General features: G+C 62.4%; 40 protein-coding genes, 1 tRNA gene, 1 rRNA gene and 1 pseudogene (1 of these 43 running past the window's edge). 17 read left to right on the plus strand and 26 right to left on the minus strand.

Going from position 1 to position 57,671, the window contains the following annotated elements:
* The 7 genes from ABD819_RS16745 to ABD819_RS16775 form a co-directional block, all read right to left on the minus strand.
* Positions 1-121: ribosomal RNA gene (locus ABD819_RS16745) — 16S ribosomal RNA — on the minus strand; the annotation flags it as partial.
* Between the two features lie 821 nt (positions 122-942).
* Positions 943-1,335, minus strand: coding sequence for a DUF2750 domain-containing protein (locus ABD819_RS16750; RefSeq protein WP_345126118.1), 393 nt, complete (start codon positions 1,333-1,335; stop codon positions 943-945).
* A gap of 7 nt (positions 1,336-1,342) precedes the next feature.
* A complete protein-coding gene (locus ABD819_RS16755; protein WP_345126119.1) occupies positions 1,343-2,611 on the minus strand; it encodes an adenylosuccinate synthase in 1,269 nt (422 codons plus the stop codon).
* A gap of 136 nt (positions 2,612-2,747) precedes the next feature.
* Positions 2,748-3,098 carry an STAS domain-containing protein gene (locus ABD819_RS16760; protein WP_345126121.1) on the minus strand — a complete coding sequence of 117 codons (351 nt, stop codon included), beginning with the start codon at positions 3,096-3,098 and terminating at the stop codon, positions 2,748-2,750.
* Entirely contained in the window at positions 3,095-3,565 is a 471-nt protein-coding gene (locus ABD819_RS16765) for a Fur family transcriptional regulator (protein ID WP_345126194.1), read from the minus strand. Before ABD819_RS16765 ends, ABD819_RS16760 begins: the two co-directional genes overlap by 4 nt.
* A 213-nt stretch (positions 3,566-3,778) precedes the next feature.
* Positions 3,779-4,111, minus strand: coding sequence for a CHY zinc finger protein (locus ABD819_RS16770; RefSeq protein WP_345126122.1), 333 nt, complete (start codon positions 4,109-4,111; stop codon positions 3,779-3,781).
* 2 nt (positions 4,112-4,113) lie between these two features.
* Positions 4,114-6,309, minus strand: a complete 2,196-nt coding sequence (locus ABD819_RS16775; protein WP_345126124.1) for a RelA/SpoT family protein — start codon at positions 6,307-6,309, stop codon at positions 4,114-4,116.
* A gap of 185 nt (positions 6,310-6,494) precedes the next feature.
* Between ABD819_RS16775 and ABD819_RS16780 the strand changes: the two genes are divergently transcribed.
* The 4 genes from ABD819_RS16780 (at position 6,495) to clpX (ending at position 10,283) form a co-directional block, all read left to right on the plus strand.
* Positions 6,495-6,576 (plus strand) — tRNA-Leu (locus ABD819_RS16780).
* 91 nt (positions 6,577-6,667) lie between these two features.
* Complete coding sequence (gene tig, locus ABD819_RS16785; RefSeq protein ID WP_345126127.1) at positions 6,668-7,996, plus strand: trigger factor; 1,329 nt, start codon at positions 6,668-6,670, stop codon at positions 7,994-7,996.
* 142 nt (positions 7,997-8,138) lie between these two features.
* Positions 8,139-8,846, plus strand: a complete 708-nt coding sequence (locus tag ABD819_RS16790; protein ID WP_345126129.1) for a ClpP family protease — start codon at positions 8,139-8,141, stop codon at positions 8,844-8,846.
* Positions 8,847-9,059: 213 nt separating this feature from the next.
* Complete coding sequence (gene clpX / locus ABD819_RS16795) at positions 9,060-10,283, plus strand: ATP-dependent Clp protease ATP-binding subunit ClpX (protein ID WP_345126130.1); 1,224 nt, start codon at positions 9,060-9,062, stop codon at positions 10,281-10,283.
* 197 nt (positions 10,284-10,480) lie between these two features.
* Here clpX and ABD819_RS16800 read toward each other — a convergent pair whose 3' ends face one another.
* The 9 genes from ABD819_RS16800 to ABD819_RS16840 form a co-directional block, all read right to left on the minus strand.
* Positions 10,481-14,440 (minus strand): IPT/TIG domain-containing protein, encoded by a 3,960-nt coding sequence (locus tag ABD819_RS16800; RefSeq protein WP_345126131.1) that lies wholly within the window; start codon positions 14,438-14,440, stop codon positions 10,481-10,483.
* 285 nt (positions 14,441-14,725) lie between these two features.
* Positions 14,726-15,838 (minus strand): lipid-A-disaccharide synthase, encoded by a 1,113-nt coding sequence (gene lpxB, locus ABD819_RS16805; protein ID WP_345126133.1) that lies wholly within the window; start codon positions 15,836-15,838, stop codon positions 14,726-14,728.
* 123 nt (positions 15,839-15,961) lie between these two features.
* Positions 15,962-16,378: a 6-pyruvoyl trahydropterin synthase family protein gene (locus tag ABD819_RS16810; protein ID WP_345126136.1), complete on the minus strand. Its 417-nt coding sequence runs from the start codon at positions 16,376-16,378 to the stop codon at positions 15,962-15,964.
* A gap of 85 nt (positions 16,379-16,463) precedes the next feature.
* Positions 16,464-17,489, minus strand: a complete 1,026-nt coding sequence (locus ABD819_RS16815) for a FecCD family ABC transporter permease (protein WP_345126139.1) — start codon at positions 17,487-17,489, stop codon at positions 16,464-16,466.
* Entirely contained in the window at positions 17,473-18,525 is a 1,053-nt protein-coding gene (locus ABD819_RS16820) for a serine hydrolase domain-containing protein (RefSeq protein WP_345126143.1), read from the minus strand. Before ABD819_RS16820 ends, ABD819_RS16815 begins: the two co-directional genes overlap by 17 nt.
* A 63-nt stretch (positions 18,526-18,588) precedes the next feature.
* A complete protein-coding gene (locus tag ABD819_RS16825; protein WP_345126145.1) occupies positions 18,589-19,467 on the minus strand; it encodes an ABC transporter substrate-binding protein in 879 nt (292 codons plus the stop codon).
* A gap of 173 nt (positions 19,468-19,640) precedes the next feature.
* A complete protein-coding gene (locus ABD819_RS16830; RefSeq protein WP_345126146.1) occupies positions 19,641-21,056 on the minus strand; it encodes a galactose oxidase early set domain-containing protein in 1,416 nt (471 codons plus the stop codon).
* A gap of 602 nt (positions 21,057-21,658) precedes the next feature.
* Positions 21,659-23,434 carry an NHL repeat-containing protein gene (locus ABD819_RS16835; RefSeq protein WP_345126148.1) on the minus strand — a complete coding sequence of 592 codons (1,776 nt, stop codon included), beginning with the start codon at positions 23,432-23,434 and terminating at the stop codon, positions 21,659-21,661.
* A 124-nt stretch (positions 23,435-23,558) separates the two neighbouring features.
* Positions 23,559-25,325, minus strand: a complete 1,767-nt coding sequence (locus ABD819_RS16840; protein WP_345126149.1) for an NHL repeat-containing protein — start codon at positions 25,323-25,325, stop codon at positions 23,559-23,561.
* Between the two features lie 195 nt (positions 25,326-25,520).
* Between ABD819_RS16840 and rfaD the strand changes: the two genes are divergently transcribed.
* The gene (rfaD, locus tag ABD819_RS16845) at positions 25,521-26,489 is read left to right on the plus strand and encodes an ADP-glyceromanno-heptose 6-epimerase (protein ID WP_345126151.1); all 969 of its coding nucleotides are present in this window, start codon (positions 25,521-25,523) and stop codon (positions 26,487-26,489) included.
* A gap of 98 nt (positions 26,490-26,587) precedes the next feature.
* Positions 26,588-27,967 carry an FAD/NAD(P)-binding protein gene (locus ABD819_RS16850; protein WP_345126152.1) on the plus strand — a complete coding sequence of 460 codons (1,380 nt, stop codon included), beginning with the start codon at positions 26,588-26,590 and terminating at the stop codon, positions 27,965-27,967.
* A 175-nt stretch (positions 27,968-28,142) separates the two neighbouring features.
* Here the strand turns inward: ABD819_RS16850 and ABD819_RS16855 are convergent, their stop codons facing one another.
* The 4 genes from ABD819_RS16855 to ABD819_RS16870 form a co-directional block, all read right to left on the minus strand.
* Entirely contained in the window at positions 28,143-28,421 is a 279-nt protein-coding gene (locus ABD819_RS16855) for a hypothetical protein (protein WP_345126154.1), read from the minus strand.
* 168 nt (positions 28,422-28,589) lie between these two features.
* Complete coding sequence (locus ABD819_RS16860) at positions 28,590-29,597, minus strand: zinc-binding dehydrogenase (protein WP_345126155.1); 1,008 nt, start codon at positions 29,595-29,597, stop codon at positions 28,590-28,592.
* Positions 29,598-29,776: 179 nt separating this feature from the next.
* Positions 29,777-30,634, minus strand: coding sequence for a rhomboid family intramembrane serine protease (locus ABD819_RS16865; protein ID WP_345126157.1), 858 nt, complete (start codon positions 30,632-30,634; stop codon positions 29,777-29,779).
* A gap of 100 nt (positions 30,635-30,734) precedes the next feature.
* Positions 30,735-31,598: a hypothetical protein gene (locus tag ABD819_RS16870; RefSeq protein WP_345126158.1), complete on the minus strand. Its 864-nt coding sequence runs from the start codon at positions 31,596-31,598 to the stop codon at positions 30,735-30,737.
* Between the two features lie 154 nt (positions 31,599-31,752).
* On the opposite strand from ABD819_RS16870, the gene ABD819_RS16875 reads away from it, so the two are divergent.
* A complete protein-coding gene (locus tag ABD819_RS16875; RefSeq protein ID WP_345126160.1) occupies positions 31,753-32,025 on the plus strand; it encodes a hypothetical protein in 273 nt (90 codons plus the stop codon).
* A gap of 425 nt (positions 32,026-32,450) precedes the next feature.
* Entirely contained in the window at positions 32,451-34,262 is a 1,812-nt protein-coding gene (locus tag ABD819_RS16880; protein WP_345126162.1) for a family 10 glycosylhydrolase, read from the plus strand.
* Between the two features lie 198 nt (positions 34,263-34,460).
* On the opposite strand, the gene ABD819_RS16885 is transcribed toward ABD819_RS16880, so the two are convergent.
* From ABD819_RS16885 to ABD819_RS16895, 3 genes are all read right to left on the minus strand, one after another.
* Entirely contained in the window at positions 34,461-35,750 is a 1,290-nt protein-coding gene (locus ABD819_RS16885; protein WP_345126164.1) for a hypothetical protein, read from the minus strand.
* 109 nt (positions 35,751-35,859) lie between these two features.
* The gene (locus ABD819_RS16890; RefSeq protein WP_345126165.1) at positions 35,860-37,413 is read right to left on the minus strand and encodes a SusD/RagB family nutrient-binding outer membrane lipoprotein; all 1,554 of its coding nucleotides are present in this window, start codon (positions 37,411-37,413) and stop codon (positions 35,860-35,862) included.
* Positions 37,414-37,565: 152 nt separating this feature from the next.
* Complete coding sequence (locus tag ABD819_RS16895; RefSeq protein ID WP_345126167.1) at positions 37,566-40,694, minus strand: SusC/RagA family TonB-linked outer membrane protein; 3,129 nt, start codon at positions 40,692-40,694, stop codon at positions 37,566-37,568.
* A 749-nt stretch (positions 40,695-41,443) separates the two neighbouring features.
* Here ABD819_RS16895 and nagB point away from each other — a divergent pair.
* The 3 genes from nagB (at position 41,444) to ABD819_RS16910 (ending at position 46,068) form a co-directional block, all read left to right on the plus strand.
* The gene (nagB, locus tag ABD819_RS16900) at positions 41,444-43,363 is read left to right on the plus strand and encodes a glucosamine-6-phosphate deaminase (protein ID WP_345126169.1); all 1,920 of its coding nucleotides are present in this window, start codon (positions 41,444-41,446) and stop codon (positions 43,361-43,363) included.
* 150 nt (positions 43,364-43,513) lie between these two features.
* Positions 43,514-44,740: an anhydro-N-acetylmuramic acid kinase gene (locus ABD819_RS16905; RefSeq protein ID WP_345126196.1), complete on the plus strand. Its 1,227-nt coding sequence runs from the start codon at positions 43,514-43,516 to the stop codon at positions 44,738-44,740.
* 146 nt (positions 44,741-44,886) lie between these two features.
* Positions 44,887-46,068, plus strand: coding sequence for an acyltransferase family protein (locus ABD819_RS16910; RefSeq protein ID WP_345126170.1), 1,182 nt, complete (start codon positions 44,887-44,889; stop codon positions 46,066-46,068).
* Between the two features lie 70 nt (positions 46,069-46,138).
* Here the strand turns inward: ABD819_RS16910 and ABD819_RS21585 are convergent.
* A pseudogene (locus ABD819_RS21585) lies at positions 46,139-47,020 on the minus strand (transposase); the annotation flags it as partial.
* An 89-nt stretch (positions 47,021-47,109) separates the two neighbouring features.
* On the opposite strand from ABD819_RS21585, the gene ABD819_RS16925 reads away from it, so the two are divergent.
* The 3 genes from ABD819_RS16925 (at position 47,110) to ABD819_RS16935 (ending at position 49,252) form a co-directional block, all read left to right on the plus strand.
* Positions 47,110-47,430, plus strand: coding sequence for a phosphatase PAP2 family protein (locus tag ABD819_RS16925; RefSeq protein ID WP_345126173.1), 321 nt, complete (start codon positions 47,110-47,112; stop codon positions 47,428-47,430).
* 229 nt (positions 47,431-47,659) lie between these two features.
* On the plus strand, positions 47,660-48,460 hold the full coding sequence (proC, locus tag ABD819_RS16930) for a pyrroline-5-carboxylate reductase (RefSeq protein ID WP_345126175.1): 801 nt from the start codon (positions 47,660-47,662) through the stop codon (positions 48,458-48,460).
* Between the two features lie 78 nt (positions 48,461-48,538).
* On the plus strand, positions 48,539-49,252 hold the full coding sequence (locus ABD819_RS16935; RefSeq protein ID WP_345126176.1) for a hypothetical protein: 714 nt from the start codon (positions 48,539-48,541) through the stop codon (positions 49,250-49,252).
* Positions 49,253-49,350: 98 nt separating this feature from the next.
* Here ABD819_RS16935 and ABD819_RS16940 read toward each other — a convergent pair whose 3' ends face one another.
* The gene (locus ABD819_RS16940) at positions 49,351-50,976 is read right to left on the minus strand and encodes a 3-(methylthio)propionyl-CoA ligase (RefSeq protein WP_345126178.1); all 1,626 of its coding nucleotides are present in this window, start codon (positions 50,974-50,976) and stop codon (positions 49,351-49,353) included.
* A gap of 82 nt (positions 50,977-51,058) precedes the next feature.
* Complete coding sequence (locus ABD819_RS16945; RefSeq protein ID WP_345126179.1) at positions 51,059-54,208, minus strand: serine hydrolase domain-containing protein; 3,150 nt, start codon at positions 54,206-54,208, stop codon at positions 51,059-51,061.
* Between the two features lie 506 nt (positions 54,209-54,714).
* Here ABD819_RS16945 and ABD819_RS16950 point away from each other — a divergent pair.
* From ABD819_RS16950 to ABD819_RS16960, 3 genes are all read left to right on the plus strand, one after another.
* Entirely contained in the window at positions 54,715-55,782 is a 1,068-nt protein-coding gene (locus ABD819_RS16950; RefSeq protein WP_345126181.1) for a T9SS type A sorting domain-containing protein, read from the plus strand.
* Positions 55,783-55,902: 120 nt separating this feature from the next.
* The gene (locus tag ABD819_RS16955; protein ID WP_345126183.1) at positions 55,903-56,454 is read left to right on the plus strand and encodes a hypothetical protein; all 552 of its coding nucleotides are present in this window, start codon (positions 55,903-55,905) and stop codon (positions 56,452-56,454) included.
* A 313-nt stretch (positions 56,455-56,767) separates the two neighbouring features.
* A protein-coding gene (locus ABD819_RS16960; RefSeq protein ID WP_345126185.1) for a DUF885 domain-containing protein crosses the window boundary here: on the plus strand, positions 56,768-57,671 show its 5' end (the start). Its footprint extends 917 nt past the window's final position; 904 of the gene's 1,821 nt are visible here — the first part of the coding sequence; its start codon is at positions 56,768-56,770; its stop codon lies off the right edge, out of view.

The raw sequence follows: 57,671 nt of genomic DNA on the forward strand, positions 1-57,671 counted from the left end.
TAGGTTGGTTACGCGTTACGCACCCGTGCGCCACTATTGTCATTGCTGACAACCGTTCGACTTGCATGTATTAGGCCTGCCGCTAGCGTTCATCCTGAGCCAAGATCAAACTCTCCATTGTAAAATACTCTACACCCATGCGAACATGGGCTGATGTCAAGTGCTGACCTTGCTCACATATTGACGTTATGGTCAAATTCGTTTCGCTTGGTTTGTTCCACTGTGTTTCTTCCGAAGAAGAAGCAGCAAGTGGAACACTTACTATTTTGTTTGTTTCCGTCATTCAAAGAACGTGTGATGCTTCCATTTGAAGTATCAGTGTGGGTTGGTGATTCAACCCGTGGTTGTCGTTGTCAACCTTTGTTTGTTTTGGGAGTGCAAAGGTAGAAACTATTTTTTGATTTGGCAACTTATTTTCGAAAATCTTTGTGTTTTTCGATTCGTTTTTCAAACCAGCTGCTTTCTATTAAAGCGGCTTTTTTATTTGTAAGTCAGTTGATTAAGACTGACTATTGAGTACCTCTGTACGTTTTGGGAGTGCAAAGGTAGTGTCTTTTCTCGACTTTCAAACTTTTCAGCGAAAAAAATTTTAGTCTTTTTCGTTTCGATTTTTCAAGTCTGGTTGCTTCCGATTGAAGCGGGCTGCAAAGGTACGGTGGCTTTTTTCGCCGGTGCAAGCTATTTGAGAAATAAATCTCGCGGCTTGATACTGGCTGCGGTGGGTAAGACAAATTGCTTTCCACTGCGGTTCCTAGCCTTTCAATTTGGTGCCTGAGTAGGTGCTTTTGGCTTTTCCGTTAGTCCGTTTGACGTTTCGGGACTGCAAAGGTAGGAGGACTTTTGGCGGCGGCAAGCGGCTTTTCACGAAACAGCTTGTCTAGGGTTGTAAGTGGTTGAGATTCGGGCGCAAATTTTTAAGGTTGCACCCGAATCTTGACTACATCAGTAATTCTTTGATTCCTCTTCTAAAACTGCTCGAAACTCATCAGGATTGACAACGAACCCTGTTTCCCCATTAACCGAAAACACATTTATCAAAAAATCATTTTGCTCGAAAGACTCTAGATGTGTTATCACTAGCTCATCAAGCGAGAGAGCATGTGGTACGTAACCTTGCCACTTTCCTCCCGCATTCAACTCGGTATACACTGCTGCTGGCCAAATCGAAATGAGTGTATTGCCTTCAACCGCAGCTAATGCCCAAGTTCCGTCTGCATGGGTAAGGGTATATGCCATCTCAAAATCAACAACCTTTTTTACTGTGTGTTGATATCGTTCAAATGGCTTTAACGCCGACACACTGGCTATTTCCTTTTGATTTGGCTTGTAATCCATTTCAAAACTAGCGGTGGAGGGTGCTGACGCGGTCGGGGCCGACGCTGACGATGCGAATGGGAACCTGGAGCTCGCGCTCGAGGAAATCGAGGTAGGCGACGAGGTTGGGGGGGAGTTGGGCGGCGTCGGTGATTTGGGTGAGGTCGGAATTCCAGCCGGGGAGGGTGATGTACTCGGGAGTGACGGTGGTGAGCTCGCCGGGGTCGGGCAGCTGCGGGGTGCTTTCGCCGGTGGCGGTGCGGTAGTGGGTGCAGGCCCGGATTTCGGTGAAGCCGTCGAGGACATCGGCTTTCATGAGGTGGAGCTCGGTGACGCCGTTGAGCATGATGGCGTAGCGGAGGGCGGGCAGGTCTATCCAGCCGGTGCGGCGGGGGCGGCCGGTGGTGGAGCCGAACTCGCGGCCGGCCTGGCGGATTTGCTCGCCGACTTCGTCGTGGAGCTCGGTGGGGAATGGGCCGCTGCCGACGCGGGTGCAGTAGGCTTTGGTGATGCCGTAGACCTTATCGATGTGGCGCGGGGCGATGCCGAGACCGGTGCACGCGCCGGCGGCGATGGTGCTGGACGAGGTGACGTAGGGATAGGAACCGAAGTCGATATCTAACAAGGAGCCCTGGGCGCCTTCGGCGAGGATGCGCTTGCCCTGGGTAAGAAGGTCGTTGAGAAGGTATTCGGTGTCGGTGAGCTGGAGGGTGCGCAGGAATTCGACGGCGGAGAAGAATTCGGCCTCGAGAGACTCGATTTCGAGCTCTTTGTGGTTGTGGGCGGCGATGGCGGCGTGCTGGGCGACGGCTTCGCGATAGCGCTGCTCGAAATCGGGCAGGAGGATATGACCGACGCGGAGGCCAACGCGGCCGATTTTATCGGAGTAGGTGGGGCCGATACCTTTGAGGGTACTGCCGATTTTGGTATTGCCACGGGCTTCTTCGCTGATGCGGTCGAGGGCGCGGTGCGAGGGGAGGATGAGCTGGGCCTTCTTGGAGATGTAGAGGTTTTTGGACCAGTCTACTCCCCTATCGGTGAGTTTCTGGAGCTCCTGCCGGAAAACGATGGGGTCGAGGACGACGCCGTTGCCGACGATGTTTAGGATGTGGGGGTGGAAAATACCGCTCGGCACCTGGTGCAGGACGTGCTTGATACCGTCGAAAGTGAGGGTGTGGCCGGCGTTGGGGCCACCCTGGAAACGGGCAACGGCCTCATAAGTGGGCGCTAATACGTCAACGATTTTCCCTTTCCCTTCGTCGCCCCATTGGAGGCCTACTAATACGTCTACTGGCATGGTGGTTTGGAGTCGCCCTCCGGGGCTCACCTCACCCCCCGGCCCTCTCTCCTTTGGAAGAGGGAGAGCCGAGGTGGCGTGGTAAGTTGGGTGACGAATGAATGGTTTCTAAAGTAAATATCAAAAAAATGGCCGCCTAAATGGCGGCCGGAGTTAGCTGTTGGCGGGCGGCGGCTTCGTCGGCCGCTACCGTGAAGATGTTGTTGAGCTTGGTGATGGCCAGCATTTTCTTGGGGTGGTCGGCGGGGTTGATGAGGACCATCTCACCGCCACGGCTGCGGAACTTGGTGAGGAGCGAAACGAGGACGCCGATGCCGGTGCTGTTGATGTAACGAATTTCGGAGAGGTCGACAGCGCATTGATTAAGCTCTTCGCCGAGATGCGCGTTGACGGATTCCAGAAGCAGGTCGGTATCGGGGCTGCCAATCAGGTCGCCGGAGAGGTGGACGAAGAGGATGCCGTTTTTAACGGTGCTGGTGGTGGTCATGCGGGAATGGAACGGGCGGCAGCCTGAGCACGGCAGTCGCCGCAGATGCCGTAAAGATTTAAAGAATGATGCAAGATATGGAAGTTCAGCAGTTCGCCGACCATCGTTTGGATGCCGTGAATGCGTGGGTCGCAGAATTCCACCACTTTATGGCATTCGGTGCAGATAACGTGGTCGTGCTGACGGTAGCCGTAGCTTTTCTCGTACTGGGCGAGGTTGCGGCCAAACTGGTGCTTACTGACGAGGCCCTGCTCGACCAGCAAATCCAGCGTGTTGTAGACGGTGGCGCGGCTTACCTGGAGGCCGCGCTCCTTCATGCCGGCATACAGCTCTTCAACATCGAAGTGACCGGAGCGGGCATATATCTCCTCCAGAATGGCATACCGCTCGCCGGTTTTGCGGAGGCCTTTGTTTTCGAGGTGGGCGGTGAAGAGCTTTTTTACTTCTTCGAGCTTGTCGGTATTCAAGGTGCCCTGCGATGCGGCACTGGCCGTATGCTTAGCCGCATAGCTGGTTTCTGATGAGCCGCCCATCCCCTGCCCGACTCCATCGGCCGAATTAGCCAATGACTGCGGAGAAACCGGCGGTGCTGCTTGAGGTAGTTTCACTGTATATAGAAGGAATAGTGGGGCGGAAGCAGAAAGTCAGGACCAGTAAGCCACAACGGCTACTTTAGGTTCTCACTGCGCGAAGTAAAGATGGTAATGATTGGCACAGCCAGGGTTGAAGGCAGCCTGGCAGCTTGGGCACGTATTGCGGCAGTTTAGATACGCCGTGATGCTGAGGGTGCTTTTGCAATTGCCACAGAGAATGGCCGGGGTTGCAAATTCGGCTTTAGGCCAGATGAGGGGCGCATGGTCGGCCGATTCCCGGTGGCACTCGATGCAGGCATAATAGGTATCACAGCACTTGAATTTGATGGCGATGATATCGCGCTCGGAATGGTAGTGGGCGCACTGGGTGCGCTCGTTCACGGCGGTGCCGTGGCAAACCATAGGTGCGGCAGTTTCCATGCTTACGAATCGAACCGCTCCACTTGCAGCACGCCATTTACCCGGCTCAGGCGCTGGAGGAGCTTATTCAGATGGTCGGTATCGTTCACGAAAACCATAATCTGCCCCTCAAAAATCCCGTCGTTGCTGTCGACGGTGATGGCCCGCATATTCACCTTGAGGCTGGTGCTGATAATACGGGTCACGTCGTTGACGAGGCCCACGCGGTCGGTGCCCTTGATGCGGATGCCGGCCAGGAAGGCCAGCTCCAGCTGCTCCGTCCACTTGGCGCGCACGATGCGGTTGCCGTAGTTCGACATTAAATCGACGGCGCGCGGGCAGCTGGTGCGGTGGATGATGATGCCGGTTTCGGTTTCGAAGCCGAACACGTCGTCGCCGGGAATCGGGTTGCAGCAGCGGGCAATGCTGTAGTTGAATTTGTCGGTGTGCTCGCCCACTACCAGCATATCGGGGCGTACCCCCCGAATTTTCTGCACCTCGTTATCAAACGTTTTCGGCTCCAGCACCGAAGGCATGGGCTTCTCGTTGAACAGCGACTCGCGAACGGTCCGTCCGTCAACCTGCCCTACCGCCAAACGGTAGTAGAATTCCTGGGCCGTGGGCACGTTGAAGTAAGCCAGCAGCCGGTTGAAATTGTCCTGCGTGAACGGCACCCCAATAAGCTCCAACCGCTTTTCGAGCAGGAAACGACCGTCTTCGGCCTTCGCCCGTTTATCGTCGCGCAAAAATTCCTTGATTTTGGAGCGCGCCTTCGTCGTAATGACAAAATTGAGCCATTCCGCCGTCGGTCGCTGCTTGTGCGAAGTCAGAATCTCGACCTGGTCGCCGTTGCGGAGCGGGTAGCTGAGGGGCTCCAATTTCTGGTTCACCTTGGCACCCAGGCAATGCATGCCGATTTGGGAGTGAATATCGAAGGCAAAGTCCAGCGCCGTGGCCTTATCTGGCAAAATCACCAGCTTGCCCTTGGGCGTGAAGGCGTAAATCTCTTTCACGAACAGGTTCTGGCGGAACTCGTCCATGAATTCGAGGGCGCTGGAGTTGTTCGACTCCATCATCTCGCGCACCTTGTTCACCCAGCCTTCGAGGGAGCTTTCGGGCTGAATGCTGCCGGTGTCCTTGTATTTCCAGTGCGCGGCGTAGCCTTTTTCGGCGATGTCGTCCATGCGGCGCGAGCGAATCTGCACCTCCACCCACTGGCCAGCGCGCGACATCACGGTGGTGTGCAGGCTTTCGTAGCCGTTGGCTTTGGGCGTGGAAACCCAGTCGCGCAGGCGGTCAGGGTTGGGCTGGTAAAAGTCCGTTACAATGGAATACACCTGCCAGCAGGCGGCTTTTTCCTGCTCCGGCGGCACGTCCAGAATCACGCGAACGGCAAACAGGTCATACACCTCATCGAAGGTGATGTTCTGCTTTTTCATCTTTTTCAAGACAGAGTAGATGCTCTTGGGCCGGCCCTTGATTTCGTACTCAAAGCCCTGGGCCTTCAGCTCGTCATCAATCGGCTGCACAAACTCCTTGATGAAGCGGTTGCGGGCGGCCTGGCTCTGGCGCACCTTGGCCCGCAGCTCGTTATACGTTTCGGTATCGGTGAATTTGAGGTATAAATCCTCCAGCTCACTCTTTATGGTATAGAGGCCGAGCCGGTGGGCCAGCGGCGCATATAAATAGAGCGTCTCCGACGCAATTTTGAGCTGCTTGTGCCGCGGCATGGAGTCCAGCGTCCGCATATTGTGCAGGCGGTCGGCTATTTTGATGAGAATAACGCGCACGTCCTCGCTCAGCGTGAGCAGCATTTTGCGGAAATTCTCCGCCTGCTCGCTGGTGCCGTACTCGAACACGCCCGAAATCTTGGTCAGGCCATCAATAATCCGGGCAACTTTAGCCCCGAACTCGCGCTCGATATCCGAGATTTCCGTGGGCGTATCCTCCACCACATCGTGCAGCAGCGCCGCCACAATGCTCGTTGTGCCCAGCCCGATTTCCTCCACCGCAATCTGGGCTACCGCCAGCGGATGCAGAATATACGGCTCCCCCGACTTGCGCCGCATCTCCTTGTGCGCCTCCAGGCTCTGATTAAATGCTTTCTTAATCAGCTTAGGGTCACCATCCTTCAGGTACGGCTTGGCAGTGCGCAGCAGGCGGCGGTAGTGGCGCAGGATTTCCTGGCGCTCGGCTTCGGGAGAGATTACGGGAGGCATAAGGAGTAAAGTAACAACGCACGGCGAGAAAAGGTGGCGCAAAAACGCCGCTTCGCCCGTGCAGTCATTCAACGGTACCGATGCCAGACACGCCGTACTACCTTCCTGCGAATTGACTTTGCGCGCAATCACTTTAGCGAGTACCTTTGCGGGCCCGAAGCAAAAGGCGGCGGGGCAAAGACCATGCGGATATGGCGAAATTGGTAGACGTGCCAGGTTTAGGTTCTGGTGCCGCAAGGCGTGTGGGTTCGAGTCCCTCTATCCGCACTTAGTATCTGATACAGGCCTTCAGTCGTATAGGCTGGGGGCCTTTTTTTCAACCATTCAACCTGGCCAGCGGAAGCCGGCTCCTCCTGTTTTGAACATTACCCTCGACAAAAACGACGAGCAGCTGACCGGGCTGCTGACCGTGCACCTGACCGAAGCCGACTATACGCCGACGGTTGATAAGCAAATCAAAGAGTACTCCAAGCGGGCCCAGGTGAAGGGTTTCCGCCCGGGCATGGTGCCAGTGGGCATGGTGCGCAAAATGTACGGCAAAGGCATTCTGGCCGAGGAAATCAACAAAATGCTGGGCAAAGCCGTGGACTCCTATATTAAGGAGAACAACGTGAAGCTGCTGGGCGAGCCCCTGCCCGTGCCGAGCGATGTGGACTTCGACACCGCCAAGGAATTCTCGTTTCAGTTTGAGCTGGGCCTGCTGCCCGATTTCGAGCTGCCCGCGGAAGGTGCCATGCAAGTGGAGCGCCATCAGGTGAGCCTCGACGACGACACCCTGGCCCAAACCAACGAGCAGATTGCCCGGCAGTATGGCGAGACGACTAACCCCGAGGTGTCGGAGGCGGGCGATTACCTCTTCGGTAAGTTCAAGAAGGCTGATGAGGAAGGCGAAGGCCGCACGGTGCTGCTGCCCATCAACAAAGTAACCGGCGACACGGCTCCCTTCATCGGCCAGAAAGCCGACGACGTGGTGACGTTCGACCTGCAGGCCGCTTTCAGCAATGACGCGGCTTCGATTTCGAACTTCACCGGCCTGAGCAAGGCGGAGGCGGCCGAAGCCAAAGGCGACTACACGCTGAGCGTGGAGAAAGTGAACCGCACGGCCGCACCCGAGATGAACCAGGAGCTGTTCGACAAGGTATTCGGCCCCGAGGCCGTGGCTTCGCAGGAAGAGTTTGATGCCAAAGTGCGCGAAACCATCCAGTCGAACTACGACCGCGAGAGTGACGGCGCGCTGAACAACAGCATTGTGGAGCAGCTGGTGAGCACCGTGGAAATCAAGATTCCGACGGAGTTCTTCAAGAAGTGGCTGGTGCGTGCCAACGACGGCAAGCTGACGCCCGAGAAGGTGGAAGAGCACTTCAGCGACTACGAGAAGGAGCTGAAGTGGAGCATGATTCGCAACAAGGTGGTGGAAGATGCCGGCCTGAAGGTGAGCAACGACGAAATCGTGAACCGCACCCTCGACAAAATCATGGGCCAGTTCAACATGCCGAACATGCCCGATGAAATGCGCGAGTCGATGCGCAGCTACGCCGACAGCTTCCTGAAGCAGGATAACGGCAAGAACTACGTGAGCGAGTACGAGGCCATTCTGGCAGAGAAAGTGCTGGAAAACCTGCGCGGCAAAGTTGTTGTTACGGACAAGCCCGTAACGGCCGAAGAATTCCGGACCCTGCACAGCTAATTGCTCGGCAGCCCAGTTTTTGGAAAAGCCCTTACGGAAACGTGGGGGCTTTTTTTGTTGGCGTTCCGACAACATTTGCGACCTTCGTTCGTCTTTCAACCCTCACCCGCGCAGGCTCCGGCGTGCGCCACATTTCCCTCAAATGCTGAATAAACAAGAGTTTCGCAAGTTTGCCGTTAAGCACCAGGGCCTCAACGGCCTGGGTGTGGACCAGTACATTCAACACGTGGAAGGCCAGACCCGCGGCGGCCTCATCATGCCCACCGGCATGACCCGCTCGGTGATTGAGGAGCGCCCCACGCGCTTCGCCGAAATCGACGTGTTTTCGCGTCTCATCATGGACCGTATTGTGTTTCTGGGCACGGCCGTGGATGATTACGTTGCCAATATCCTGACGGCGCAGATGCTGTTTCTGGAGTCGGCTGATGCCAAAAAGGACATTTTGCTCTACATCAACTCGCCTGGCGGGTCGGTGTATGCCGGCTTGGGCATTTATGACACCATGCAGTACGTGAACCCTGACGTGGCCACGATTTGCACCGGCCTCGCGGCCTCGATGGGTGCCGTGCTGCTGGCCGGTGGTGCCGCCAACAAACGCTCGGCCCTCCCCCACGCCCGCGTGATGATTCACCAGCCTTCGGGTGGCGCGCAGGGTCAGTCGTCGGATATTGAGATTACGGCCCGCGAAATCCTCAAGCTGAAGAAGGAGCTGTATGACATTCTGGCGCAGCACACGGGCAAAACTTATCAGGAAATCCACGACAATTCGGACCGCGATTACTGGATGCGGGCTGATGAGGCCAAAGAGTACGGCCTGATTGACGAGGTGCTCGAGAAGAAGAAAGCTTAAGCACGGATTTCGTGGATTTAAGCGGATTTCACGGATTTTGCAGTCGATTAATTTGCTGATTAAAAGGCCCTTGCTGTTTTGGCAGGGGCCTTTTCTTTTAATAGAAGGCTACCTGTTGGCATTTTTACTGTCTCATCAGGCGTTAGGCTTGTCGTATCTTTGAGCCCGCTTGTTGAAACGCAGGCTCCTCCCACCCTATTCTAGTCTTCCCTCGTGGCCGAAATATCCTGTTCCTTTTGCAATAAGAGCAAGCGCGAAGTCGCCGTCATGATTTCGGGCATAAATGCCCACATTTGCGAAAAATGCGTGGGCCAGGCCCAGCACATCCTCGACGAAGAAGCCAAAGCTCAGGATGCCGGCAACCAGCCGAAGTTCAACCTCATCAAGCCCCGCGCCATCAAAGAACATCTTGACCAATACGTAGTTGGCCAGGACGAAGCCAAGCGCGTGATGGCCGTGGCCGTGTATAACCACTACAAGCGCCTCATGCAGAAGCCCACCGAGGACGAGGTGCAGATTGAAAAGTCGAACATCATCATGGTGGGCGAAACCGGCACTGGCAAAACCTTCCTGGCCCGCATGCTGGCCAAAATCCTGCAAGTACCCTTCTGCATTGCCGACGCGACCGTACTGACGGAGGCCGGCTACGTGGGCGAAGACGTGGAAAGCATCCTCACCCGCCTGCTGCAAGCGGCTGATTATAACCTCGAAGCGGCCGAGCGCGGCATCGTGTACATCGACGAAATTGACAAGATTGCCCGCAAGAGCGACAACCCCAGCATCACGCGCGACGTGAGTGGCGAGGGCGTGCAGCAGGCGCTGCTGAAGCTGCTGGAAGGCACCAACATCAACGTGCCGCCCCAGGGCGGCCGCAAGCACCCCGAGCAGAAGATGATTTCGGTGAACACCGAGAATATCCTCTTCATCTGCGGCGGGGCCTTTTCGGGCCTCGACCGCATCATCAAGAGCCGCCTGAACACCAAGCCGATGGGTTTCGCCAAAACGAACCTGGAGGAGCAGGTGGATACCGAGAACTTCCTGCGCTACGTGTCGGCCCAGGACATCAAGAGCTTTGGCCTGATTCCCGAGCTGATTGGGCGTCTGCCGGTGCTTACGCACCTCAACCCACTGGACCGCAATACCCTGCGCCTGATTCTGACTGAGCCGAAGAACTCGCTCGTGCGCCAGTACAAGCGCCTGTTCGGCATGGAAAATATCGAGTTGAGCTTCACCGAAGATGCGCTCGAATACATCGTGGAGAAAGCCGACGAGTACCGATTGGGGGCGCGGGGCCTGCGCTCCATCTGCGAGAGCATCATGACTGATGCTATGTTTGAGATGCCTTCCGAGGCCGAGGCCGATGCCTTGCAGATTAACCTGAGCTACTGCCGTAGCAAGTTTGAGAAGTCGCCATTGCGCCACATGCGCGCTGCCTAACGCTGCGTTTAGAGAAGAAAATAAAGAATGCCCGCCGGAATTATCCGGCGGGCATTCTTTATGCTATCCAGCCCGACAATATTCAGGTAACTATCTATCCGGAAACTACTTATAAAAAAGGCCCGCCGATTGGCGGGCCTTTTTTATGGGAAATATCCATTGACCGGAGCGGCAATCCGCCCCGGTCCTGGGGCAATCTATTCCACCACCACGCGCTGGATGCTGGGGGCGCGGCGGTCGGTTTGTACCGTGAGCAGGTAGGTGCCAGCGGCCAGGCCAGCGGTGGAGAACTCAGTGTCATCACCGCTGAAAGTGCGGGTGCCCACTACCTGGCCCAGCACGTTGTGCAGCGTGAGGCGGGCGGCAGTGGCGGGCACGACCAACGTAACGTGCAGCGTGCCTTTGGCCGCGATGGGGTTTGGCCAGACGCTGAATTCGCTCTGGTTGGCATTCTTCGAGGCCGACGCAATTGTTACCGTGAACGTGCGGCCGTTGCTGGCACCACCAGCCGTGTTTACCACCACATTGCCGCTGGTAGCCCCAACGGGTACCGTGAAAGTGATGGTAGTAGCATTAACCACCGTAAAGCCGGGCACGCTGACACGGTTGAGCGTCAGGTCCGTGGTGCCGCCAAAGCCGCTGCCGGTGAGGGTAACGCTGGTGCCGACCGGCCCGAGGGCGGGCGCAATGCTGGTAATGACGGGTACGGGGGTGGTTACGGTGAACAGGACGCCATTGCTGGCAACACTACCGTTCCTCACTACCACGTTGCCGGTGGTCGCGCCATTGGGCACGGTGGCCACAATGTTGGCCGCATCAATGACATTGAACGTAGCAGCGGTACCGTTGAAGGTCACATTGGTAGTCCCGGTGAAGTTGGAACCCATGATGACAATGCCGGAGGCGATGGGGCCGGAGTTCGGCGAAAGGCTGGTAATAACGGGCACCGGTACCGGGATAGCGCAGGTGGTACTGAGCACGAAGTTGCCAACAGCCGTCAGGTAGCCACTAACAAATACGAGGTAGTTGGTACCGAGCACGGAGTTGAATGTCACCGTCGAGCAGGTCACGCTGGGCGTGAAGTCGTCGTTGCCGGCCACGCAGGTGTACACGCCGCAGCTACCCGAATACACGAAGAGCTTGGTATCGAAGCTGGTGGCGGTGTTGCAGGTAGACAACGTGATGTCGGCTCCCGTGCCCACGATGGAATAGAATACCCCGCCCGCATCCACGGTTTCGGTGCAGCTACCGATGGGGTCGCCGGCCGCCGTAGCGCCCAGGGTAGAACCAGTAACGTTCTGCCCGCAGGTGAGGGCAATGGCGCCGGAGCATAGGTCGTTGGGCAGCGGAGCTACGAAGCGAATCGTGGAAACGCCGATTCCATTGGGCGTGGTCACGGTGAGGAAGCCGGTGGTGATGCCCGCGGGCACCGTCACCGTAATCTGGGTAGCCGAGTTCACGGTGAATACCGGGGCTACCGTGCCATTGAACGTAACCTGCGTAGCGCCCGTGAAATAGTTGCCGGTAATCACGACCGTGGTGCCGGCCGGGCCGGTATTCGGCGTGAAGGAGCTGATAACCGGCACCAGGGGCACCGTGAAGCTGGTGGCCGAGACGCCCGTGCCCAGCGGCGAAACCACGGAGACAGGGCCCGTGGAAGCGCCGACAGGTACCGTTACCGTAATCTGGGTGGCCGAATTGATGGAGAATGTCCGGGCATTGACGCCGTTAAATAGTACCTGCGTAGCCGGAGTGAAATCGGTACCGGTAATGACTACCGTAGCGCCCACCGGGCCCGTGGTGGGCGTGAAGCTGGTAATAGTGGGCGGGCTGCCCACCAGAAATGGCGTGGCCGATACGGCCGTGCCGGCCGGAGTGGTAACAATGATATTACCCGAAGTAGTGCGGGCAGCCACCGTGGCGGTGATTGTGGTGGCCGAACCCACGTTGAACGCAACCACCGTACCATTGATGCTGACGGACGTAGCGCCCGTGAAGTTGGTACCCGTGATGGTAACCACCGTGCCCACCGGCCCGCTGGCGGGCGTGAAGCCGGTGATGGCCGGGCCGGGGCCGGGCGCAATGGTGAAGTTGGCGTTCGAAATGTCGAAGAAGTAGTTGTCGGCCGCTTCCACCATTACGCGGGCCTGGGCAGTGGTCACGTTGGGAGCCGTGACCGAGGCCGTGCCGCTATTGGCTACGTTGGCGGCCAGCAGCACGGGGTAGGTCAGGCCGCCGTCGAGGCTCAGGCGCAGGTTTACCAGGGCGCAGCTCACGGGAGCGGCGGTAGTGTTGGCCACGTCCCAGGTTATGGTTTGGGCAGTGCCGCCGGTCCAGCTCACGGCCGTATTGGGGGCCGTTACGAGGAAAGGACCGGAGGCGTCGCTCACGCTCATGTTTACGAGCGAGCTAAAGTCTACGCCGCCGATAACACCGGCCGGGCCGCTGTGGGTGTCGCGGGCCGTGCAGCGGAATTTCAGGGTGCGCGTCACGGTAGGCAGGCGCTCGCCGATGACGGTGGTGTTGTTCACCAGGTCGGTGAGGCGCGGGAAATAGCGGGTGCCGGACGTGGTGGGAATGAACGAGCGGAACAGCGGCGGGTTCAGGTTGGGTAACTGGGCCTCGGTGGGGCTGCCGGTAGGGCCCAGGTCCAGCTCTTCCCACATGTACGTCAGCGGGTCGCCTTCGGCATCGGTGGCCGTGGCCGTCAGCGTGAAAGGCGTACCGATGGGCAGGGTTTTGCCGCTGGCCGGAGCCGTAACCGTGGGGGCAGTGTTGCCGGTGGCGGTGTTGGTGCCGCAGGTAGTGGCATCGATGAAAGCGCGCATCTCCTGGTAGTTACCGGTGTGGAACGTCGGGTCGGAGTTGGGCTGCAGGTTGTTGGCCGAGCCGCAGATGCCGGCGTAGGCCATGATGGTTGAGCCCGAGCCGGGCTCCCAGGCGGTGTTGGGGTTGCGGTTGCCGCCCGCGCAGCTGCCCGCGTTGCCGTTGAAGGGGTGATTACCGGAAAACTGGTGGCCCATTTCGTGGGCTACGTAGTCGATATCAAAGGCATCGCCCACGGGATTGGGCGAGCCCGTGACGCCCTGCGCCTTCCGGCCGTTGCGGCACACCACGCCCAGGCCGGCCACGCCGCCGCCGCCCGTGCTCACCACGTGGCCGATGTCGTAGTTGGCCGAACCGATAATGCGGTCGACGTTGGACTGGTTCTGGGCCAGCAGGGCGCTACCGTTGGTGTTGGAGTAAGCGGGCGAAGGCTGCGGGCCGATGCCACTCAGGAAAACCAGCTGGTCGTTGTTGGGCACCAGCACCAGGCGCACGGCCAGCTCCTTCTCATACACCCCCACTACCCGGTTCACGGTGGCTACTTCGCCGGCCAGTACGCTGGCTACGGTGTTGCCTTTCGTGAGGGCATATTCGGGGGTGCAGGCCAGGGCCAGGCGGTAGGTGCGCAGCTGCGGGCCACTCGCAAGCGCCGTGTTTGCGCCACCCGTCGCCGTCTGCGCAGCCAGCCGCGAGGCGGTGGCTTTCAGGTCGGCCGCAGTGGGCTCAAAGCTGCAGACCAGGGCCGAGCCAGCGGCGGCCCGGTCCATATCGTTGCGATAGAAACCGAGGTAGTGCCGGGTATCGGTCCGGCTCACGGGGTCGATGTAGAAGCTCTTACCGGCAATAGTAAGCACTTGGGCGTGAAACCCCTGCGGGCTCAGGTCGAGCCGCACCGAGGCCGAGGCATCGTCGAGGCCAACCCCGGCGTAGGTCTTGATTTCGGGGAAGCGGGCGGCGAGTGCGGGGGCCATCACCGGGGCCTGGTGCAGCGCGAAGCGCCCCGTGCTACCATTGGGCAGCGGCAGCGCCAGCACCAGCGGCGCGGCACCGGCCTGGGTTTCGGTGGGGGCCGTGGCCAGGGCGGCCCGCAGGCCGGCTACGTCCAGCGTGAGGGGCTGTGAGTGGCGCAGGGCGGCAGCCAGCGGCGAGGCGGCGGCAGAACCACGCGCTTCGGCATCGGCCCGGAAAAATTGGGTGGTTTGGGCCTGCGCGCTCAACGCCGAACCAGCGCCCAGCAACAGCAGTGCGCCAACGCGGCGCAGCGCCGCTTTGGCCGCCGAAATTGTTGTCGGCCGTTGAGTGGCCGACCGCCATTTATATAGTTGCGTCATCTAAAACAGTAAATGAGGTGTAAACAGTAAATCTAAGCAAAATCTAACATCCAAAACGCCGCTAATGAAGAGGCAACACCCTCAGCAATAGTTATTATTTGATATATGCTATTCATCAAATATAACTACTGTTAACGGTCCAGGATTGCGGGAAGATGCCCCGGCCCTTCCCAAACCGTTTTGCGCGGCCTTGTGGCGTAGCCGCAAACCGTGAAGTCCGCCCATCATTCAACTACAAAGTTGAACAATGAGCGGACTTCACCTACTACCGAAATACGGGTGGCCTTAGCCGGCTTGCAGGTATTTCACCATTAGCTCGGCGGTTTTTTTGGCGGCCTGGTTCTGGCCTAGCTTTTCGCGCAGCTCGGCGTAGCCGGCCTGGAGCCGGGCCATGTAGTCGGCGTTGGTGAGGAGGGTGCGCAGCTCATCGAGCAGGTTGCGGGCATTGAAATCGCCCTGAATCAACTCCCGCACCACGGCGCGGCCCACCACCAGGTTCACCAGGGAAATGTAGGGCACCTTGATGAGCATTTTGCCGATGGCGTAGCTCAACGAGCTGGTGCGGTAACATACAATCTGGGGCACGTCAAAGAGGGCGGTTTCGAGGGTGGCCGTGCCGCTGGTAACCAGGGCCGCCCTGGCGTGGCTGAGCAGGTCGAAGGTTTGGTCGAAGAGAAATTTGATGCCGTTGCGCTCGAAGTGCCGGTAGTAATTGGGGTCGAGGTTGGTGACGCCGGCCACCACGAACTGATACTCCTGAAAACCCGGCAGAATGGCAATCATCTCGTGCAGCATTTCCTCGATTTCCTGCTTGCGCGAGCCCGGCAGCACGGCAATAATGGGCTTGTCGGGATTGAGCTGGTTGCGCTGGAAAAAGTCGGCGGTGGGCTCAAATTCGGCCACCGCGTCGGCGGTGGGGTTGCCGGTGTAGTCCACGGCGTACCCGAACTTCTGATAGAACTCGGTTTCGAAGGGCAGGATGGTGAACATCCTGTCGACGCGGGCTTTCACCTGCTCGACCCGGCCCTGGTTCCAGGCCCAGATTTTGGGCGAGATGTAGTAGAACACTTTAATACCCTGGTCTTTGGCAAACTTGGCCATGCGCAGGTTGAAGCCGGCGTAGTCCACCAGAATCAGCACGTCGGGCCGGTAAGCCATCAGGTCCTGCTGGCACTGCTTGAGGTAGCCACGAAACTTAAGCACGCTGGTGGCCGCCTCCAGAAAGCCCATAATGGCCAAATCCTGGTAGTGCCGCACCAGCTCGCCGCCTTCGGCCTGCATCAGGTCGCCACCCCAATAGCGAAACTGCGCGTTGGCATCCTGGCCCTTCAGCTCGTGCATGAGATTGGCGGCATGAAAATCGCCCGAACGCTCGCCGGCAATGAGGTAATACTTCATTCTAACATTTAACAGTTATCATTTAACATTTAACATCCTGCTGCTGCCAACGAATTGCTTTTGTACAGCACCAGCGCAGCAATCAACATCTGTTAAATGTTAATTGATAACTGTTAATTGACATCATGCTCCGTAGTATTCCACGAAGTTGCGCGGCGTTTCGTAGAGCTTGATGCAGTGCAGCCGGGCCTGGGTGATGCTGGGCAGCTCCCGCTCCAGAATCTCCCAGAAGGCGACGGCCAGGTTCTCGGTGCTGGCCATGAGGCCGGCCATGAAGGGCACGTCGAGGTTGAGGTTTTTGTGGTCGACCTGCTCGGTAATGTGGGTGCGCAACAGGTCGGAAAGGGCTTTTAGGTCGACGACGAAGCCGGTTTCGGGGTCGGGCTGGCCTTTCACGGTCACAATCAGGTCGTAGTTGTGGCCGTGCCAGTTGGTATTGGCGCAGGGGCCGAATACCTCGCGGTTGCGCTCCTCGCTCCACTTGGGGTTGTGCAGCTTGTGGGCGGCGTTGAAATGTTCCTGGCGGCTAACGTATATCATTCTGCTCGTTGTCAGCTGTTAGTTGCTAGTTGTCAGTTTAAAAGAGGCGCATGCCATCTGACAACTGACAACCAGTAACTGACAACTAGGTGGTTTTCCGCAGCAAATATACGAAGAAGGGTACCCCGAACAGGGCCGTGACCAAGCCCACGGGCAGCCCGGCGGGCGGGTAGAGCAGCCGGGCCAGCAGGTCGCAGGCCAGCAGAAAGGCTCCGCCCAGCACCGCGCACACCAGCAGATTGTAGCGGCCCGTGGTGCCCAGCAGGCCGCGCGTGAGGTGCGGCACCAGCAAGCCCACAAAGCCCACCGGCCCGCACAGCGCCACCACGCCGCCCGTGAGGCCGGCCGCCAGCAGCACCAGCAACCAGCGCCGCCGGGCAATGGGCAGGCCCAGGGCAGCGGCCCGCTCCTCCCCCAGCAGCAGCAGGTTGAGGTCTTTTTGCAGGAAAGCCAGTACCACCAGGCTGATGCCCAGCACTGCCGCCGGGTACGGCAGCACGTTCCAGCCAGCCCGCTCGAAGCTGCCGAAGGCCCAGAACACTACGCTCCGCAAGCTGCCTTCGGGCGAGGCCAGGAAGGTGAGCAGGCTGCCCAGCGCCGAGGCCAGCGCCCCCACCGCCACGCCCGCCAGCAGCAGCGGGGCCGGCAGAATCCGGCCGCGCCGGGTGCCCAGCGCCACCACCAGCAGCGTAGCGGCAAACGCGCCCACCAGCGCCGCTACCGGCGGCAGGTACACGCCCATAAACGTGAGCGAGGGCACCAATACATACACCGCGATAGCGCCCAGCGAAGCCCCCGAGGCCGTGCCCAGCAGGTAGGGGTCGGCCAGCGGGTTGGTGACCAGGGTTTGGAGCAGGTAGCCGCTCACGGCCAGGCTGGCCCCGGCCAGCAGCGCCAGCAGCAGGCGCGGCAGGCGCAGCTGCACCAGCACCAGCTGGGCCGGGTCGGTGGGGTCGTAGTGGCGGAATGTATTCAGAATAAACGAATACGACGTGGTGTAGCTGCCCACGCGCAAGCCCACGACTACGAGCAGCAGCACGAACAGCAGGCCGATGAGTAGCCACAGCCCGGGACGAGCCGGCACCAAGCCGCCGCTACCTGAACTCTGCATACAGTTGGTCACCAACCACCTCCAGGTCGGCGGCATCTGTATTGGCTAGTAAAATAACGACCTTGTTGAACCCTTTGTCCGTGAGCAGCACGGAATTGAAGCCATTGATGCTGCCCCGGCGTTCCAGCACGGGCTGCGGGAAGGTTTTATCGTTGCAATAGAAGGCGATGGTCGGGTAGCCGCGCGCGTATTCCACGAATCCTTTTTGCTGGGGTGTGGTGAGCAAAGCCGTCGTAGGGCGGGTGAGCAGCTTGTTTGTTTTCAAGGCCTGCACGAGCTTCAGCAAGTCGGCGGTAGTGGAGTAGATGGCCCCCGCGCCGGCATAGTTGGAGAGGTAGATGGGCGAATCATTTTGAAGCGGCTGGTTGGGTTTGCCGCCGCCGAAACTGTAGTTGTGGTAGCCGTAGGCGAGCCCGGGAATTATCCGGTCTTCGGAAATGACCCCGGTGTCATCCATCCCCAGCGGCTTCAAGATATTTTCTTGAACCAGTTCGGAATAGCTTTTCCGGGAAATAACCTCCAGCACCCGTGTCAGCAAAATATAGTCGACGTTATTGTAATTGAAAGCGGCCACCGGCGGCCCAACCTTTCTGGCTACAAACTTGCCGATGAACTCAGCGGGGGCATAAGCATTTGAATAAGCTGTTCCCGGCTCGTTCTTCAAACCTGAATAATGAGTCAGCAACTGAAGAATGGTAATGTCGTGGCAATTGGCGGGCAAGTCGTTCAGGTAGCTGCCCACGTTATCGGACAGGTGCAACTGCGATTTTTCGCAGCGCTGTAGCACTAGAATGGCCGTGAACAGCTTGGTAACTGAGGCAATGGGCAGCCGCGTGGTATCCGTCATTGGCACAGCAAATTGCCGGTTGGCATAGCCCTGATGCACCCGGGCCAGCACCCGCCCGGATTGCGCAATCAGTCCGGTACCACTGAATTTCCCGGCGGCCGCTGCGCCGTCCATAATGGCCGCAATCCGCATCTGCGCAAAGCTTGGCGTAGCCAGTAGAATAAGAGCCGCAAACAAGAACCGCATCATAGAAAACAAGAACTGACTGGCAAAGTAGTCACATTTGCCAGTTGCCCGGCGCAACACTGGGCACTAGCGCAGCAGCCTTTGCAGCTCGCGCACTGACTCGACCACGCGGGGACCGGGCCGCTCCAGGAGGTCGCCGGTGATGGGGAACACGCGGCGGGTACGGTAGGCATTGGTGCGACGCAGCTCCGGGTAATTTTTAAAAAGCGTGCTATCCAACTTCTCGAAGCTGCCGCCGAGCAGCACGTCGGGATTCAATTTGAGCACGTACTCCCGGGTCAGGGCCGGGTAGGGCTGCGGGAAGGTTTCGCTGACGGCATTGCGGCCGCCGGCAAAGCGGATTTCATCGGTAAAGAGCGTGTTCTGGCCGTAGCAATAAATGGGGTCCGGCCAGGTAATGGCCAGCACGGTTGGCGAGCTGGCGAGCTGCTGAGCTGGTGCGCTGACAACGGTTTTCAGTTCGCGCCGCAGCGAGTCGGTCAGGCGCCTGGCCTGCGCCGGGCGGCCCAGCAGGCGGCCCACGTCATCGATGCCCCGGAAAACGTCGGCCACGGTGCGGTAGCGCTGGAAATACACCGGAATGCCCAGCTCCTGGAGCCGCTGCGCATCATCGACGGAGGTCATGCCCTCAATGGTGAAAACCACGTCGGGATGCAGCAGCAGCAGCTTTTCCATATCGAGCGGGTAGTTGTTCACCACGGGTTTGCGCAGCACGGCGGCGGGGTAATTGTCCTGCGGCACGCGGGCGACGATGGTGGCGGTATCGGCCACGGCGTACAGGATTTCGGTCATGCTGGGGGCCAGGGCCAGCACGCGGCGCGGGTGGGCGGGCAGGGTGAGGGCGCGGCCCAGGTCGTCGTGCACCAGCACGGTGGCCGCCGGCCGGGACTCCGGCTGGCAGCTGGCCGCCGCGAGCAGCAGCGAAAGAAACAAGAACAGGCGCATGGGGCAAAGGTAGAACCGGCAAGCAGCGCCGCTTAAATAAGTACCGCGAATTTCCAATTCGCCCCCGCGCCACCGGGTGTAGTTCGGCGCGGCGGCGAATTGGAAATTCGCGATACTCGTTGGCTTTACCCAAATACGGCAGTGGGCAGCGCGCTCACCAGCAAACAACCAGCTTAGTATGGTGGCGGACTGGTTTTAATCAGGCGCTTGATGGTGCCGCGCACCCGGCTGACCTGACCGCCACAGGGCGGTGTAACCTCCAGCTCATAGCTCACCATCTGGTGAGAGGGGTCCAGAACCACATCGGTAAACAGTTGCCCGGCGGGCACAGTCTGCAACACCCCATCTACGAACCAGCGCGGGCTGGTTCCCAGGTTGGTGCCGCTGGCCCGTACCCGCACCACCACCTGACACGAATTTGCACTGAGTTCGGTTTCGGTAAAGCTAACGACCGGCGGGCACCGGTTTACATCGACGGTGATAACGCGGCCCACCGAAGGAATGCCCTGGCTGTTGAGCACGAACAGCAAATACTGGCCGGGCGGACAGTTGGCATTGACAGGAGCCGTGACAGTGAGGTTTGTCGCGCCGGCCGGGGCGAAGCTCAACTCCAAGAAGCGCTGGTTCATGTTGAAGGAGTGCGTAACGGAGGAGAGCCGTACCAGCGTGACGCGGGAAATGGCGGCAGAGCTGGGAGTGGCGACCTGGAACTGCTCCTGATACCCCACAATGGGTGGCGCAGTGGTGAGCTCCGGCCGCGCACCATTAAACAGGTACCAGGGGCTGTAGAGCTCGGCATTGGGTTGGTCGGAATAGCCGCCACCGCTGCCGCCGCCGGCCGAGAGCACCCGCCCGTCGGGCAGTAGCAGGGCCGTGGAACGGTATAGCCGGGGCTTTTGCATAGCGGCCGCTGCCACCCAGCGGCCGTCGGGGTAGCCGGTGGAGGGGGGCAGCCAACGCTCGGCGGGTAGCACGGCGAAGTTATCAGTGGGGGAGATAGCACTGGTGGTGCCGCCAGTCACCAGCACCGAGCCGTCGGGTAGCAGGGTGCTGTTGACATGGTAGCGGGGGTACTGCATGGGCGGGCCGGGGCGGAACGTGGCCCCGGTGGTGGTGAGTTCGATGAGCTCGGTGGTGTTGGTCACGCCCACCTGCCGGCTGCCATCGGGGTTGAGGGAGCCGTAGCCGCCGCTGCCACCGATGAGCAACAGGCGGTCGGGCTGGTACATCACGGCCGTGCCGGCATCGCGGCGGCCGTTTTGCATGCCGGGGCCGGGGGTGCCCCCCAGGCTGGTACCCAGCGCGGTGGTGCCGGTCATGGTCCAGGACCCGCTACCGGTGGGGTCCAGGTAGCCGGTGTCCACGTTGGGGCCGGCGCAGAATACTTTACCGTTGGAGGCGGCGAACATCATCGGGTAGAGCGGCAGCTCCCGGGCGGCCCCGGTGAGGCGGAACCAGGTGCCGTTTTGCCAAAGGTCGGGGACGTTGTTCTGCCGGCTGTTGTCGCACTCGTCCGCCAGCCCGGCAGTGACCAGCACCCTGCCATCGAGCAGCGAGGTATTGGTTGGATACCACCGGCCATCGGCCATTGAAGGAGCTCTTGTCCACGAATTAGTCGACGGGCTGAACAAGTTACCGTCTGGCATTCCCATAACTTTTCTTACGAAAGGTCTTCTCGTAGAATCGCAAATTGGAGTATCATGGCCACCTGTTACCAACAAGCGGCCATCCGGTAGAAAAGAGTGACCGCTGCAGAAAACATTGCAGTTGGCCATTGACAGGACTGTAAACTGACTGTTTGCCGGATTCCACGATTCTACGTAGTAGCCCCAGCTGAGCACCTGCCCCGTGGGCAGTAGGTGGGAATGGATGGCGATTGAGGTGCCAGGAGTATTGCCCGCAACGCCCCAAGGGAAAGGAGCCGACCACGCTCCAAGCTGCCCCGGCCCAGGGAAGGACGGGTTAGGACCGACAATTTGTGCGCCCCCCGCATCAGCAGATGAGGGCATGGGAACTGATGGCTTCGCAGTGGGTTTTAGGGCCGCAGGCTGCGCCAGAAGAACGCCGAGGGATGCGACCCCGAGCATTAGAATGGCTAAAAGTTTTTTCATAAAACTGAGTAGGTGAGAGAAAAAAGCAATTGAAATATCTCAGGGAAAGCAGACAAATACTTTCGCGGCGGGACCTGGCACTACTCGACCAGCAGGCGGGCGGTGCGCGGGCCGGCGCGCACCAGGTAGAGGCCCGCCGCCCGGCCCGCCGGCAGCGGCAGGGCCAGCGGGCCGCCGCCGGCCGGCATCAGGCCCTGCCCCACCGCGCGGCCCAGCGCGTCGAGCACTCGCACCGGCGTGCCGGGGGCCGGCCCGCTCGCCCAGGCCACGGCCGCGCCGCGCGCCGGACTGGGCCACACGGCCAGCCCCGCCCCCGCCCCCGCCCCGGCCGGGGCCCGCCCGGCCAGCGGGCCCGTGGCGTTGGCCAGCCGGCCCACGAACCCAAAATTGTCGGCCGGGCTGCCCGCCAGCGTCACCGAACCGAAGTCGGCCAAGACCCCGGTGTAGGCCCCCATAACGTAGAGTTGACTGTTTGCTACTACTGGCGAAACCGCGTCTTTCGTGCCCCGTCCGCCGGCCACGGCTACCCAGCGCCAAACCCCGGTGGCTGCGCCCAAGCGCGCCACATACGCCTCGTAGCTATTGGCCGCCGTCAACGTACGCGCCCCGAACGTGGTGGGGCCCGCAAAGCCTCCGACCACGTACGCCTCGCCGTTGCCGTCGAGGGCCACGCCCGCGCAGTACTCATCGCCCGGCCCGCTCACGGGCACGGCCCAGCGCCACGCCCCCGTACCCGCGTTCAAGCCCACCACTAGCCCGTTACCCATCTGAAAGCCGAACCGGTCGTTGCCGCTGCGGTTGATAAGCGTAGTGCTGCCAAAAACCGGGGCCGCGCTGTTGAAGTATCCACTGGCCACCATACTGCCCGCCGCATCAACGGCCACGCTTTGCAACAAATCGGTGCCGTTAGGTCCGTAGCTGCCGCCGCTGTTAACCCATTGCCAAGCACCACTGACACCGTCGAGCTTAGCTGTGAAAACACCCTTGCGCTGCCCCAACACGGGGGGAGGGGCCAATACAATCGCACCAAACTGCATCGGCGCAGTGCTGGAATAGTTGCCGCAAACTAATACTCCCCCGGCCCCATCCAGGGCCAGCGCCTGCGCATTGACGGTACCCGACGGAGCCCCGCCCAGCGAGACCCACTGCCAGATGCCGCTCGCCGCGTCGAGCCGCGCCAGAAAAGCGTCTTCGTTACCAGCTATCGTATTGATGCTCAACGACCCAAAATCGGCGATGCGCCCGCGCTCGCCCAGCGTACCCGTCACGAACACGTGCCCCGCCCCGTCGGCCGCTACTCCATAGGCCCGGTTGCGGTTGGCCCCGCCGTGGGCCACCCACTGCCACACCCCGGTGGCCGCGTCGAGCCGGGCCACGGCGATGCGCGCCTCCCCATTGGGGCTGTTCACGCGGTGCGGGCCGAAGGCGGCCCCGTCCTGGGCCACGCCCGCCACGAACACGTGCCCCTGCCCGTCCAGGCTCAGGTCCTGGCAGCGGTCGGCCGCCGCCGGGGCCCCGCCCCGCACGGCCCAGAGTGGCGCGCCCAGCGGGTCGAGCTTAGCCACGAACCAGTCGGTATCGCGCCCGCCGCCCGGCGGGCGGGGGCCGCTGGTCAGGATGGTGCTGCCGAAGACGACGGTGCCGCTGAAGTAGCCCGCCACGTAGGCATTGCCCGCCGCGTCGACGGCCAGGCGCACGGGCACGTAAAAGCTGCCGCTGGCCGGCTGCCCGCAGGTCGCGGCCCGGTCGAAGACCGGGCCCGGGCCCTGGGCCCGAACCAGGACCGGCAGCAGCAGCCAGCATAACCACGAGAGAAGAGCCCCGAAGCGGGGGCCGGAGGGTAGGGGTGCGTTCATGGTGGGAAGGAGTTAAGGATTAGGGCCGTAGGCTACTTGAGAAAATTTATATACCGCTTATTTTCAGATGGAAGAATTACACCGTTGCTTCCCGCAGAAGAACAAGCAGCAATGGACGCAGGCGCTACTCGACGAGCAAGCGGGCGGTGCGCTCGCCAGCGCGCACCAGGTAGAGGCCCGCCGCCCGGCCCGGCGGCAGCGGCAGGGCCAGCGGGCCGGCCGCCGGCATCAGGCCCTGCCCCACGCTCCGGCCCAGCGCGTCGAGCACTTGCACCGCCGTGCCGGGCACCGGCCCGCTCACCCAAGCCCCGCTTCCGGCCGGGCGGGGCCACACGGCCAGCGCCGGCCCCGCCCCCCCGGCCGGCCGGGCGGCCAGCGGGCCAGTGGCGTTGGCCAGCCGGCCCACAAAGCCGAAGCTGTCGGTGGAGCTACCGGCCAGCGTCAGCGGGCCGAAGTCGGCCACGGCCCCGGTGTAGCGGCCCAGCACGTGGAGCTGACCACCTGCTACAACTGGGGAAACCCCTGCCTTCGCCCCCCGCCCCCCGGCCACGGCCACCCAGCGCCAGGCTCCGGTGGCTGCGCTCAGCCGCGCCACGTACGCCTCGTAGCCGCTAGCCGCCGTAAGCGTGCGGACCCCGAACGTGGTGGGACCCACAAAACCCCCGACTACGTACGCCTCCCCGTTGCCGTCGAGCGCCACGCCCGCGCAGCTCTCGTTGTTCGGCCCGCTGACGGACACGGCCCAGCGCCAGGCCCCGGTGCCTGCGTCCAGGCCGACGACCAGGCCGTTGCCCATCTGAAGGCCGAATTGGTCGATGCCACTACGGTTAGTGAGCATGGTGCTGCCGAAGACCGGGGCCGCACTTCGAAAATATCCACTGGCTGCCACCTTGCCCGCCGCGTCGACGGCCACGCTTCGCAGCAAATCGGTACCGCTTGGCCCGGAGCCGCCGCCGCTACGAGCCCAGGCCCAGGCCCCCGTGCCCGCCGCAAGCCGGGCCACAAACACCCCTCCCCCCGCGGGCAGCCCCACCGGCCCGGCCGCACCGGCCGGCGTGAACTGCACGGGTGCGGAGGTGCTGGCGTAGTTGCCGCACACGAACACCCCGCCGGCCCCGTCCAGGGCCAGCGCCTGCGCGTTGACGGTGCCCGATGGGGACCCGCCCAGCGAGACCCACTGCCAGGTGCCGCTCGCCACGTCGAGCCGCGCCACAAAAGCGTCTTCGCTGCCGCTTATCGTGTTGATGCTCAGTGGCCCGAAATCGGCAATGCGCCCCCGCTGGCCCAGCGTGCCCGTCACGAACACGTGCCCCGCCCCGTCGGCCGCCACCCCGTAGGCCCGGTTGCGGTTGGCCCCGCCGTGGGCCACCCACTGCCAGGCCCCGGTGGCCGCGTCGAGCCGGGCCACGGCGATGCGCGCCTCCCCGTTGGGGCTGTTCACGCTGCGCGACCCGAAGGCGGCCCCGTCCTGGGCCCGGCCGGCCACGAACACGTGCCCGAGCCCGTCCAGGCACAGGTCCTGCGCCTCATCGGGGGCCGCCGGGGCCCCGCCCCGCACGGCCCAGACCGGCGTGCCCAGCGGGTCGAGCTTGGCCACGAACCAGTCGTAGTCGCGCCCGCCCTGCGGCGGCGGGATGGAGCCGGTGGTTTGCAGGATGGTGGAGCCAAAGACGACGGTACCGCTGAAGTAGCCCGCCACGTAGGCGTTGCCCGCCGCATCGACGGCCAAGCGCACGGGCACGTAAAAGCTGCCGCTGGCCGGCTGCCCGCAGGTTGCGGCCCGGTCAAAGGCCGGCCCCGGGCCCTGGGCCCAGACCGGGGCGGGCAGCAGCCAGAATAACAGCAGGAGCAGGCCCCCGAAGCGGGAGCCGGAGAGGATGGTTACTTTCATCGTGGGAAGGAGTTAAGGATTAGGCCCGTAAGCTACTTAGAAAATTCATATACAGCTAATTTTCAGCTATAAAGATAATTTTCAGCTATAAAGATTCACCCAGTAATTCCCAGCGGCGCGGGGGCGAATTGGAAATTCGCGGTACTCGTTCAGCCCGCCGGTTTACCTTTGCCCCCGACCCCAAAACCCGCTTCCATGATAGTAGTTACCGGCGCGGCCGGCTTCATTGCCAGCTGCCTTGTTTCCCGCCTCAACGCCGCCAATTTCAACGACATTGTTGTGGTGGATAATTTTTCCATCGCCAAAAAGCTGCCCAACATTGAGGGCAAGAAGCTGCGCGAATACGTGGACCGGGAGTCGTTTTTTGAGTGGCTCGATGCCAACCACGAGCAGGTGGAATTCATTTTTCACCTCGGGGCCCGCACCGATACCACGGAGATGGACCCGGCCGTGTTCGACCTGCTCAACCTGAACTATTCGAAGCAGATGTGGCTGGCCTGCTGCCAGTATCAGCTGCCGCTGGTGTACGCGTCGTCGGCGGCCACCTACGGCGACGGCATCCTGGGCTACACCGATACCGACGAGGCGCTGTTTCCGCTCTACCGCCCGCTGAACCCCTACGGCGAGTCGAAAAACGACTTCGACAACTGGGCCCTGCAGCAGGCGGAAAAGCCGTATTTCTGGGCCGGCCTGAAGTTTTTCAACGTGTATGGGCCCAACGAGTACCACAAAGGCCGGATGGCCTCGGTGATTCTGCACGCCTTCACCCAGATTCAGCAAACGGGCTCGATGACGCTCTTCAAGTCGCACAACCCCGACTACCCCGACGGCGGCCAGATGCGCGACTTCGTGTATGTGAAGGACGTGGCGGAAGTGTGCTTCTTCCTGCTGAATCACCGCAAAGATTCGGGCATCTACAACCTGGGCAGCGGGCAGGCGCGCACCTTCCTCGATTTAGCCATGAACACGTTTCAGGCCCTCGGCCGGACGCCCGATATTCAGTTCAGGGACACGCCGGAGGATATTCGGGACAAATACCAGTATTTCACCGAGGCCGATATGAGCAAGCTCAAAAGCATTGGCTACGAGTTGCCGTTCACCCGCCTCGAAGAGGGCATTGCCGACTACGTGCAAAACTACCTGGTGCCGAACCGGTATATGTAGGCGCAATTATTTAGCTTGCACGGCCCGGACTGCTGCTTTGGCCGCGTCCGGGCCGTTTGCCATTGTTCCTTTCCGCTATTCTCACCCAATTTTATCCTGTGACTCACGCTACCCGACCCGTTATTACCGTTATCGGCGGCGGCTTTGCGGGTACGGCGCTGGTGTTGCAGCTGCGGCGGCAGCCGGCATTGGCCCAGGCCGAGATTCACCTGATTGAGCCGCGCCAGGTGCCCGGCCCCGGCCTGGCCTACACCGCCCGCCGCCCCGAGTACCTGCTCAACGTGCGCCACGGGGCCCTGAGCCTATACCCCGCAACGCCCGACCATTTTACCGCCTGGCTGGCCACCCAGCCCGAAAGCGCGGCCGGCGTGCCCGATTTCGCGCCGCGCTCGGCCTACGGCCGCTACCTGCACGAGGCCCTGACCGCCGTATTGGCTCCGGCCCCCGGCGGCGTGCGGCTGCACGCCACTACCGCCGTGGCCGCCCCCCTGCTGCCCGATGGCCGCCGCGCCGTGCGCCTGGCCGATGGCACCGAAATAGAGAGCGACTACGTGGTGCTGGCGCTGGGCAATTTTCCGCCCCCGCCGCCCACCGGACCCGACCAACGCTACCTCACCCACCCCGGCTACCACGCCGACCCCTGGGCCGTGGGCAACCTGCGCCGCATCGGCCCCGACGAAGCCGTGCTGCTCATCGGCTCGGGCCTGACGGCGGTGGACGTGCTGCTGGCCCTGCGCCAGGACGGCCACCGGGCCCCCATCTGCGTGGTGGCGCGGCACGGCCGCTGGCCCACCGCGCACGGCCCCGTGGTGCCCCCCTACCCCAGCTTTTATACCGAGCTGGCCGCTGAAACCACGGTTACGGGCGTGCTGGCGGTTTTCAAACAGCAGCTAAAAAAAGCCACTGGCCAGGGCATCGACTGGCGGCCGGTGCTTGATTCGCTGCGGCCGGACCTGGGCCGAATCTGGGCGGCGTGGCCACTGGCCGAGCAGCGCCGGTTTTTGCAGCACCTGGCGGGCCCGTGGGCGGTGGCCCGGCACCGCAGCCCCCCGCAAAACGCCGAGGCAGTGGCCGCCCTCACCGCCGAAGGACTGGTGCAGCTGCACGTAGGCACGGTGCGCGAAATTCTGCCCGATGGCAACGAATTGCGGGTGCGGGTGCGGCCGCATGGCCTGGCTGGCAGCTGGCACACGGCCCATCATGTGGTGTGCTGCGCCGGCCCGCTGCTGGACTACGGCCGCATAGATGCGCCACTGGTGGTGAGCCTGCGCGGGGCCGGCCACCTCACCCCCGACCCGCTCCGCCTGGGCCTGCTCACGGACGATTGCGGGGCGTTGCTGGCCGCCGATGGCACAGCCTCGGCCACGCTCTTCACGCTTGGGCCCAGCCGCCGCCCGGCTTATTTTGAGTCGACGGCGGTGCCGGAATTGCGGCAGCAGGCGGCGGCGTTGGCTGCTGAGCTGGCGGGTCGGGTGTGATTCCTTCGCGGAGCAGTTCGTTGAGAGCGGTTGCGCAGTATTTTAATGTCGAATAAGGATAAACGTCATGCCGAGCGTAGCCGAGGCATCTCGCGGGAATCGAGGGTGCCATTCAACGAAGCGAGCGAGATGCCTCGGCTACGCTCGGCATGACGTGCTGCGTAAGGTCAGCTGCTTATGCGGCCAGCTGCGTCGGAGCATCGGGGTAGAGACGGCGGATAGGCGCTTCGTCGTCGAAGAAGGAAGAAACTGGGGCGGCGGCCGTTGCGGCGGCCAGGTCCTGGTCGTGCCGGCGCAGGGCACGCATGAGGAGATACTTATATTTTTCGGCATCGGCCAGGGCCTGCTCGATGGCTTGCACGGCGGTGGCGTAGGCTACTACGGGCTGCATTTCGCGGCGGCGGCGGCGGGCTTCAAAAACGTGACCGGACAGGTATTCAACAGCAGATTTCATGGCGGGAAAACGTAGGTGTTTGCGAGAATTTCAGCGCACCTTATTAACCTAAAAAAGCCTGTTTTCATTCCCAAAAAAGCACTTGATTGCGCCATTATTACACATAAAAGCGCCTCTGTAAATCAATGATTTACAGAGGCGCTTTTAGTAATTTGATTAGCTGATTTATCAGGCAATTTTCAGCACCACTTTGCCAAACTGCGCGCCGGCATCGAGGCGGCGCAGGGCGGCTTCACCTTCGGCCAGCGGAAAGACCTCATCTACAACGGGTACAATCTGCTTCTCCGTCACGAGGGCCAGCATGGCTTCGAAATCCTGCTCGGTGCCCATGGTGGAACCCAGAATGCTGAGCTGTTTCCAGAACACCTTGGCGGGCGGCACATCAGGAATATTGCCCAGCGTACCGCCAAAAAACACGATGCGCCCGCCGGGTGCCGCCGCATCGAGCAGCGCCCCAAACGCCGCGCCGGCCGCGCTGTCGATAATGACATCGAACGCCCCGCCGGCCTGCTGGATGAGGGTTTTGACCCAGTTCTCCGTGTTGTAATTGATACCGCCCCGGGCTCCCAGCGCCTGGGCGCGGGCCAGCTTTTCGTCGGAGCTGGACGTGACCCAGACCTCGGCCCCACGGGCGGCGCAGAGCTGTGCGGCCATCAGGGCCACGCCACCGCCCACGCCGGTTACCAGCACGCGCTCGCCGGGCTGCACCTGGGCGCGGGTGAAGGCCGCCCGGTAGGCCGTGAGGCCCGCCAGCGGCAGGGCCGCGCCCTGCTCAAAGCTAAGGTGGGCGGGCAGCGGCCGGACGTAGCGGGCCGGCAGGGCAATGTACTCGGCAAACGTGCCGGGGTCGGGCATGCCGAGCACCACGAAATCGCGGGCCTGGACGCGGGGGTTGTCGCCCCAGCGCAGGCCGGGGTTGATGAGTACGCGGGCCCCCAGGGCGGGGGCATCGGCGGGCACGTCGGGACCGTGAGCAGCTACTTCGCCGGCCCCGTCGGACCCGAGGGTGCAGGGCAACTTGATGCCGGCGTACTTGCCCTGTTGGATGAATACGTCGCGGTGATTGAGCGCGGCGGCGTGGAGTTTCACCAGAATTTCGCCGGGGCCGGGCGTGGGCACGGGCACGTCGCGCACGGCGGCGGGCTGGTTGATGGCATCAAGTTGGAGGGCGCGCATATGGGTTACCGGTGAAGGGTGAGAATTATGAGCAAAAGAACGTCATGCTAATCTGGCGTACGCGCAGCCGAACCATCTCTACTGTGAGAGTAACCAAATCGAAAGGTTTACTAATACGGTAGAGATGCTTCGGCTGCGCGTACGCCAGATTAGCATGACGTTCTTTTGTTCACTGCTCATTATTTATTAACTGATTTCATTCCAAACAAAGACAGCGGGCCGGCAATGAACAGGCCCGTGGCCAGCCCGCCGAGGTGAGCGGCGTTGTCGATGTTGCCGCTCAGGCCGGAGAGCAGGTTGCTGAACACCAGGTAGAGCACCAGCCCCAGCATGGCGCGGCGGTCCGATTTATCGAGCACCAGCTTTTTACCAATCAGCAGCACCAGCAGCAGGCCGTAGAGGCCGAAAATGGCCCCGCTGGCTCCGACGGAATTGATGCCCTGGTCGTGCCACCACAGGCTGGCCAGGCTGCCGCCCACGCCGCAGGCCAGGTACACCAGCAGCAGGCGCAGCGGCCCCACCCGGTCTTCTACCAACAGGCCCAGTAGCCAGAGCGAGAACAGATTCAGCAGCAGATGCGAGAGGCCGGCGTGCACGAACACGCTGGTGAGCAGCCGCCAGGGCTGGCCGTGCAGCGTGAGGCCCGACACATTGGAGCCCCACAGCACCAGCTGGCGGCCGGTGGGGCTGGCGGCCGACACGCCGCTGAGCACCATCAGGCCAAAGACCAGCAGCGTGAAATCAATAAGCAGCGGCGTGGCCAGAAAGCGGCGCGAGGGGATGAACAGCCCGCGCAGGAGCTGGCCCACCAGCGCGGTCCAGGTTTCGGGCGGCGCGGGCGGCGGGGGCGGCGGCAGCGGGCTGGTGGTGTCGGGCAGCAGGCCGCGGCGGTTGAGCTCGGCCACGGCGGCGGCACCCACGGCGGGCGGGTAGCGGGCCGCGTTCTGGGCCAGGTACAGCAGCTCGGCTTCGGGCTTTTGGGCGAAGAGCTGGGCGGCCAGGGCGGCCGTGGAACCGGGGGTGGTGGGTACTTCCATCGGGGCGGGGCGCGGCAAGGAGTGCGCCACGTTCAGCAACCGGCCAGTTTGCCAGGTGTTCGGCCGGGGGTGAGGTTAGCCTCAGTCGGCTATGCACTACTTATAGCCGCACCCGCCGCACCACCGCCGTGTACGGGCGGCCCGTGACGGGCGACTTGGGCAGGATACCCAAGAGCATATCGCCAACATCGGCGGCGCGTTTGCGGGTCTTGTCGTTTTCGTAGGCCTGCGGGTTGTTGGCCACCAGCAGCAGGTCGTTGAGGGCGGCTTGCTGCTCGTTGGCCACGCGCGTCATCAGGTCGAGGTGGTTGGCCATGGCCGGGCTGAACTTGTAGCTGTAGACCAAGGCCTTGTTCCACTGCCCCCAGGTGCTCATCGTCGACTCGACGTGCCCCGGCAGGGCCGTGGTCAGCTTGTTCTGGCGGGCCTGGTCAAGCACGTACTCGGTCTGGGTTTCGGCGGTCCAGAAGCGCTTGGCCAGCTCCTTGTACTGGTGCATGGGCTGGCCGGCCCGGGTGGCGGCGGCGCGCTCGGCGGCGGGCACCCGGGCCAGCTGCCGGGCTACAATGGCAGGCACGTCATAGTTGGGAATCACCGAGGTGGCGACTTCGATGAGCCGGGGCGGGGGTTTGCGCGCCGTAGCGGCCCGCTCGCGGAGCTGCTCGCGGGCGGCTTCGCTTCGCTGATTCAGGAGATAATAAACCCCCACGCCCACCAGCAGCAGCGCGGCCAGCAGCAGCGTGAGCGGGCCGGTGCGAGAGCCTGCGCCCGGGGCCTCCATGTGATTGACCGGCAGCACATTTTCAGGGTGAATAACCGGGGCGCTCTGCGCTACGCCGCGCCGCCGCAGCTCACGCCGGGCCGCATCTATCAGGCTGGGCTGGTAATACTCGGGGTGCTCGACGAAAAATAGCAGCTCGTCGTCGGTTTTCTGGTGGTAGAAATCGGTGGAATTGTCGGACACGGGAGGGGGCGAATCAGGAATAAGGGGAAGCGGACGGCAAGTTGGCACCGGCCGCGCAAACTACCGCGCCCAACCGTGCGCCGCCGCCGCCGTAAACCCAGCAGCCGCCCTTCGCGGCAGTGTTCATTCCGCTTCATTTCTTTCCCAAATTCCCATGCCTAAGCCCGAACAAAACCCCACCGACCCCCGCCCCGACCAAGCCAGCACCGGTGGCCAGGTGCCCGACCAGAACGCCGACCAGGACCAAAACGCCAGCGGCAACCCCGAAACCGGCACGGCCCAGGACGGGGCTATGCCCACCAGCACCCAGCAAAACATGGGCGACGGCGCGGGCATCCGTGGCGATTACGGCAATGCCAGCCAGACCAACGGCCTCGAAGGCGGCCCCGACCAGACAGCCACCGACACCGAGCTGACGGGTTCCTGAAGGAAGTGGAAATCGAGGGTCAGACCCTCGATTTCCACCCAAGTTGGCTCGATTTCGAGGGTCAGACCCTCGAAATCGAGGTAAGAAGGCTCGATTTTGACCCACATTAGCTCGAAATCGGGCCAATGTGGGTCGATTTTGCAAATCAGACCCTCGAAATCGAGGTAGAAAGGCTCGATTTCGACCCGCATTGGCTCGAAATCGAGCCTTTTTGCTTTGATTTTCTACCAATGCGGGTCGAAATCGAGGCAAAGAGGGCCTAAATGAACCTGGTGCAGCCCGGTTTCGATGGTTCGTGCCGCGAAATCGGACTGACGGGCGGTGGGCGGCGGGCGAGCGGGCGGCGCACCGATGGTGGCCCGGCCACGCAGGGCCTAATTCTCGCCGTAATTTGCGGCACCCATTGGTGTTGCTGATTCCTGTAGATGACCCGTTTCTTTGCCGCTGGCCGGCTCCTGTTAGTATTGTTGCTGAGTGGTTGGGGCACCCTGCCGGCCCACGCCCAAACCGTAGCCGACTCCGCTGATGCCCCCGAGGCCCTGCCGCCGCCCAAGCGCGAGCTGCGCGGCATGTGGATTGCCACCGTCGAAAACATCGACTGGCCCAACCAGCGCGGCCAGGCCCCCGAGCAGTACCGCCGCGACTACCGCCGCCTGCTCGACGCCGGCCAGCGCGCCGGCCTCAACGCCGTGTTCGTGCAAATCCGGCCCGCTTCGGATGCCTTTTATAAGTCCGATATCGAGCCCTGGAGCAAGTGGCTGACCGGCGTGCAGGGCAAGGCCCCCATCAACGGCGACGACCCGCTGCCCTTCCTCATCACCGAGGCGCACCGGCGCGGCATGGAGTTTCACGCCTGGTTCAATCCCTACCGCGCCACCATGGATTCGGTGACGCGCCGGCTGGCCCCCAACCACCCCTACCGCCAGCACCCGCAGTGGTTTCTGCGCTACGGCGGGCAGCTGCTCTATAACCCCGGCCTGCCCGAGGTGCGCGCCCACATCACCCGCGTCATTCTCGACGTGGTGCGGCGCTACGACATCGACGCGGTGCATTTCGACGATTATTTCTACCCCTACCCGGCCCCGAAACTGGTGTTTCACGACGAGGATGCTTTCCGCGACCACAACCCCGAAGGCATTGCCAGGCTGGCCGACTGGCGGCGCAACAACGTGAACGTGCTGATTCGGGACCTGCACGACAGCATTCAGTCGGCCAAGCGCTGGGTGAAATTCGGCATCTCGCCCTTCGGCGTCTGGATGAATAAATCGGCCGACCCGCTGGGCTCCGACACCCGCGCCGGGCAGCCCTCCTATTCCAACCTCTACGCCGACTCGCGGCTGTGGCTCGAGAAGGGCTGGATTGATTACATCCTGCCGCAGCTCTATTGGAGCACCACGTTCAAGCTCGTGCCCTACCCCGTGCTGCTCGAATGGTGGACCCGCAACCATTTCGACCGCCACCTCTACATCGGGCACGGCACCTACCGCATGCTGGAGAGCACCCGCTCGGACACCACCTGGCGCAGCCCGCGCGAGCTGCCCCGCCAGATTCGCCTCAACCGCACCTACCCCGACGACGCCAGCGGCAGCGTATTCTTCTCGGCCAAATCCCTGCTCACCAACCCGCTCCACACCACCGATTCGCTGCGCCTGGCCCTGTTCCGCTACCCGGCCCTGGTGCCCACCATGCCCTGGAAAGATGCCGTGCCGCCCCTGCCCGTGGCCAACCTCACCCTGCGCCGCCTCAGCCACTACGTCACCCTGAACTGGCAGTCCGGCGCGCCCGCCACCGACGGCGACATTGCCACCTACTACGTCCTCTACCGCTTCGAGGCCAGCGAGCGCAGCTCGCCCAACGACCCGCGCCGCATTCTGGCCCTGCCCCGGCCCGCGCCCGGCTTCCCCGCCACCTTCGTGGATACCACCGCCGTGCCCGGCCAGGCCTACGCCTACTACGTCACGGCCGTGGACCGCCTGCACAATGAGAGCCGGCCCATGCGCGTCGTCACCACCGGCCGCCAGGCCACCGAGCTGGCCACGGGGCAGTCGCCGGCCGGCGTGGCCCGCCCGGCCGCTTCGCCGCCCGTAGCCACGCAGCCCGCCCCGGCGCAGCCCAGCCCGCGCATCACCCTGCCCACCGGCGAGAGTCCTGACAAATCAGCCCCGTTCACCAAAATCAAAATCAAGGAGAAGCCCGCGAAGAAGAAAGGCTTCTTCGCCCGGCTGTTCGGGCGGTAACCTCACGGGACCTCCTCCGGGGCATGTTCCCCTCTTCAAAAAAGAGGGGGCACCGGTCTTGGTTCAGATGATTATTCATGCAAAAAGCCTGCTCGAAAGCAGGCTTTTTGTTTTATCCAAGTGTCTCCTGGGCCGCATCGGCTCCCCCTCTCCGCGGGAGAGGGAGTCATGCCCCGGAGGGGTTCCGTGAGGTTCCGGTTACAGCGCCTTGATGTTGAACGTCACCGCCACATCCGTCGCGGAGGTGCGGTTGATGCTCGTCACCTGCACCACGGCGTACTGGTCGGCCCCGCGCAGCCTGAGGATGATGACATCGCCCACCACAATGTTGTCGAGCGTAGCTACCTGGGCCGCGGCGGCAGCGGTATTGTACGCCGTCCGAATGCTGTTGAACGTAGCGGCCGTGTAGATAGCGGCCGTGGAGCGCACCAGGCGCGTGCCCGTACTCAGGGCCCGGAACTGCACCGCGTTGGCGGCCGTGCTGCCGATAACCAGGTCTTTGCTGGTGATAGGCCCGGCGGCGGCCACGGTGTTGAACGTGGTGAAGTCGAGCGCGGCCAGGTCGCCGCCGGCAGCGCCGGTGTAGGTGAGGGTGCGGACGCGCACGGCGGCCAGCGGCGTGGCCGTGCCCAGCGTGATGGGCGCGGCCGTTGCCGAGCTGGCCCGGAAATTGGGCGTGCCCAGGAAGCGGCTTTTAGCCTCGAAGCGGAACACCACGGGCTGCCCGGCCGTGCCGGCCGGCAGGGTCAAATCGAGGGTTATGGGCGTGGCAGCCCCGGTTTGGGTGCCGGTAGCGGGCAGGCGCTGGCGGGCAAAGCGCCGCTCGGCGGTGGTGCCCACCCGCACGTAGGTCACGAGGCTATCGAGGTTGTTGAAGAGGACAGCCGTGGCAGTTGGGGGCGCAGCCGGCCGCTCGGGGTAGAGGTTGATGCCGTTTTCGTTCAGCAGCAGGCTGTAGCGCACCACGTCGCCGGTGACGAGCGGGGCGGCGGCCGGGGCCGTGAGGCTGGTGGCCGATACCACCTTCACCGTGGGCGTCGCCTCGGCCACCCGAACGGACACCGAGCGGGCTTTGGTCAGCCCGTTGGCGCTTACCACCACCGCCGAGAAGCGCACCCGCGCCTGATTGGGGGCAGTGGGCATCACCAGGTTCACGACGAGGGTGTCGGCAAAGCTGCGGCGCGAATAGGCAGCGCTGGTGCCGGGCAGGGTCTGCACCACCGTCGAATCGGGGGCGGGCTCGATGCGCTGGAAAATGCGGATTTCCTGAATCGGGGCACCTTGGGCGGCAAAGCGCAGCTCTACCGGCACGGTTTCGCCCACGGCGTACTTGGTAGCGGTACCCAGCGAGTTGGTGAGCAACGTGGGAAACTGGTCGTTGCTGACCACGGCGTAGGGCCGCTCTTCGTTTTTCTGGCAGCCGGCCAGCAGCCCGCCGGCCACGGCCAGTACGGGCAGGAGCCGGAAAATAGTGCGTTGGATTATCATGAGGTCAGGATTAGCAGTTAAAAGTTAAGAGTTGAGAGTTGAGAGTTAAGGGTTAAGAGTTTATCACTGGTAATGCAGGGGTTAACTCTTAACTTTTCACTCTCAACCCTTACTGGTCCCACCACACTTTTTGAGTAAAGAATTTGGGGCTCAAACCATTAATGCCATCCGGGCCCACCAGGCCCTGCACGCGGGCCGTATTCAGCGTCACTTCGGTGGCAGCGGGCAGCAGGCGGCGCGGGAACTGGCCACCGGCATCGGCGCTGGCCCCGGCGGGGAACACCAGGTTGGGGTAGATATCGGGGCTGAAATCATAGCGGCGCATGTCCGTCCAGGCTTCCGGGTTCAGGAACATGGCAATGTATTTCTGCTGCATGATGGCACGCGGCACATTGGGCGCCGTGGGCGAGGCCAGCTCGGCTTCGGTTTGGGCCACGGCGCCGCTGGCCAGGTAGGCCGTAATCTGGGCCGGGGTGATGGTCGGGAACGTAACGGCCGGCGGCGTGAACGTGCCGCCCACGCCAATCTTGGTCATGTGCGCCCGGATGCCCTCGCGGTAAGCGGCCAGCGCCACCGTTTTCTGGTTGGCCAGGAACGCGGCTTCGGCCTTGATGAACTGGAGCTCGTGGTAGGTAATAACATCCATGTAGCCCAATTCGCGGGCGTACCAGGAGCTGTAGAAGTCGGTGAGCACACTGGTGGGCAGGGGCCCGCCGCCGCGGCCGGGGTCGGCCCCAACGCTGGTGGCGGTGGCCAGCACGGGCAGGCGCGGGTCAATCACACCGGTGAAGGTGCCGCCATTCAGGAACTTGATAAAATTGGCCCCGTAGGTGAAGGTGTTGAAGTTGGCGCGGGTCTGGCCGAAGTAGTTGGTGGTGTTGGCCAGCGGGGCCACTACCGGCTGAAATTGCAGCACGCAGTCATCGAGCGAGCTTTGAAACCCTTTGGAAGCATAGTCCAGCACCTTGGCGGCATCGTACTTCGCGCCTTTTTTGGTGAGGTGCTGCAGCTGCCGGGCCTTGAGCGACCAGGCCAGCCGCACCCATTTCGAGGCATCACCCTTGTAGAGAATGTCGCCATAGAGAATGGGCGCGGCCGAATAGAAAGGCCGCTTGTTGTCGGAAGCCGGCTTGCTCATTTCCACGATGCCCTCGTCGAGCAGCTTATCGATGTCGCCGTAAAGCTGCTCCTGCGGGTCGTAGACCGGCGAGAAATTCTTCTCGCCCTGGAACGCCTCGCGGTACGGAATATCGCCGAGCATGTCGGTGGCGTGGGACAGAATCAGGGCCATCATAATCTTGCCGGCCCCCACGTAGTAGGGCGAGCCCTCGGCCTCGGCCAGCTTAATCATGGGCGGAATGTTGCCGCCCACCAGAAAATACGTGTTGTTGAAGGTGGCCGTGCTGAAAGCGTTGGTAAAGAAATACTGGTCAATGCCGCCGGCATTGGCCGAGCGCGAGGCCACGTTCTGCGTGATGGCCGACACCCGCTGCTCCGAGAAATACTGAATGGCCAGGCCATTGCTGATAATACTCGGCAGCAGGAAGTTGGGCGTGGTTTCGGTGGGGCTGTTGGGGTCGGTATTTTTGTCGAGGAAGCTCTCGCAGCTCGTGAGCGCCGGGCCCGCCAGGGCCAGGGCCAGTAGAATAAGCAGCTTTTTCATATAGTCGGTTTAGAAAGTCGGATGAAGCAATTGGGGCGTCATGCTGAGCTTGTCGAAGCATCTCTACCGCGCAACGCAATCCAATCGACAGGATTACTACTGCGGTAGAGATGCTTCGCTACGCTCAGCATGACGTTCTATTGAAAAATGGCTTAGAACGTGGCGCGCACGGCCATGTCTACGCCCCGGGTGGCGGGCACGCCGCCGTAGTCGAAGCCGCCCGAGCCGCCGCCGCGCACGCCCGAGCCGGCCGCCGCCACCTCGGGGTCGGAACCGGTATAGTTGGTGAACAGCAGCAGGTTGCGGCCGGTCACGCTCAGCTCCACGCCCTTCACTACTTTGGAGTTACCCAGCCATTTCATGGGCAGGCCGTAGGTGAGGGTGGCGTAGCGCAGGCGCGCCCAGTTCACGTCTTCGACAAACAGGCCGCCGGCCGCGCCCAGAATGTCGCGATAGTAGGTCTGGGTAGCTTCCACGGCGCGGGTGTTGGGCACGTAGGTTACGGTGCCGCTGGGGTCGGTCACGGCCACTACGCCGTTAATCACAATGTTCTGGTAGCGGTCCAGGGTGCGCTCGCTCTGGCCAATACGGGTCGCGTACTGGGCGTTGCCGTTGTACACTTTACCGCCCTTGCGGAAATCCCACAGGAAGGTCAGCACCAGTTTTTTGTAGCTCAGCGTGTTGGTTATCTGGGTGGTGAAGTCGGGAGCCCGGTTGCCCAGGTAGGTGAAGGCGGGGTTCAGAGAAGGGTAGCCGTTGGCGTTGATGAGCACCTGGCCGTCGGGCGCGCGCACCAGGTCGGAGCCGGCAATGCCGCTGATGGGCCGGCCGGGAAAGGCCGCGCCCTGCACGTAGTCGGACACCGAAGCGTCGGACTGGGCCACGATGCCCAGGCCCACCGGCAGCTCCGAGCTGTTGCGGTTGGTGAAGAAGTTGGCCCCGATGTCCCAGGTCAGGCCGTTGGGCTGGCGCACGGGCGTGCCGCTCAGGCTGATTTCCAAGCCCTCGTTCACCACGGTGCCGCCGTTCAGGTATTGCAGAATGAAGCCGGTGGACTGGCTCACGCGCGGGGCAATGAGCTGGTCGGTCGTGGTCTGGCGGTACACGGCCCCATCGAGACGGAGGCGGTTTTTGAAGAATTGCAGGTCCAGGCCCAGCTCGTAGCTGCGGGTTTGCTCGGGGCGCAACAGCGGGTTCGAGCCGAAAAAGCCGTTGCGGAAACCGCCGCCGATGAAGGTGTTGGTCGTCAGGGGCGATACCACGCGGTACGGGCCGGTGTCCTTGCCCACCTGCGCGATGGAAGCCCGCAGCTTGCCGTAGCTCAGAATCGGGTTCTGGTCGAGGTTGAGGGTGCGCGAGAACTCCCAGCCCACGGCTGCCGAGCCGTAGCCGAAGCCTTTGCCGAAAATCTTGCCCACATCGGGGCGCGGCAGGGTCGACGACCGGTCGTAGCGTCCCGAAACTTCCACCGTTACCTGTCGGAACAGGTCGAGGTTCACCCGGGCGAAATTGCCGATGATGGCCCGCTGCGAAAAGCGCTGGAGCACGTTGCGAACAGTGGTATTGTTCACGCTCACAAAAGTCGGGTTCTGGAAGAAAGTACCAATGAAGTCGTTGGTCTTGTTCTCGTTCAGCTCCAGAGAGTTGCCCAGCAGCAGCGAGCCCCGGAAGTTTTCGCTGAACTGGTGCGTGAGCGTGGCCACGAGGTTGGAATTCACAATCTGGTTGAAGTTCACGCTTTCGGCCAGGCCGCCAAACTCGTTGCCCACCTGCGAGGTGCCCACGGCCCGCACCGAGCGGGTGCGCTCCTGGTAGAAGTCATTACCCAACACGTAGTTGAAGTTCAGCCACTTGGTGGGCGTGTAGCCCAACGTCACGTTGCTAAGGAGGCGGTTGGTGCGGTCGGACTGCGGGTTGCGCTCGGCGCTGAAGTAGGGGTTGTCGGGGTCGCCGCCGGATGTGGCCGCGCCCAGCAGGCGGCGGCGCGTGCCGTCGGGGTTTTCATAAATCCGGGCATCGTCGTTGCGCGGCCAGTTCAGCAGGCTCAGGTAAAAGCCGCTGGGTTGGGCCGAGTTGCCGAACAGGCCCTGGCCCTGAAACGGCCGCTCGCCGCCCGAGTTGATGTAGTTGGCCGAGGCCCCCGCCGTGAGCTTGGGCGACAGCTGCACCGTACCCGAAAGCCGCACCGACGACTTGTCGTAAGTGCTATTGGGCACGATGCCGGTCTGGGTGAGGTTGGAGGCCGAGAGGAAGAACGTCGCCTTTTCCGTGCCGCCCGATAGGGTGAGGTAGTTCTGGAAGTTCCGGCCCTTCTCGAAAAAGTTGCCCAGGTTGTCGTAAACCGTTTCGTTCGGCCCGAAGCGCGGGCCCCACGAGGTGCGCACGCTGGGGTCGAAAACGCCGCCGGTGCCCTGCTTATACACGTTTTGCAGGGTGGGCAGGCGGTTCACCTCGTCAATGGAATACTGGGTGCGGTAGGTGATGGCCGTGCGGCCGGCGCTGCCCTTTTTGGTGGTGATGATGACGGCCCCGTTGCCGGCGCGCAGGCCGTAGAGGGCCGAAGCCGCCGGGCCTTTCAGCACCGTCATGCTGGCCACGTCTTCGGGGTTGATGTCGGAGGCGCGGTTGGGCGTGCCGGCCGAGCGGCCCAGCAGGCCGTTGAAGCCCGAGCCCCCACCCGGCACCGTCGATTCGGCAAACGAGGAATTGTCCATAATCACGCCGTCGATGACGAACAGCGGCTGGTTGTCGCCATCGAGCGAGTTGCCGCCCCGGATGACGATGCTGGAGCCCTCGCCCGGCGCCCCGCCCGAGCTGGTGATGCTCACGCCGGCCACTTTGCCCTGCAAGGCGTTCACGATGTTGGACTGCCGCGTGTCGATAATTGCCTCCCCCGATACCTGCTGGGCCCCGTAGTTCACCTCGCGGCGCTCCTGCTTGATGCCCAGGGAAGTGACGATAACCTCATCGAGCGCGGCGGTGCTTTCCTTCAGCACGATGTCCACGGCCCCATCAGCCCCCACGGCGCGCTCCTGCGAGGCGTAGCCGATAAAGCTGAACACCAGGGTGGCCCCCGGCGCGGCCGATACCGCGTAGCGGCCGTCGGCCCCGGTGGTGCTGCCGGTGGTGGTGCCCTTCACCAGCACGGTCACGCCGGGCAGGGGGCTTTGGTCGGTGGCGGCCGTCACGAGGCCCGTCACGGGGCGGGCCGTCTGGGCCCAGCCGGGAGGCGCGAGCAGCACGCCGAGCAGCAGCAGGAGTAGCCAGTATTGTGTTTTCATAGAATGGAAATTTGGGTGGGAAGTGAAATGAAGCGTGTGACTATGAACGAAAAAGCCGGAACCCGGTGGCACACGATGGCCTCGGGTTCCGGCCAGAGCCCGGCGGGTACGGCAGCGCATTGCGGCGACGAAAGCTAGGATTCAGCATTGGCGAGTCGGGAATTGGCACGGACAAATGTGACCGCAGCTTCAAATGTGCGAAATATCCGGGTAATATATCGAAGGAACCGGCAAAATTATCAGCCCGAGCATCCACCCATAATTTAATAAAACCTCGGATTAGTAATCTAAATCGCGTCATATATAAATTTTTTCAAATAAAAATCGGCTTCGGGATTTAATTAATCATCTGGATTAAGTGTCATAAATAATTATTTTTTTATAGTGTTCAGGCCTTACGCATTTGGTCTGTCAAAATAGGCGAAAAGAGATAACAGCCTAGCATTAAAGCATTGAAAATCAAAAAATAGACGCAAATTGGCGGCACTCGCCATTGCACCAGCAGGCCGCCGCTTTGGCCAGCCCGGGCCGGGCGCGACCGGCACCGAGCGCAACTGTAATTCCTTCCTTTACTCACGCGTGGAGCGCGAAAACAACCCACCCACGCCCGTCGCCCCGGTGATTTAGGGGGAGTGGACCGCAGTGTATGTCGTGAGTCGGCTGGCATGCTGGACTGTGCGAGGCCTGACAGACGATTTTTTAATTGGTAATTAGCGCTTCTCTCCACCCTGATTCCTCTTTCCCACTCCATGACACCTCCAAATTCCCACCCCGCTCCCATTGCCGCCACCGTTTACCCCGACTCGGAAGCAGCCTCGGCGGCCGTGGCCGAGCAGATTGCCGACCTTATCCGCAGCCGTGCGGCCGATGGCAAAACCTGCGTGCTGGGCCTGGCCACGGGCTCGTCGCCCACCCGGGTGTACGAGGAGCTGGTGCGCCTGCACCGCGAAGAAGGCCTGAGCTTCCAGAACGTGGTCAGCTTCAACCTGGACGAGTATTACCCCATGCTGCCGGGCTCGTTGCAGAGCTACGTCCGCTTCATGCGCGAGTACTTATTCGACCACGTTGACATCCGCCCCGAGAATGTGCATGTCCCCGACGGCACCGTGGCCGCGGCCGACGTGGCCGAGTACTGCCGCCGCTACGAAGCGCAGATTCGGGCGGCCGGCGGCATTGACTTGCAGCTGCTCGGCATTGGCCGCACCGGCCACATTGGCTTCAACGAGCCCGGCTCCGGCCCGGCCTCGCGCACCCGCCTCATCACCCTCGACCACGTCACGCGCACCGACGCGGCCTCGGACTTTTACGGCGAGGAAAACGTACCGCGCCGCGCCCTCACCATGGGCGTAGGCACCATATTGGAAGCCCGGCACATCGTACTCATGGCCTGGGGCGAGGGCAAGGCCGCCGTGGTGAAGCGCATGGTGGAAGGCGACGTAACCGACACCGTCCCGGCTACTTACCTCCAGCGGCATCCATCCGTGCAGGTGGTGCTGGACGAAGCCGCCGGGGCCGAGCTCACGCCCCGCAAAACGCCCTGGCTGCTGGGCCTGCCCTGCAACTGGCATGACCCTGCCCTGGTGCGCAAGGCCCTGACCTGGCTGGCCCGCACCGTGACCAAGCCCATTCTCAAGCTCACCGACGAGGACTACAACGAAAACGGCCTCTCGGAGCTGCTGGCGCAGTCCGGCCCGGCCTACGACATCAATATTCGGGTGTTCAACGAGCTCCAGCACACCATCACGGGCTGGCCTGGTGGCAAGCCCAACGCCGACGACACCAACCGCCCCGAGCGCGCCGAGCCGTTCCCGAAGCGCGTGCTCATCTTCAGCCCCCACCCCGACGACGACGTGATTTCGATGGGCGGCACCCTGCTCCGCCTCGTCGACCAGGGCCACGAGGTACACGTCGCCTACCAGACGTCGGGCAACATTGCCGTATTCGATGAGGAGGCCTTGCGCTTCGCGGATTTCGCGGCCGAGTACGACCTGAATTTTCAGCAGAACGACCCGGCCGGGGAGCAGTTCTACCAGCGCGTTTCTGATTTTCTGCGCGACAAAGCGCCCGGCCAGGTCGACTCTGAGGAAGTGCAGCGCCTGAAGGGCGTGATTCGGCGCGGTGAGGCCCGGGCCGCCCTCCGCTACGCTGGCCTCGACCCCGCCACCCGCGCCCACTTCCAGGATTTGCCCTTTTACGAAACCGGCCGCGTGCGCAAAAAGCCGCTCGGCGACGAGGACATTCGCCTCACCATGGAGCTGCTGAATCGCATTCAGCCCCAGCAGATTTACGCCGCCGGCGACCTGAGCGACCCGCACGGCACCCACCGCGTGTGCCTGGCGGCCATTTTCCAGTCCATTCAGCAATTGAAAGCCGCCGGCACGCCCTGGCTCGACGACTGCTGGGTGTGGCTCTACCGCGGGGCCTGGCAGGAATGGGACATCGACCAGATTGAGATGGCCGTACCGCTCTCACCGCAGGAGCTCACGCGCAAGCGCCGCGCCATCTTCAAGCACCAGAGCCAGAAAGACCGGCCGCTCTTCCCCGGCGCCGACCAGCGCGAGTTCTGGCAGCGCGCCGAGGCCCGCAACCGCACCACCGCCAAGCTGTATGACCAGCTGGGTTTGCCGGAGTATGAGGGTATTGAGGCCTTTGTACGGTGGGAGTTTTAAGGGCGGTCACAGGAAATTAACCCGTCATGCTGAGCGCAGCCGAAGCATCTCTACCTCAATACTAATTCAATCGATTTGAATAGTCATGCGGTAGAGATGCTTCGGCTGCGCTCAGCATGACGGTCTTTTACATTTGCTGGACTTCACGTGATGCATCCCTTACCATTGAACCCCTACCTCGCCCGCCTGTGCCACCTGGCCAGCCAGCCCAGCCGCCGCATCATCGGCCTGATGTCGGGCACCTCGCTCGATGGGCTGGATGTGGCCCTGTGCCGGCTCGAAGGCCACGGTCCCGGCACCCGGCTCACCCTGGAGCATTTCGCCACCGTACCCTACGATGCCGACACCCGCGACCGCATCCGCACGGTGTTTGCCCGCGAGCAGGTGAGCCTGGAGTACCTCACCCTGCTCAATCCCTGGCTGGGCCAGCTGCACGCCGCCGCCGTGCTGCGCTGCCTGCGCGAGTGGCAAGTCAGCCCCGCCGAAGTTGACCTGGTGGCCAGCCACGGCCAGACCGTGTACCACGCCCCGCAACACCAGCACCAGCGGCCCGACTTCCCGCACAATGCCACCCTGCAGCTCGGCGACGGCGACCACGTAGCCGTGGGCACGGGCATCATCACCTTCAGCGACTTCCGGCAGAAGCACGTCGCCGCCGGCGGCGAAGGCGCACCTCTGGCCGCCTACGGCGACTTCCTGCTCCTGAGCAGCCCCGCCGAAGAACGACTGCTGCTCAACCTCGGCGGCATCGCCAATTTCACCTACCTGCCCCGCGCCGGGGGCGATGCCAGCACGGCTTTCAGCACCGATACCGGCCCCGGCAACACCCTGCTCGACAGCATAATCCGCACTCATCGACCCGAATTGCAGTACGACGAGGACGGCCGCCTGGCGCTGGCCGGCCGCCTGCATCCGGGCCTGCTGGCCGCCCTGCTCGACCACCCATTTTTTGCCGCGCCCCTGCCCAAAACCACCGGCCCCGAGCTTTTCGGCGCGGCCTATCTGGCGGCCGCGCGGCAGCGCAGCAATACCACCGAGCTGGCCCTGGAAGACACCCTGGCCACCCTGGCCGAGCTGAGTGCCGTGGGCGTGGCGCGGGCCGTGCAAGCCGCTTTTGCCGCCCGCCCGGCCCCGGCCGCCGTGTACCTGAGCGGCGGCGGGGCGCACAACCCGGCCTTGCGGGCGGCCCTGGCGCGCCATCTTCCACTGGCGCACTTCGCTGCTACGGATGAGCTGGGCGTGCCGGGCGATGCGAAAGAAGCCATCCTGTTTGCCGTGCTGGCCAATGAGGCGGTGGCGGGCCAGCCCCTGAGTATTGGGGCGGGCCGGCAGCGCGTGCCGGCCGTGAGCATGGGCAAAATTTCTTTTCCGGGCTGAGAAATAACACGTCATGCAGAGCGAAGCGGAGCATCTCTACCTCGGAAGTAATTTATGCTACCACAACGAAGCGGGAGAGATGCTTCGACTCCGCGGACGCCAGATAAGCATGACGTTTTTTCAAGCTAAAATCACCTAGCAGTCCCATGCAGCGAACCACTAAGGCAGCCGAAGCCACCACCGGCACCCTTCCCCTGGCCGAGGCCTCGCAGCCCGGCCGGCTCATTAGCCTCGACGTGTTTCGGGGCCTCACCGTGATGGCCATGATTCTGGTGAACAACCCCGGCGACTGGGGCCACATCTACCCGCCCCTGGAGCACGCCGAATGGAACGGCTGCACCCCCACCGACCTCATTTTCCCGTTTTTCCTGTTCATCGTGGGCGTGAGCCTGGTGTATGCGCTCGATGGGGTGAAGCGCCAGGGCGGCCCCCAGGGCGCGGTGCTGTGGCGGGTGCTGCGGCGGGCCGCCGTGCTTTTCGGACTGGGCCTGCTGTTGTCGCTGTACCCCAAGTTTGACTTCTCGGTGGTGCGGGTGATGGGTGTGTTGCAGCGCATCGCGCTGGTGTTTCTGGGGTGCGGCTTTATCTTTCTGAAAACCAGCTGGCGCACCCAGGTTTGGCTGCTCATCGGCTTTCTGGTCGGCTACGCGGTGCTGATGCAGCTGGTGCCAGTGCCCGGCTTCGGCCCGGCCAACCTGGAGCCCGCCACCAACCTCGGGGCCTGGCTCGACCGCCTGGTTTTCGGCGAAGCCCACCTCTGGAAACAAAGCCGCACCTGGGACCCCGAAGGCCTGCTTGGCACCCTGCCGGCGCTGGGTACCGGCCTGCTGGGCGGCCTCACCGCCCAATGGCTGCGGCGGCGCGACCAGGAGCCGGCCGCCAAAGTGGCCTGGCTGTTCGTGGCCGGCGGGGCCATCACGTTGCTGGGCCTCATCTGGGCCCCGTGGTTTCCCATCAATAAAGCCCTGTGGAGCAGCCCCTACGTGCTCTACACAGGTGGGCTGGCCATGGCCGGGCTGGCGGCACTCTATTGGATATGCGACGTGCAGGGATACCGCGCCTGGACGCGCCCGGCGCTGGTCTACGGCGTCAATGCCGTGCTGGTGTTCTGCCTGTCAGCGCTGCTTTCGCGCACGTTCGGCCTGTTCAAGCTGGCCTTGCCAACCGGCAAAACCGGGGGCCTGAAGGAGTGGCTCTACGAGTGGGGCATCGCGCCCTACTTCCACGACCCGCGCAATGCCTCGTTGGTGGGGGCTTTGCTGCTGATTCTTATCTGGTTTGGAATTCTGAACTGGATGTATCGGAAAGGCGTGGTGGTGAAAGTGTAAACAACCCCTTGAGCCCACTAACGACCTGCTGTTACGCGCGCCAGCCTGGTAATGCGTAACAGCAGTTACTCATGGACGCGTTCTGTTTGAGCGACTTATGGTATTCTTCCACTTTCCACCTTCTTTGGTAAATCGCGGTGAGCTGTGCCTGGTTCAGGTCGGTGTCGCTGCTGACCAGATACAAGATTCCCTGGCTACCATCTTGGTTTGTAAAGACTTGTCTGCTTACGAGCACTTCCTCCCGGACGGACCGCAAATAGACGCGCAGGGGCTGCGTATCGGGAAAGACCAGCGTCTGCACGGCCTGAAACTGGCCCGCAGCCCGCGCCTGGGCGCTCAAGGCCACGGTGCGGCTGCTTTCCAGGGCAAAGACGAAATGGTGGCCCAAGGCCCGCACCAGGTGCATGTTCTCGGCCGAGGCGTACCAACTATCGGCCAGCAGGTAACGGTAGGCCACCTGTTGTTGAGCCACGCGCAGCAGTTGCTGCAGATACTCGTTCTTGGTCGTCGGACTTTGGTAGGTGGTCAGGTGGGTTTTGGGGTGATAAACCGGCACGGTCTTGCGCACGAGTTCGACCCCGATGGGCACGGACAACGCGCCCGCCTAGTAGAGCAGGCTGACAAAGTTGAGGCCCTTAACATAGCGCTGCTGGCTATGGTCCCAATGCGTACAAATCAGCTCGTTGGCATCGGTATGCGCCTTTTCCAAAATCGAATCATCGACCACGAGCACGGCAAAATCCGTGGGCGGGCGTTGCGCTTCGGCCTGGCGAATCAGCGGTTTGGCATGCCGCCACACCTCGGCCAAACTCCAGTCGGCACTACTCAGCCAGCGGGTGATATGGTCATGGCTCATCTCCCCGTCCAGTAGCCGCGACAAGCCAGTGGCCGTCGTCGGACCCGTCGAGCTCAGCAAATAATCCGTGTATAGGTCCAGCGTGCAGGTCGTCATAAACCACCTAAACGAGCAAATCCAACTTTTGACTGCGTAACATCAGGTATCAGTACAGCTGGCAGCGGCCCGTCGCGGCCGTGCAGGCCATGCTCGACCCCACCTGGCAGCCGCTCCTGGCCACGCCCCCCTTCCCCGAGTTCGTGTCGGGCCACTCGGCGCAGTCCGGCGCGGCGGCCCAGGTGCTGGGCGATTTGTTCGGACCCCAAACGGCTTTCATCGACAATACCCACCAGGCCCGGGGGGCCGGCTACGAGCCCCGCTCCTTCGCCAGTTTCGCCGCCTTTGCCGACGAGGCTGCTAGTTCGCGGCTCTACGGCGGTATTCACTTCCGCAGCGGCAACGAGGTGGGCCTGAGCGAAGGCCAGAAAGTGGGGCGCAACGTGAGTGCCCTGCGCTTCAGGCGCTAGGCTGGCTAGCCCTTAAAACGTGATGCGGGCTGAAGTCGAAGCAGGAAAGCTCCTTCGACTTCAGCCCGCGTGACGTTCTTTACGGCTCGGACTTAGAGCGGTTTTCAGGTTGGTGTATGTGTAGCGCGGACTTTGTAGTCCGCGTTTGCTTCGTTCAGACGCGGACTACGAAGTCCGCGCTACGTTCCAGCCCGTACACCGGTTCCAAAACCGCTCTAGTTACTTTTTTATGAAAATTCTGATTATCGGCGGCGGCAACATGGGGCTGACCTATGCCCGCAGCTTTGCCCGGGCCCACATCACGTCCCGGCTCGATTTGCGACTGCTGGCCCGCTCGCCCGAGCGGGTGGCGGCCCTGGCCGCCCACGAAATAGGCACCGTGTGGGGCCACCCGGCCGAGTGTGTGCCGGGGGCCGACCTGCTCATTCTGGCCGTGAAGCCCCAGGACTCGCCGGCTCTTTTTGAAACCCTGCGCGGGCTGGTGCAGCCGCGGCAGGTGGTACTCAGCATCATGGCCGGCGTGCGGATTGATACCTTGCGCGAGGCCCTGGGTACGCCCAAAATCATTCGGGCCATGCCCAACCTACCGGCGCAAATCGGCATGGGCATGACGGCCTTCACCAGCACCGACGCCGTGACCCGCGCCGAGCTGGTGCAGGTACAAAACCTGCTTTCGACCACTGGCAAAACCGTGTATGTGGAAGAAGAAGCCGCCATCGATGCCAGCACGGCCATTTCGGGTAGCGGCCCGGCCTACGTGTACTACTGCATGGAGGCCCTGATGGCGGCCGCCGGCCAAATGGGTTTCACCGGAGCCGAAGCCGAGCTGCTGGTGAGCCAGACCTTCCGTGGGGCCGTGGAGCTCTACTCGCAGTCGGGCCTGAGCTGCGAGGACTGGATTGCCAAAGTAGCCTCCAAGGGCGGCACCACCGAGGCGGCACTGGGGGCTTTCGGGGCGGGCCAGGTGCGGGCCGGGTTGATTGCGGGAGCCAGCGCGGCCCGGGACAGGGCCGAGGAACTGGGCAAATGAAAAAGACGCTGCGCTGGGTTGCCAAACCGGACTCTTTGCTACATTAGCACTCCTTTTCACCTTTCTCCTTTTCCGGTTATGCGCCTGCTACTCATATCCTTATTCGTAGGCCTGGCCAGCCTGGTCGCCCGGGCCCAGGGTGCCATCAGTGCCACCGCCCCTACCGATGCCGATGTGGTGAACCGCGAGCTGGGTAAAGGCAAGGGCCAGCTTGGAGCCACGCCCGTGGCAGGCAGCTCATTTCTGCTGCCTTATTGGACGCGCGGCACCGTGAAAATGACTTCCGGCACCGTGCCCCAGCCTTGGCTGAAGTACGACCTGCACAGCGACCGCCTGCTCTGGCGCCGCCCCAGCGGCGACTCGTTAGAGTTAAATACCAGCGCGATGACCGAATTCTCGCTCGGCGACTCGCTACACGGCACCCGCTACTTATACCGCCGCTACCTCGATGCCCGTATCCGGGAGCTGCCGCTGCGAACGGCCTTTTTTGAGGTGCGCTATGATGCCGGCCGCTCTGCCCTGCTGCGAAAGCGCAGCCGCACACTTTTCCACACCAACAATGGGCCTTCGCTGGCCGGCCGCAGCAGTGACCGGTGGGTTGAAACCAGTGTTTTTTACCTCAAAAACACCGACAACACCATTGAACCCATTCGCCTGAACTCCAAGGCCGTGCTCGCGGTGCTGGGCAAAGCCCAGGCACCCGCCCTCCAGGCCTACATCACCCGCGAAAACCTCGACCTGAGCGCCGAAGCCGATATTGTGAAGCTGCTGAAATACTACGATTCCCTGTAGCCAAACCTTAATCAAACCGTCGGAAGTACGGGGCCAGGCGGCCCCGTACTTCCGACGGTTTCGTTTTGGGCTGAGCCTGGTTAGGACCTGGCTGGGATTTACGCCACCGAATAGCCCGCGAACTCCTTGCGAAGCTGCGTTTTGAGCAGCTTGCCCGTGGCCGTATGCGGCAATTGCTCCACAAACGCCACGGCATCGGGCTCGCAGAATTTGGCCACTTTGCCCCGGAAAAACGCCAGCAGCTCTTCCCCCGACACTTCCATGCCGGGCCGGCGCACCACGATGAGCAGCGGCCGCTCGCTCCACTTGGCGCTGGGCACGCCAATGACGGCGGCCTCGGCCACGGCGGGGTGCGCGATGGCCAGGTTCTCCAGGTCGATGCTGGAAATCCACTCGCCGCCGGACTTGATGACATCTTTTGAGCGGTCGGTGATGTGCATGTAGCCGGCGGGGTCGATGGTGGCCACGTCGCCGGTCCGGAACCAGCCGTCGGCGGTGAGCTCGCCGGGCGTGTGGCTGCGGAAATAGTCGCGCACCACCCAAGGCCCGCGCACCAGCAGGTCGCCGAAAGCCTCGCCATCGTGCGGCAGCTCCTGGCCGTCATCGCCCACAATCTTCATATCGACCCCAAATACTGCCCGGCCCTGCTTGGCCCGCAGGGCCAGGCTGTCGGCCGCGTTCAGGCCCGCGTGTTTGGCCTTGAGGTGGCCGGCCGTGCCCAGTGGGCTGGTTTCGGTCATGCCCCAGGCGTGCATGATGGTCACGCCCAGCTCTTCCTCAAAAGCCTTCATCAGGGCCGGCGGGCACGAGGCCCCGCCCACCACCGTGCGCCGCAGCGTGCTGAAGCGACGCTGGCCTTCGCGCATGAATTGCAGCAGTGCCAGCCAGATGGTGGGCACCCCCGCTGAGAACGTTACTTGCTCGGTTTCAAATAACTCAAACAGGCTGGCACTGTCCATGCCCGCGCCGGGCAGCACCAGCTTCGCACCATTGAGCGGGCCGGCGTAGGGCAAGCCCCAGGCGTTGACGTGGAACATGGGCACCACGGGCATCACCACATCGGTGGCCGAGCAGTTGAGGGCATCGGGCAGCGAAATACCCAGGGCGTGCAGCACCGTGGAGCGGTGCGAGTAGAGCACGCCCTTGGGCTGGTCGGTGGTGCCGGAGGTGTAGCAGAGCGAGCAGGCCGTGTTTTCGTCGAAGGTGGGCCAGGCGTAGTCGCCGGTTTCGGTTCCCAAGAAGTTTTCATAGCTGCACAGGCCGGGCAGGGCCGAGTCTTTGGGCAGGTGCTCGGGGCCGGCCATGAGCACCCATTTTTCCACGGTGGGGCACACGGGGGCCAGGCGCTCTACCAGGGGCAGAAAGGTGAGGTCGAAGAACAGCAGCCGGTCTTCGGCGTGGTTGATGATGAACACCAGCTGCTCGGGAAACAGGCGCGGGTTGATGGTGTGGCACACCGCCCCGATGCCGGCTACGCCATAGTACAGCTCGAAGTGCCGGTGGGTGTTCCAGGCCAGCGTGCCCACCCGGTCGCCGTTCTCGATGCCGAGTTTCAGCAGCGCCTGGGCCAGCTGCTTGCTGCGGTGGTTGGCCGCGGCGTAGGTGTAGCGGTGGATACCGCCCTCGGGCAGCCGCGACACAATTTCGGTATCGCCGTGCCATTTGGCGGCGTGCTCAATAATCGTGGCCACACGGAGCGGCTCGGCCATCATCAATCCTAGCATAGGGAGCGGAGTGGGAAGTAAAAGATGGCCGTAAGGTAGTAGCCCTTTGTCCATTTTCCGCAGGGCACCGAGGTATTCCCCACTACCGCACCGCCTCAATCGCCAGCTGCAGCAGCGACGAGCGTACGCTCAGCTCCGTCAGCTTATTGTTGGCGCGGCTGGGATGCACGCGGTTGGTGAGCAGCACTACCACCAAATCCTCCTTGGGCTCGACCCAGAAGTAGGTGCCCGTGAAGCCGGTGTGGCCGTAGCTGCTTTGAGAGGCGCTTTTGGCCGAGTTCACGCTGGGGTTGGCGGCAGGGCGGTCGAAGGCCAGGGCGCGGCGGTTGTCGGGGCAAAACTGGCAGCTGGTCCAGTTGGCCAGAATTTCCTTATCGAAGAGCTGCTGGCCGCCGTAGCGCCCGCCCCAGACGTAGGTCTGAGCGAGCTTGGCCACGTCGTTGGCATCGCCAAACAGGCCGGCGTGGCCCGAGAGGCCGCCGAGCAGGGACGCACCTTCGTCGTGCACCGTGCCGTGTAGCAGCTGCCGGCGGAAGGCCGAATCAACTTCCGTGGGCACGACACGAGCCAATGGGAACCGGCGCGTGGGCCGGAAGCCCAGCGTGGTAGCGCCCAGCGGCCCGTACACTTCCCGCTGCAAATAGGCATCAAGCGGCAGCCCCGAGCGGGCCTTCACCAGCTCCGGGTAGAGGATGAACGAGAGGTCGGAATACACGTAGCCGGGCTTTTCATTCAGCGGCGACTCCCCGATTTCCTTATAGATACGGGCCGGCAGGCTCTGGCGCGCCCACAGGCCCTGGGCCACCGGCAGCGGGAAGCGGGCCGACGAATCGGCCCGGAAATAGTGGCGGCGCAGGGCCCCGTTCTTCTTCGTGAGCTCCTTCCAGAACGGAATCCAGGCCTTGAGGCCGGCTTGGTGCGCCAGCACATCGCGCATCTTCAGATTGGCCTTGTTGGTACCGCGCAGGAAGGGGAAATAGCTACCCATCGTGCTATCGGGACTGAATTTGCGGTCGGCCTGCAGGCGGAGCAGCGCGGGCGTGGCGGCCATCAGCTTGGTCATGGAGGCCAGGTCGTAGAGGTCGTCGTTGCGCACGGGGCGCGGCCTGGACACTTCGTTTAATGAGGAATTAGGGATGAGGGATGAGGGGTTTTTCTGCTGGCGGGCCGCCTGCTTCGCTTGCCGCTTAGCCGCATTTCTTCCTTTAAATTCTTCATTCTTACTTCTTACTTCTTCATTGCGGGCAAAGCCCGCGTACGTCTGGTTGCCGTAGCTTTTGCGCAGCACCACCGTGCCGCGCCGGGCAATAACCACCTGCGCCCCCGGAAAGGCCTGAGCCGCCAGCGCCCGGCCCACCAGGCTGTCCACGCGGGCTTCGAGGCGGCCGTCCATGCCCGCGTCTTCGGGGTTGGCGTAGCGCAGGCGATAGTTGCCAGCGGTGCGCAGCCCGAAGCCCCGCGGGAGCTTATCCGACACCGTGACGGGCAGCCGGCCAGTGGCCGCAATGCCGCCAAAAATGGCCTGCGCGGCCAGGCTCTGGGCATTGGCGCTTTCCTGGTAGGCCAGAATAACGGCGGCGGCGCGGTCCAGGTCGCGCACCTTGGCCACGGCGTAGGCCGAGCCAAACACGCTGAGCACCAGCTGCTGCTTCTGGTCGAGCAGCTCGCGCAGCAGCATGTTGGTTTCGGGCGTGATGCCGAAGCTGGTGGCCGGCAGCCGGCCGAGGTTCTGCAATGAAACCAGAATGAGGTTGTAGGGCTTCAGGCCAGCGCGCAGCTTCATCAGCTCATCGAGCGTGGGCGCGGCCGTGGCGTGAAAGTGGGCCGTGGGCGCGTAGTCGGCCACGGTTTTTTGGAAATCCGTGGTGTCGCGCGGGCTGCCGCCCAGCACCAGCGTGGCAATGCGCAGCGTGTCGAGGCGCTGCAGCGGCAGCAGGCTTTTCTGATTGCGCAGCAGCGTGATGCTCAGCTCGGTGAGGCGGTGGCTGAGGTACTGGGCGTGGGGCGCGTTGAGGTCCTCGTACAGGTTTTTGGTGTTGATGGGCCGGTAGTGGTTCAGGCCGGCCCACTGCTTGAGGGCCAGCACGCGACGGCAATGCTCGTCAATTTCTTTCTGCGAAATCCGGCCGCTGTCCACGGCGATACGCACCATCCGGAGGGCAAGCGGAATGTTCTTGCTGAACTCCAGAATGTCGTTGCCGGCCATGAGGGCGCGCACGTCGGCCTCGCCGGGCGGAAACATGCTGATGACGCCCTTCATGTTCATGGCATCGGTGAAAACCAGGCCTTTGAACCCCATCTCCTCGCGCAGCACCCCCGTAATAATGGGCCGCGACAGCGTGCTCGGGCCCAGCACCGTGTCCAGGGCCGGCACGTTGAGGTGGGCCACCATCACACCGCCCAGGCCACCGGCCATGAGGCTGCGGAAAGGCGGCAGCTCCAGCGAATCGAGGCGGCGGCGGTCGACGCGCACCGTGGGCAGGGCCAGGTGCGAGTCGGCATCCACGTCGCCGTGGCCGGGAAAGTGCTTGGCCACGGCCAGGATGCCGGCGTCCTGCATGCCATTCATGTACTGGCGGCCATCGCGGGCCACGGCGGCCGGGTTTTCGCCCCAGCTACGGAAGCCGATGACCGGATTGGCCGGGTTATTATTCACGTCGACCACCGGCGCGAAGTTGACGTGCATGCCCAGGCGCTTGAACTGTCGGGCCACCTCGCGGCCCATATCGTAGAGCAGCATGGTGTCGGCGGCCCCGCCCAGGCTCATTTGGTACGGGAATTTCACCACGCTGTCGAGGCGCATGCCCGCGCCCCACTCGCCGTCCATGGCCACCAGCATCGGCACGCGGGCCTGGCTCTGGTAGCGGTTCAGCAGCCGCGCCTGCCGGCCGGGCCCACCCTGGAAAAAGATGAGCCCCCCGATACCATACTGCTGAATGAGCGTCGAAATAGAGTCCTCGTCAATGCGCTTGCGGTTGGAGTAGGCGGCCACCATGAAGAGCTGCGCGGCCCGCTGGTCGGGCGTGAGCACGCGCATCAGGCTATCGACCCAGGGCGAATGCAGGTAGCGGGTGAAGGCCGGGGCGCCGGGGGCCAGCACCGGGCGCGGAGGAGCTTTTTTGGCCCCATTGGCTCTGGGCCGGGCCGGAGCGGGCGTGGTGCGGCGCTGGGCATTGCCCAGCAAGGGTGCGGCCAGCAGCCAGCTCAACAATAAATACTTGAATATTGACAAGGCCTGATACGTTTTCGAAAGGGTGTTTTTTACACGAAAGTAACACGAGCCTGCACGAAGTACAGGGAGGCACAAGGCCTGGCTGCTAGCGGGTGCTGCCGTTGGCTTGGGCATCACTGTGAGAATGGGCCGGCAGGTTCCAACAACCCCGAAAACCTGTCAATGGCCTTGGTCAGGCATCAGGTTGAAATGTTTTTCCGGGTTTTGAACGCATCCAAGTAAAATCGCCATATCTGACTGAATAAGTATTAATTATCTAATATTTTGTTAAAAAATGTTTAATTCTTGCAATAACCAATGTAAATTAGCGAAGTCAAAACGCGTTTCACGATTTTTAAAACCAAATTCAAGCAATGAATTCTTTTATCCTCAACCACCTTTTTTCTGCGTCGCCAAAACTCTTTATTATTGCCTTAACCGTGTTTGGGACTCAGGAATCTTCTGCCCAGAGCCTTACCAAAAAAAGCCAGGATTTTTCGGGTGCCGTGCCTACGCCAAGCACCTATGTGACCTCATCTACTGCCGCCAGCGCGACCAACTCCGGAGCAGCCGGCTACTTCACCCCTAATTTTACGCAGCCCGGCTTCGGGGCTTTTGGCGTATCTGACCAGAATGCCAGCACTACCGCTAATGTTATTCCGGTAGTTTTTGCCGACCAGGTATTCCAGGCAGGCTCCACTGGCAACGAGGTAACTTTCCAGCTGGGCCAGGAAGGGCAGTTTGGTTTCGATAATAATAACAGCGTGCGGGTAGGCGTGTCGCTGAACGGTGGGGCGCCGGTTACGGCCTTGACAATCCTTGGCCCTAACAGCAATGCCGCTCCTAAATTCGCCATTGGTCAAGGCGCTTCTGCCTCCGGTTCTTATGCCACTCCCAACACAGTTACGCAGGGGACAATTGCTACGTCCCAAAATCCAAACGCAGGTAGCATTGCTAACTTCACCGTCAATCTGCCAAATTTCACTACCAGAACAACCGTGGGTGTGACCATCACCATCAGTGCAGCCAGAAGGTCTATCGTGCTCATCAGCAACGTTATCATTTCCTCAGACTCCCCCCTGCCCGTCGAGCTCACCCGTTTCGCGGCCACGGCCAAAGGCCAGGGCGTGACCGTGGACTGGGCTACCGCCAGCGAGAAAAACAGCGACCGTTTCGAAGTCCAGCGCAGCGCCACTGGCGAAGCGTTCGAGACCGTAGGCACGGTGAAAGGGCAGGGCAATACCAGCAGCACTCACGCCTACACGCTCGTGGACAGCCGCCCGCTCGCCGGCCGCTCCTACTACCGCCTGCGTCAGGTTGATACCGATGGCACCACCGCCTACTCGCCGGTAGTGGCCGTGCAGCTGCGGGCCGAACTAGCCGTATACCCCAACCCCAGCGCGGGCATTGTGACGCTGCCGGCTGCATTAGGAGACGTGCGCTACCGCCTTCTCAACACCATTGGGCAAACCCTGCTCAGCGGCCAGGCCACCGGCAACGACCAACTGGACCTGTCGAAGCTCGCGAAAGGCACCTTCTTCCTGGAGCTCACCGGGGAAGCGGGCCGCACCACCCAGCGCCTGGTGCGCGAATAACGCCTCCCGCATTTTACAGCTTGTGCCTCAAAGCCCGGCCTTCCGTTAGCGGACGGCCGGGCTTTTTTGGTGTTTACTCGTAATAGCTTGGGTACCGGTCTCTTCTTCGCTCCTATCGCCATGTTCAATCCGTCTTTTTTCCTCCGCGCCGTACGGGCGCATGCAGCCGTGTTGGCTGGCGCTTTATACCTGGGGGCCTGCAGCAGCGGCGCGCCTCTCGAGCAAGCCAGCGGGGGCCAGGGCCTCGCCACGGCCGTGCCGCTCGACACCACGGCCACGCTGCCCACCGAAGCCTGCGGCCTGCTCACGCCCGGCGAGGTGGCGGCGCTCACCGGCCGGGCGGTGCGGCAGCAGACCCAAGGCGAGGCCTGCCGCTTCGTGGAAGCCAACCAACCCGCCAGCCCCGATGCCGTGGTGCTGGTGTCGTTTCGGCCGGCCGCCGCGTTTCAGATTGCCCGGGCCGGCAACGACTTGCGCCGCCGCAACATGGTGCCCGTTACGGGGCTGGGCCGCGAGGCGTATTACGATGACGACCACGGCGATTTGTACGTGCAGCTGCCCGACCGCACGCTGGTTATCGGCATGCCGCGCCGCGTGAAGGACCGGGCGCGCGAGCGGATTGCGCCGGAGCTGGCTCGGCTGGCGGTGGCCCGGCTGGCCCAGCGGCGGTAAGCGCGCCAACTCCCCTCCTTACCAAGGAGGGGACATCAAGCCAAAGGGTTGATTGGGGTGGTTGTGGCGTTGAACGGATGTTAAGCAAGCAGTCAGTATTAAAACCACAATAAAATGACTTTCAATACATTACTAATAAGAAAGCGTTAAATTAATTTGGCTAACCACCTAATGAACACTGTTTGGCAACGACTGTGAACGAAGCTCGCGCAACGCCACCAACCACCCCAGCTGCCGCTTCGCGTCAGCATCCCCTCCTTGGTAAGGAGGGGAGCCTGCCGTTTCGTAGCTTGCGGCACATTCAACCCCGCTCATGAAAAAACTTGCCCTGGCCGGCCTTGTCGCGGCCGCGCTCACCACGGCCTGCAACCAGACCAAAACCACCGAAACCGCTACCTCCGGTGCCAATAACGAAACCGGGGCGGCCGCCGACTCGACCTCGGGCCTGCCGGGCCTGTTCACCAGCTACTGGGAGCAGCAGTCGCGCCTCGACCCGCTCTCGGCCACGGCGTATGGCGACAACCGCTACAACAACCAGCTGCCCAACAACCAGACCCGCGCCTTCCGCGACACCATGCGCGTGTTCTACCAGGGCTACCTCGATAAGCTGCAAAAGTTTGACCGTGAGAAGCTCAACGACAACGATAAAATCAGCTACGACATCTTCGAGTACGAGATGAACCACGGCCTGGCCGGGCTCAAGCTCAACTCCTGGATGATGCCGGCCAACCAGTTCTACGGCCTGCCCATCTCGCTGGGCCAGTACGGCGCGGGCCAGGGCAACCAGCCCTTCAAAACGGTGAAGGACTACGAAAACTGGCTGGGCCGGGTGCGCGGCTTCACGGGCTGGACCGACTCGGCCATCGCCAACTTCCGGGTGGGCCTGCGCACCGGCGTGGTGCTGCCCAAGGTGCTGGTGCAGCGCATGATACCCCAGCTGCTGGCCAAGGACATCGTAGTAACCGACCCCACCCAGAGCCTGTACTACGGCCCCATTACCCGCCTGCCCCAGGATTTTTCGGCGGCGGATAAAACCCGGCTCACGGAGGCCTATAAAAAGGCCATTCTAACGGAGCTGGTGCCCGCTTACCAGAAGCTGGGCACGTTTATGCAAACCGAGTACCTGCCCAAGGCCCGCGCCACGAGCGGCATCGACGCCGTGCCCGGCGGCAAGGAGATTTACGCCTACGACGTGAAATACGAGACGACGACCGACA

The sequence above is a fragment of the Hymenobacter antarcticus genome (genome assembly GCF_039539545.1).
In the GTDB taxonomy this organism is placed as follows: Bacteria; Bacteroidota; Bacteroidia; order Cytophagales; family Hymenobacteraceae; genus Hymenobacter; species Hymenobacter antarcticus.

Bases quoted from the DNA above. Each gene is read 5' to 3' on its own strand.
- ABD819_RS16940 (WP_345126178.1), bottom strand. From the start codon at position 50,976: ATGCTAGGATTGATGATGGCCGAGCCGCTCCGTGTGGCCACGATTATT.
- ABD819_RS16955 (WP_345126183.1), top strand. From the start codon at position 55,903: ATGTTCAATCCGTCTTTTTTCCTCCGCGCCGTACGGGCGCATGCAGCC.
- ABD819_RS16820 (WP_345126143.1), bottom strand. From the start codon at position 18,525: ATGATGCGGTTCTTGTTTGCGGCTCTTATTCTACTGGCTACGCCAAGC.
- ABD819_RS16790 (WP_345126129.1), top strand. From the start codon at position 8,139: ATGCTGAATAAACAAGAGTTTCGCAAGTTTGCCGTTAAGCACCAGGGC.
- ABD819_RS16815 (WP_345126139.1), bottom strand. From the start codon at position 17,489: ATGCAGAGTTCAGGTAGCGGCGGCTTGGTGCCGGCTCGTCCCGGGCTG.
- ABD819_RS16875 (WP_345126160.1), top strand. From the start codon at position 31,753: ATGCCTAAGCCCGAACAAAACCCCACCGACCCCCGCCCCGACCAAGCC.
- ABD819_RS16775 (WP_345126124.1), bottom strand. From the start codon at position 6,309: ATGCCTCCCGTAATCTCTCCCGAAGCCGAGCGCCAGGAAATCCTGCGC.
- lpxB (WP_345126133.1), bottom strand. From the start codon at position 15,838: ATGAAGTATTACCTCATTGCCGGCGAGCGTTCGGGCGATTTTCATGCC.
- ABD819_RS16760 (WP_345126121.1), bottom strand. From the start codon at position 3,098: ATGACCACCACCAGCACCGTTAAAAACGGCATCCTCTTCGTCCACCTC.
- ABD819_RS16865 (WP_345126157.1), bottom strand. From the start codon at position 30,634: ATGGAAGTACCCACCACCCCCGGTTCCACGGCCGCCCTGGCCGCCCAG.
- ABD819_RS16895 (WP_345126167.1), bottom strand. From the start codon at position 40,694: ATGAAAACACAATACTGGCTACTCCTGCTGCTGCTCGGCGTGCTGCTC.
- ABD819_RS16860 (WP_345126155.1), bottom strand. From the start codon at position 29,597: ATGCGCGCCCTCCAACTTGATGCCATCAACCAGCCCGCCGCCGTGCGC.
- ABD819_RS16800 (WP_345126131.1), bottom strand. From the start codon at position 14,440: ATGACGCAACTATATAAATGGCGGTCGGCCACTCAACGGCCGACAACA.
- ABD819_RS16855 (WP_345126154.1), bottom strand. From the start codon at position 28,421: ATGAAATCTGCTGTTGAATACCTGTCCGGTCACGTTTTTGAAGCCCGC.
- ABD819_RS16890 (WP_345126165.1), bottom strand. From the start codon at position 37,413: ATGAAAAAGCTGCTTATTCTACTGGCCCTGGCCCTGGCGGGCCCGGCG.
- proC (WP_345126175.1), top strand. From the start codon at position 47,660: ATGAAAATTCTGATTATCGGCGGCGGCAACATGGGGCTGACCTATGCC.
- ABD819_RS16830 (WP_345126146.1), bottom strand. From the start codon at position 21,056: ATGGCCGATGGCCGGTGGTATCCAACCAATACCTCGCTGCTCGATGGC.
- ABD819_RS16750 (WP_345126118.1), bottom strand. From the start codon at position 1,335: ATGGATTACAAGCCAAATCAAAAGGAAATAGCCAGTGTGTCGGCGTTA.
- nagB (WP_345126169.1), top strand. From the start codon at position 41,444: ATGACACCTCCAAATTCCCACCCCGCTCCCATTGCCGCCACCGTTTAC.
- ABD819_RS16935 (WP_345126176.1), top strand. From the start codon at position 48,539: ATGCGCCTGCTACTCATATCCTTATTCGTAGGCCTGGCCAGCCTGGTC.
- ABD819_RS16835 (WP_345126148.1), bottom strand. From the start codon at position 23,434: ATGAACGCACCCCTACCCTCCGGCCCCCGCTTCGGGGCTCTTCTCTCG.
- ABD819_RS16770 (WP_345126122.1), bottom strand. From the start codon at position 4,111: ATGGAAACTGCCGCACCTATGGTTTGCCACGGCACCGCCGTGAACGAG.
- ABD819_RS16825 (WP_345126145.1), bottom strand. From the start codon at position 19,467: ATGCGCCTGTTCTTGTTTCTTTCGCTGCTGCTCGCGGCGGCCAGCTGC.
- ABD819_RS16885 (WP_345126164.1), bottom strand. From the start codon at position 35,750: ATGATAATCCAACGCACTATTTTCCGGCTCCTGCCCGTACTGGCCGTG.
- ABD819_RS16880 (WP_345126162.1), top strand. From the start codon at position 32,451: ATGACCCGTTTCTTTGCCGCTGGCCGGCTCCTGTTAGTATTGTTGCTG.
- ABD819_RS16910 (WP_345126170.1), top strand. From the start codon at position 44,887: ATGCAGCGAACCACTAAGGCAGCCGAAGCCACCACCGGCACCCTTCCC.
- ABD819_RS16925 (WP_345126173.1), top strand. From the start codon at position 47,110: ATGCTCGACCCCACCTGGCAGCCGCTCCTGGCCACGCCCCCCTTCCCC.
- ABD819_RS16810 (WP_345126136.1), bottom strand. From the start codon at position 16,378: ATGATATACGTTAGCCGCCAGGAACATTTCAACGCCGCCCACAAGCTG.
- ABD819_RS16905 (WP_345126196.1), top strand. From the start codon at position 43,514: ATGCATCCCTTACCATTGAACCCCTACCTCGCCCGCCTGTGCCACCTG.
- ABD819_RS16840 (WP_345126149.1), bottom strand. From the start codon at position 25,325: ATGAAAGTAACCATCCTCTCCGGCTCCCGCTTCGGGGGCCTGCTCCTG.
- ABD819_RS16755 (WP_345126119.1), bottom strand. From the start codon at position 2,611: ATGCCAGTAGACGTATTAGTAGGCCTCCAATGGGGCGACGAAGGGAAA.
- rfaD (WP_345126151.1), top strand. From the start codon at position 25,521: ATGATAGTAGTTACCGGCGCGGCCGGCTTCATTGCCAGCTGCCTTGTT.